This window comes from Streptomyces sp. PsTaAH-137 (genome assembly GCF_003259365.1).
Lineage (GTDB): Bacteria > Actinomycetota > Actinomycetes > Streptomycetales > Streptomycetaceae > Streptomyces.
Genome location: NZ_QLLY01000004.1, coordinates 514,459 through 570,845, shown reverse-complemented (window position 1 = coordinate 570,845; position 56,387 = coordinate 514,459). Strand labels below are relative to the sequence as shown.

The following is a 56,387-nucleotide window of genomic DNA, read 5'->3' as shown; positions in this document are numbered from 1 at the left end:
CCTCGCCGATGCCGCTGCTCGGGATGACCACCTGTTCGCCGCGTGGATGCTGGTGCTCTGCCTCGGGCTCCGCCGGGGTGAGGTCCTGGGCCTGACGTGGAAGTCCGTCGACTTCGAGCGCGGCGAGCTGTACGTGGACCACCAGATCCAGCGCGCCGGCCGCCAGATCCTGCACCGCGAGACCAAGACCGAGGACTCCGACGACTTCTTGCCCCTGCCCGCGCTCTGCCTGAAGGCGCTCCGGATGCGTCGCGCTCAGCAGTCCGGCGACCGCAAGGCCATCGGGGACGCGTGGCAGGACGATCGCGGCCTGATCTTCACGACGAAGTACGGGACGCCGATCGAGCCGGGGAACCTCACCCGGATGTTCGCCCTGCGGGCTCGGCGTGCCGGCCTCCGTGTGATCCCGCTGCGGAACACCCGGCACACGTGCAGCTCGCTCCTGGTCGCCCTGAAGGTGCACCCGAAGGTCGCGCAACGCATCCTGCGACACTCGCAGATCGCCATGACGATGGAGGTCTACGCAGAGGCGAGCGAGGAGGAAGTGCGCTCGGCGCTCGATCAGCTTTCCGGCGCGATGGACGGTAGCGGCTGACCTGGTTGCTGTACTTCGCTGCTGTACGGCCCAACGCAAGAGGCCCCCGGAGATGATCCGGGGGCCTCTTACCTGTGTGCACTCGGCAGGATTCGAACCTGCAACCTTCTGATCCGTAGTCAGATGCTCTATCCGTTAAGCTACGAGTGCTTGTTTTTTCTTTTGTTGTTGTCTCCGTTCCCGACCTTTCGGCCCGTCCCGGCGACAAGAAGAACATTACATGACTGCCGCCGTCATGTGAAATCCGTTAGCCACACCCGTTGTGACCTGCGAAAACGCACCCAACGCGGCTCAGACGGGTCCCACAAGCAGCGAAGCCCCGGTCCTGGTGGACCGGGGCTTCGGATCTTGCTGCGGAGGCGGAGGGATTTGAACCCTCGATGGGCTTTAAGGCCCAAACCGCATTAGCAGTGCGGCGCCATAGACCGGACTAGGCGACGCCTCCAGCACATCCCGCCTGCGCGAACGCGAGCGGCTGCGTGCAGATGATGACACAGCTGAGCGCCGTGTCACCAATCGGCTCCCACGGTACTAGGAGGTCGGGCCGCAGAGCAAAGGTCTCGGGGCCGTGTGAAGGTCCGAGCCGGGGGCGCAACGTCGGGGCCGCGCATGCGTTAGACAGGGCATGTTGCTGCGCCGCCTCTCCCACTGCGTCCTGGTCACGTCCGCCGCCACCGTCGCCGCCCTCACCGCGCTGCCCGCGGCCGCGCACGCCGACACCGGGCCGGGACACATCGCGCCGCCCCCCTTCAGCGCCCTGGACGGGGTCGGCCGCGACGAGCTGACGATCACCGTCGCCGACTCGGGCAACGGCCACGACGGCACGACCGAGCTGCGGTGCGACCCGGCCGGCGGCACCCACCACGACCCGGGCGCGGCCTGCGCGACGCTCGACCGGCTCACGGCGGACGGCACCGACCCGTTCGCACCGGTGCCCGCCGACGCGCAGTGCACGATGCTCTACGGCGGCCCCGCCACCGCGCACATCACCGGCACCTGGCACGGCCGGCCCGTCGACGCCTCGTACAAGCTGAGCAACGGCTGCGAGACCGCGCGCTGGAAGCGGATCGTGCCCGTGCTGCCTGCTACCGCGCCGTGACCCTGGGTCCATCGGGCACATCGTCTTCGTGCGATCCGCACATCCTCTTCGTCGCCTCTACGTGGGCTCCCTCTCATCCGGGGTCGCGCGGACAACCCGTGCCCGTAGACTCCCTCCCGTGACACGTTGTGCTTCGCGCGGCAAGATGACTGACGCGGTCGGCACGTCGCGGTAAAGCGGTACATCAGGGAGGAAGCGTCGTCGTGAGCAGCAGGCCATCCCGAGGCGCTGCTCGCCTCGCAGCCATACTCGATGCGCTCCCGGACGCATTGGTGCTGGTCAACACCAACGGGACCGTCGTCAATGCCAATTCGATCGCCCTGGAGGCCTTCGAGGCCCCGGGGACGGCGCTGGTCGGGCGCGGACTGCTCGATCTGCTGCCGGAGTTCGACTCCCGGCTGATCCCCGGCTCGATGCGGCGGCCCGACACGGTCACCGACGAGCGCGGCCGGACCAAGCCGACGCGGATGATGGCCCGGCGCACCGACGGCAGCGAGTTCCCGGTCGAGGTCACCTCGGCGAACCTCGCCGACAGCGCCCGGGACGCCGTGGACCCGTACGGCTCCTCGTACGGCGGCAGTGGTTCGTACAGTGGCACCGAGCTGCTGATGCTCGTCGTGCGCGATCTGTCGGGCACGGTCGACACCGAGGCCGAGCTGGCCCGTTCGCAGCGGCAGACCGAGATGATCCTGCGGGCCGCGGCCGAGGGTGTCGTCGGCACCGACACCGACGGGCGGATCGTGCTCGTCAATCCCGCCGCCGCGCAGATCCTGGGCTTCCGGGCGAGCGACCTGGGCGGGCAGGAACTGCACCAGCTCGTCCTGCACTCGCGGCCCGACGGCGAGGCGTTCCCCTACGACGAGTCGCCGCTCGCCGACACCCTGCGCTCCGGGCGCAAGCACCGGGTACGCGGGCAGGTGCTGTGGGCCAAGAACGGTGAGCGGGTGCCCGTCGACATGACGACGGCGCCGGTGCGCGACGGCGACCAACTGGTCGGCGCCGTCATGACCTTCACCGACCGGCGCCCCTACGACAAGCTGGTCGAGGAGCACGCGGAGGAGATCGCCCGGCGCGACGAGAGTGCCGAGCACGAGCGCGCGGAGCGGGACGCCGACCTCGCGCGGGTCCGCGACGAACTCGCCGCCGAACTGGCCGAGCTGCGCGAGCAGCACGCCGAGGAGCTGTCCGCCGAGCGGGAGCGCGGCGCCGCCTTCGCCGAGCGGGAGAAGGACCGTTACGAGGCCCTGGCCGCCCGGCACACGCAGCTGCTCGCCGTGCTCGGGCAGTCGCTGCGCGGGCCGTTGGAGAACCTGCGGCAGGAGCTGGCGCAGCTCGCCGCCGACGACGCGGGCCAGCTGTGGCCGGAGGCGAACCAGGTCCTGCATCACCTGGCCGCCGGCTACTCACGGATGACGACGCTCGTCGACAACGTCCTCGCCTACCAGTCGCTGGACGAGGGCGGTGGCGCGCTCTCCCGTACGAAGGTGATGCTCGACGCCGTCGTGGCGGCGGGTGTCGACGGGGCCGTCGAGCTGATCGGGCCCGGCCGGGTGCAGTTCGCCGTGCACGCGCCGCCGATAGAGGCCGAGGTGGACGCCGGACGGCTCGCCACCGCGCTCGCGCATCTGGTCGCCGACGTCGCCGGGATCGACGCGACCGGGAACGCGCGGGCGGCCGCCGGTGCCGGGTACGTCGACAACACCGTGGTGGTGGCCGCGGCGCAGCGCGGCGAGAGCGTGCGCATCGAGGTGCGCGGCCCCTATGCCGGTGGCGATCCGGTGCACGAGCCGATCGTCCGGGGCATCGTGCGGGCGCACGGCGGTGTGCTTCAGACGCACGAGATGCCGGGGATGAGCGGCAGCGCGTACGTGCTCGAGGTGCCGATCGGGAGCGGCGCCGGGGTGGTTGCGGTCGCCCCCGCGCCCGAGCCGACGGTGGAGGAGCCCAAGCCGAACGTGCCGGAGCAGGCCGGTTCGGCCGCGGGCGGCGGGCGGCGGCGGGCGCGCCGGGCCGCCGGGCCCTCGGTCGACTCCTTCCTGGAGAGCGGTCTGCCGGGCGAGGGCGCTGCGGCTGCCGTCGGCGCGTCCGGTGGCACCGGGCGGCGCCGCGGACGGCGTGCCGCCGAGGAGGGGTCGCCCGCCGCGGCGGAGCTGCCCGCGCCGACCGTGCCCGGCGAGGGTGACGAGGCGCAGGCTTCCGGTGGCACCGGGCGGCGCCGGGCGCGGTCCGCGGACGGCGCGGCGAGCGAGGGTTCCGTACTGACCGCGGCCGAGCACGCGGCGGGTTCGCCCGCGCTGGGCGACACGGTGCCGCCGCAGGGTGTGCCCGCGCCGACCGGCCGCAGGGCCCGGCGTGCGGAGGGCCAGGAGCAGCCCGCGCTGCCCGCCCTGACCTCCGGCGCCCCCACCGACCAGGGCCAGAACCAGGGCCAGGCGACGGGTCAGGGCAGCGAGTTGGAGCTCGCGGGGTCCCCGGCGCAGCCCTCCGGGCGGCGTGCGCGGCGCGCCCTCGGCGCCGCGCAGCCCCAGGCGGCGGAGGAGGCGGCCCCGCGCGAGCGGTTCGCGCTGCCGCCCGCGCAGGCCGACCGGGCCCCGGAGGCGGCCCCGCAGCCGCAGTCTCAGGGCGAGACCGAGGTACCGCAGAGCCCCGGCACCGGCGCCCAGCCCCTGCCGCAGCCGCTCCCGCTGCCCGACGAGCAGCAGCACGCCGCCGCGGAGCACCCGGCGCAGGACCACACGCCGCCGCAGCCGCACCCGACGCAGAGCACGCCCGCACAGGGCACGCCAGCGCAGGGGACGCCCGCGCAGGGGACGCCGCAGCCCGCGGAGGCCGTGGCCCAGCCGCTGCCCGCCGCGCAGCCGCTGCCCGCGGAGGCGCCGCAGGACCCGGCCGCGCCGACCGGTGACACCAGCTCGACGCAGGGCCGCGCCTTCAGCGTGCGCACCCTGGGCCAGGGCGTGCCGTTCGGACGGCAGATCGCCCAGCAGGGCGCCCCGGTCCGGCCCGGCGCCACGCCCCCGCAGGGCGTGCCGCAGCAGGAGGGCCAGACGCTCGGCGGCGGTTCGGCGTCGGGACGGCGGCGCAAGCTGGGCAATCGGCAGGACCAGCCGGAGACCGCCGAGACCCCGGCACAGGGGACGACGGCGCGCCCGCACCCCCAGCCGCAGTCCGCGCAGCAGCCGCCGCAGCCCCCGCTGTTGTCGTCGATGAACCCGTCCGAGGGCGCCGGCCGCTCCTACGCCATAGGAGCACCGGATCAGGACGCCGACGAGGGCCCCGAGCCGCTGGACGGTCCGGGCGGCGCGGTCGAGGTCGCCAACCGGCCGCAGCCGCAGCCGATGGACGACGAACTGCCGCCGGAGCCGCTGGACAACCCGCGCCGCCTCCTGGTGTGGCCGGCGCCCGACGTCTCGACGCAGCAGGCGCTGAGCGAGCGCGGCTACCGCCCGGTGACCGTGCACTCCCGCGAGGAGGTCGACGCGCAGATCGCGGCGTTCCCGGCCGCGCTCTTCGTCGACCCGCTGACCGGGCCGATCACCCGTACCGCGCTCCAGTCGTTGCGCCAGGCCGCCGTCGCGGCCGAGGTCCCGGTCCTGGTGACCGCCGGTCTCGGGCAGGCGACGCGCGAGGCCGCGTACGGGGCCGACCCGGCGATCCTGCTGAAGGCGCTCGCGCCGCGCGACAGCGAGCAGCACCCGCCGCGGGTCCTGCTGATCGAGGAGCACGAGGAGATCGCGCTCGCCCTGACCGCGACGCTGGAGCGGCGCGGGATGCAGGTGGCGCGGGCCGCGAGCGACGCGGACGCGGTGACGCTCGCCGGGCAGATGCGGCCGAACCTGGTGGTCATGGATCTGCTCCAGGTACGCCGTCGCCGCGCGGGCATCATCGACTGGCTGCGCGCGAACGGCCGGCTCAACCGCACTCCGCTCGTCGTCTACACGGCCGCCGTCGAGCACGACGACCTGCCGCGGCTGGCGGCGGGGGAGACGGTGCTGTTCCTGGCCGAGCGGTCGACGAGCACCGAGGTGCAGGGCCGGATCGTGGACCTGCTGGCGAAGATCGGTACCAACTAGCACGAACTGCCAGGAAGGGGCGGCCCGTTCGGGCCGCCCCTTCCTGTTTCACGTGAAACAGACCGTCACAGCGTGGTGACGTCCAGTCCGCCCTCCGCGTACTGCTTGCGCAGCACCTTCTTGTCGAACTTGCCGACACTGGTCTTCGGGACCGCGGGGATGATCGTCCAGCGCTCGGGCAGCTGCCACTTGGCGACCTTCTCGGCGAGGAACGCGCGCAGCGACTCGAAGTCCGCGCTCGCGCCCTCCTTCAGGACGACGGTCGCGAGCGGCCGCTCGCCCCACTTGTCGTCGGGCACGGCCACGACGGCGGCCTCGGCGACGTCCGGGTGGGACATCAGCGCGTTCTCCAGGTCGACGCTGGAGATCCATTCGCCGCCGGACTTGATGACGTCCTTGGCGCGGTCGGTGAGGGTGAGGAAGCCGTCGGGGCTGATCGTGCCGACGTCGCCGGTCTTCAGCCAGCCGTCCTCGCTGAACTTGTCGTCGGGCCGCAGCGGTTCACTGTCCTGGCCGCCGTAGTAGGCGCCCGCGATCCAGTTGCCGCGTACTTCGAGCTCGCCCGCGGACTCGCCGTCCCAGGGCAGGATCTCGCCGCCGGGGCCGCTGAGGCGGGCCTCGACGCCGGCCGGGAAGCGGCCCTGGGTGAGCCGGTAGGCGAACTCCTCGTCGCTGCCCGGCTCGACGCCCGCCGGGGGACGGGCGATGGTGCCCAGCGGCGAGGTCTCGGTCATGCCCCAGGCGTGGCAGACCCGCATGCCGAGGTCGTCGAACGCCTTCATCAGGGAGGGCGGACAGGCCGAGCCGCCGATGGTGACCTGGGTGAGCGAGGAGACGTCACGCGGCTTGGCGGTCAGCTCGGCGAGCAGGCCCTGCCAGATCGTGGGCACGGCGGCTGCGTGCGTGGGCCGCTCGGACTCGATCATCTCGGCGAGCGGCGCGGGCTGCAGGAACCGGTCCGGCATCAGCATGTTCACGCCGGTCATGAAGGTGGCGTGCGGCAGGCCCCAGGCGTTGACGTGGAACTGGGGCACGACGACCAGCGAGGTGTCGGCGTCGGTGAGCCCCATCGACTGCGTCATGTTGACCTGCATGGAGTGCAGGTAGATGGAGCGGTGCGAGTAGACGACGCCCTTGGGGTCGCCGGTGGTGCCGGAGGTGTAGCACATGGCCGCGGCCCGGCGTTCGTCCAGCTCGGGCCAGTCGTACGTGGTCGGCTTCCCGGCGATGAGGTCCTCGTAGTCGTGGACCTGGGGCTGGGCGCCGTCGAGCACGGAGCGGTCGCCGGGGCCGGAGACGACGAGATGCTCGACGCCTCGCAGCTTCGGCAGCAGCGGGGCGAGCAGGGGCAGCAGCGAACCGTTGACGATGATCACCCGGTCGGCGGCGTGATTCACGATCCAGACGAGCTGCTCGGCGGGGAGCCGGAGATTGAGCGTGTGCAGCACGGCGCCCATCGCGGGGGCCGCGAAGTAGGTCTCGACGTGCTCCGCGTTGTTCCACATGAGGGTGGCGACCCGGTCGTCGTCCCGGATGCCCAGGTCGTCGTGGAGCGCGTGTGCCAGCTGGGCCGCGCGGGCGCCCACCTCGGCGAACGTGCGGCGGTGCGGCTCACCCTCGCCCGTCCATGTCGTGATCCGCGAGGTGCCGTGAACACGCACTCCGTGATTCAGGATGCGGGTCACAGTCAGCGGTACGTCCTGCATCGTGCTCAGCACGGCGTCCTCCCGGTGGGCGCTACGGAGCAGTAGGTTTCCGCCGATTCTCACCGCATACCACTCGGTATGTCACTAGTCCCGGGAATGATCGATCACCTCAGACGTGCGCGGGACGCAGCTCCGGGTCCTCGCGCAGCTTCCCGAGCGCCCGTGACACCGCGCTCTTCACCGTGCCGATGGAGACCCCGAGCACCTCGGCCGTCTGGGCCTCGCTCAGATCCTCGTAGTAGCGCAGCACGACCATCGCTCGCTGCCGCGCGGGCAGTTTCATGATGGCGCGCCACATGGCGTCGTGCAGCGCCTGCTGCTCGGCCGGGTCCCCGGCGGGCACCACCGGCGGTTCGGGCAGCTCGTCGCAGACGAACTCGTCGACCTTGCGCTTGCGCCACTGGGACGTCCGCGTGTTCAGCAGGGCGCGGCGCACATAGCCGTCGAGCGCGCGGTGGTCCTCGATCCGGTCCCACGCGACATACGTCTTCGTGAGCGCGGTCTGCAGCAGGTCCTCGGCGTCGCACGGGTTCGCGGTCAGCGACCGGGCGGTGCGCAGGAGCACGGTCTGGCGTGCGCGGACGTACGACGCGAACGACGGGTACGCCGTGGGCGCCGGGTGGGTCCCGGTGTGGGTACGCGTCGCCGGCTCCGATGCGCTGGGGCAGACAGACGCCAGGGTTGGGGTCATGGCTCCACGCTATGAGCGACCCCTACCACCGCGGATCGGCCGGAGGTCCCGAAGCGGCGTCCGCCTCAGGTTGTACAAAGGGTGGTAGCCCCACCTCCTGAAGGTGGAGGAGGGGATGAGGGCCCCTGAGGGTTCGGCCCTGAGAACCCCGCCCCCCAGGGAGCCGCTGAACGTCCCGCTCCGGGAAGCCTGCCACAGACGTGCGGCGCGGGGCTCAGTCGATCCGCGCCACCGGCGCGTTCACCAGGTTCCGGTCGATCACCAGGGTGCGGCCGCCGTGCCGCTCCTTCACATTGCCCGCGTACTGGTGGATGCGGCGCTCGGGGCGCCAGGCGTTCCGGCTGAGCGAGGGCTCTCCGTACAGGCTGGGCCTGGTCCGCCAGCGCGCGAACCACACCACCGACGGCAGGTCCGGCACGCCCGCCCGCCGGGCCGACTGCAGATGCCGCACGCCCGAGTCGGCGCTGCTGTAAAAGCCGGGAACGTACCCGCGCTCGCGCACCTCCTTGCTCCACGCCCGCACGAACGTCAGCGTCCGCTCCGCGCAGTCCCGCTTTCGGTAGTTGTACGCCTCCATGTCGAGGTAGAGCGGGCTGCTCCGCCCGATGCCCACCTCTCCGGCGCTGCGCACGGCGTCCCTCGCCTCCCGCACTCCCTGGGTCCACGGCCGGCGCCCGATGCCCAGGCCCTTCTTGTTCCCCGCCCTGACGCAGGGCGACTGCGACCCCACGTACACGGGCAGCACGCTCCACCCCATCGCGTCGACCGCGCGCGTCCAGTCGCGGTTCAGATGCGGCTGGTCCTTGCAGAACCGGCCGCGGCCGCCGAAGTAGACGCCCACCGCCCGGTAGTCGGACGACCGCCAGCGCCGCATCGTGTCGAGCGACGGGGCCCGGCAGATGTCGAAGGCCCGGCCGCGGAAGGTGCGCACCGGGGCCGACCACGGCGCGGACGACGTCGCGTCGGTCTCCGCCCCGTCCCGGCCCGAGGCGGCGGCCTCCGGCAGGGCGGCGGTGCCACCGAGCAGGAGGGCCAGGAACACCCCGAATCCCATGATCATTTTTTGTCGGTACATGGGGCGAGTGAAGGGCCCGCTCGCGTGCGCGGGCCGGAAACACGCGCCTCGTTCAGCCGTCCGCCCCCAGAATCAGACCCGAAGTGGGGACCCCGGTGCCCGCGGTCACCAGCGCCGTCGCCGCGCCGGATCTCTGGTTCACCGCCGTGCCCCGCACCTGGCGCACGGCCTCCGCTATCCCGTTCATCCCGTGCAGATACGCCTCGCCGAGCTGCCCGCCGTGCGTGTTGAGCGGCAGCAGTTCCTCGGCGACGAAACCGGCCGCCTCCCCGGGCCCGCAGAACCCGAACTCCTCCAGCTGCATCAGCACGAACGGCGTGAAGTGGTCGTAGAGGATCCCCACGTCGATGTCGTCCGGGCCCAGCCGCGCCGTGCGCCACAACTGCCGTGCCACGACGCTCATTTCGGGCAGCCCGGTCAAGTCGTCCCGGTAGAAGCTGGTCATCTGCTCCTGGCCCCGGCCCGCGCCCTGCGCCGCCGCCTGGATCACGACCGGCGGGTTCGGCAGGTCGCGGGCCCGCTCGACGCTGGTGACGACGATCGCCTGACCGCCGTCGGTCTCCTGGCAGCAGTCCAGCAGCCGCAGCGGCTCGACGATCCAGCGGGAGGCCGCGTGGTCGGCGAGGGTGATCGGTCTGCCGTAGAAGTACGCCGCCGGGTTCGTCGCCGCGTACTTGCGGTCGACGACGGCGACCTGGCCGAACGCCTCCGGGCCCAGCCCGTACGCCTGCAGATAGCGCTGCGCCGCCATCGCCACCCAGGACGCCGGGGTGAGCAGCCCGAACGGCAGGTTCCAGCCGAGGGCCGCGCCCTCCGCCGACGGCTCGCGGTGCTCCACGCCCGAGCCGAAGCGGCGGCCCGACCGCTCGTTGAACGCCCGGTAGCAGACGACGACTTCGGCCACCCCGCTCGCCACCGCGAGCGCCGCCTGCTGCACGGTGCCGCAGGCCGCGCCGCCGCCGTAGTGCACCCGCGAGAAGAAGGAGAGCTCGCCCATGCCCGCGGCCTGCGCCACGGTGATCTCCGGGCTGGTGTCCATCGTGAAGGTGACCAGGCCGTCGACGTCGGCGGGGGTGAGCCCCGCGTCATCGAGCGCGGCGTGCACCGCCTCGACCGCCAGCTTCAACTCGCTGCGGCCCGAGTCCTTGGAGAACTCGGTGGCGCCGATCCCGGCGATCGCCGCCCGCCCGCCGAGCCGGTCCCTGCTCCGCACGCTCATGCCGGGCTCCCGTCGTCCGGAGCCGCCGCGGGCACGGTGACCGTGACCGTGCCGGTGACATGGCTGCCGATCCCGTTCTTCCCGACGACTCTGACCTGTGCGGTCGCCCCGTCCGGGCCGGTCTCGACCTCCGTCACCTCACCGGTCAGCACCATGGTGTCGCCGGGGTGGTTGGGCGCGCCGAGCCGGATCGCGACCCTGCGCAGCACCGCCGTGGCCCCGAAGTGGTCGGTGATGTACCGGCCCACCAGGCCGTTCGTCGTCAGGATGTTCATGAAGATGTCGGGCGAGCCCTTCTGCCGGGCCAGCTCCGCGTCGTGGTGCACGTCCTGGTAGTCGCGGGACGCGATGGCCCCGGCGACGATCAGGGTCCTGGTGACGGGGATCTCCAACGGGGGCAGCACTTCGCCTGCCTTCATGCCGACTCGCCTCCCTCATGAGCGCCGGCGGCGATCAACTCGCCCAGCTCCTCCAGTACTTCGCTGCCGCATCCGAGATATCCGTCGAGCTGACGCCCCCACAGGAAGTGCCGGTGCACCGGATGGTCCAGGTCGGCTCCCAGGCCGCCGTGCAGATGCTGGCCCGTGTGCACCACGCGCTTGCCCGCCTCCGACGCCCACCAGGCGGCGGTCAGCGCATGGCTGCGGTACCCGAGCCCGGCGTCCCGCCGCCAGGCCGCCTCGTACGCGGTGACCCGCATCGCCTCGACGTCCATATGGGCTTCCGCCGCCCGGAGCTGAACGCCCTGCTTGGCCGCGAGGGGGCGGCCGAACTGCTCCCGCTCGTTGGTGTACTCCACGGCTCTGGCCAGCGATCCGGCGCAGACGCCGGCCTGCAGCCCGGCGAACGCGGTGCGGGCCGCCGCCAGCACGTCCTCGTACGCGCTCGCGCCGCCGATCCGCTCGGCCGGGGTGCCGTCGAGCACGAGCCGGCCCGCCGACCAGGGCGCCGTCAGCTCGACGGGCTCGCACCGGGCGTCGGCCGCCCGCACCATCCACAGGCTGTGGGCAACTTTTTCGCGGACCGCCACGAGGACATGGGTGGCGTCCCGCAGCCAGGGCACCCAGGGCACGACCCCGCTCAGCACCGCCCGCGAGGAGCCACCGCCCGCCTCGGGCGCGGTCCCCTCCGGCGCGGACACCATGATCCCCGTACGCCCCGGAAACGCCCCCGCCGCCACGGCGGAGCCGTCCCGCAGTCCCGGCAGCAGCCGCTCCCGCTGCTCCGCCGTGCCGTGGGCCGCGACCGCGAGCAGCCCGTACACACAGCTCGCCGCGAACGGCACCTGCGCGGTCGTCCTGCCCTGCTCCTCCAGCATCAGCACCAGGCCGAGCAGCCCGGCCTCCTCCACGGCGGCGGCCAGGCCCGCGTCCCCCAGCGCCTTCCACAGACCGGCGTCCGTGCCGCCGTCCAGGCCGGTGAGCCGCTCCGGTGTGGACAGGTCGCCGAAGATCCGCGCGGCCAGCTCACGCGCCGCCTCCTGCTCGGGCGAGGGAGTGAAGTCCATGTCACGCCACCCCGCCCTCGGCGGCGCGGAAGACGGGCAGCTCCCACTCTTCGTCGGCCCGCAGGAACTCCAGCCGCACCGGCAGCCCGATCCGCACCTTGTCGTAGGGCACCCCGATCACATTGCTGACCATGCGCACCCCTTCGGCGAGCTCGATCAGCCCCACCGCGTAGGGCGGGTCGAAGGCCGGGAAGGGCGGGTGGTGCATGACGACGTAGGAGAAGACCGTGCCCTCGCCGCTCGCCTCGACCGTGTCCCACTCCTGGCCGCCGCACGCATTGCACCCCGGCAGCCACGGGAAGCGCAGCGTGGCGCAGTCCGTGCAGCGCTGGACCAGCAGCTTGTGCTGGGCGACGCCGTTCCAGAACCCGGCGTTGTCCCGGTTCACCACCGGCCGGGGCCGCGCCTTCCTGCCCTTCCCCGAAGGAGAACTCCGCTGGGCGGGCGCGTACTTGAGGATGCGGAACCGGTGCGTCCCCGCCAGCTCGCCGTCCGCCCGCACATCCATCCGGGTCGTGACGAAGTGGCCCGTGCCCAGCTTCGTCGTCTTCAGCGGTGACACCGACTCGATCACCGAGTCGTACGTGATCGCGTCGCCGGGACGCAGCGGGCGCAGGTACTCCTGCTCGCAGTCGGTGGCGACGACCGAGGTGTATCCGGCGCCGTCGAGCAGGGCGAACAGCTCGTCGTGGGCGGGCGAGCGTCCCTCGTACCCGGACAGGCCGCCCATCGTCCAGGCCTGGAGCATCGTCGGCGGCGCGATCGCGTCCGGGCCCTCGTACGCGGGGTTGGTGTCGCCCATGGCCTCGCACCAGTGCCGGATCATCGGCACGTTCACCGGGTCCTTGCCGTCCAGGGCCGTCGCCGCCGTCCGCCCCTCGAACGTCCGCAGCTCCTCGTACACCCCGCCGCCCTCGCCGTCCCGCTCCCCGGCCATGTCCTTCACCGCCTCCCCCGCTTCATCCCGAGCCGCATCGTGGCCACGATCTCCCGCTGCACCTCGCTGACCCCGCCGCCGAACGTGTTGATCTGCGCCGCCCGGTTCATCCGCTCCAACTCCCCGTCCCCCACGGCGGAATCACCGCCCGCCACCCCGAACACCCCCGGCGATCCGGACCTCACCCACCCGGCGTCGCCCGCGATCTGCTGACACAGGCGATACGTCTCGACCGCGGATTCCGTTCCCGCGAACTTCACCCCGCTGGCGTCTCCGGGGGCCGGCCGGCCCGCCCCCACATCACCCACCAAACGCCAGTTGAGCAGGCGCGTTGCCGCCAGCCGGGCATGCGCCTCGGCCAGCGCGGAACGAATCCAGGGCGCGTCAACACGGCGTTCGCCCGTCACCGGATCGGGGGTACGGGCGGCGGCGAGGACATCGGCGTAGAAGTCCTCGGCCTGCATCCCGATCGCGGCGAGCGCGACCCGCTCGTGGTTGAGCTGGTTGGTGATGAGGCCCCAGCCGCCGTTCACCTCCCCGACGACGTTCGAGCCGGGGACGCGGATCCCGTCGTAGTACGTGGCCGTCGTGGTCAGCCCGCCGACGGTGTCGATCGGGGTCCAGGAGAAGCCGGGGGCGTCCGTCGGCACCAGGATGATCGAGATGCCCTGGTGCTTGGGCGCCTCGGGGTCGGTACGGCAGGCGAGCCAGATCCAGTCGGCGTTCTGCGCGTTCGACGTGAAGACCTTCTGTCCGTCGATCAGCCAGTCGCCGCTCGTTTCGTCCCGCACCGCGCGCGTGCGCAACGCGGCGAGGTCGGTGCCCGCCGACGGCTCGCTGTAGCCGATCGCGAAGACCAGGTCGCCGCTGAGGATGCGCGGCAGGAAGTAGGCCTTCTGTTCCTCGGTGCCGTACTTCATGAGGGTCGGGCCGACGGTGTTGAGCGTGACCATGGAGACCGGCGCGCCGGCCCGGTACGCCTCGTCGAAGAACACGAACTGCTCGTCGGGGCCGCGCCCCTGGCCGCCGTACTCCACGGGCCAGCCGAGACCGAGCAGCCCCTCGGCGCCGATGCGGCGCAGCACCGCGCGCTGTGCGGCCGGGTCGTCGGCCGCGGGCGGGCCGTCCGGCATCAACGTACGGAATCGTGCGCGCAGTTCACCGCGCAGCTCGCGCTGGCGGTCGGTGGGGGCGAGGTGCACGGCGGCGGCCCTCCCGGACCTAGGCAGAACCAAGGGTTTCTGACTGTCCGTCAGATGCCGTGCACTGTCAAGAGATCGACCGCCGGATCGATCGCGAGGCCGACCACGAGCTCGACCGCGAGATCGACTGCGAGATCGACTGCTCACGTGTGAGGCCCGAACACGCCTGCGCGGCGGTGCCGGAGCACCGCCGCGCGGACTGTCACACACCCCATGCGACCCCTGGCTGGCAGGGGCCGGGAGGTCACCAGAGCTCGGTGAAGTTCACCGCGATGTTGTGGTTGGACTGGTCGATCGCCGTCCAGGCCGAGCCGTTCACCTGAGCCGTGTTGCTCTGGTTCGAGGCGCCGCTGCCGACTGCCTGCTGCTGCGTGGTGGACGAGTTGCCGTTGTTGTCGTGTCCGACACCACTGCCACTCACCGTCGCCACCCCCGCGTTCGATCCGTTGTCCGCGAACGAGCCGTTGTCGGCGATCGCCACCCCGGAGAACAGGGCCGCGGCGAGCGGCAGGGCGGCGACGGCGGCGATGGCACGGGCGGTACGGATGGAAGCCATGTCTTTCCTCCAGAACAGGGAGTACGCACCGGGGGCTCGGACGGGGGTCCGGCACCCGGGAAGTACGGGGTTTCTCCAAGGCGGTTGGCCGACCGCCTCGGCGATGTTCACGACGTCGCGAGACCAGAGTTGCCCACCGAATCCCCGGCGAACCACCCCAGAAGCCCCTCTTCACACGCAAGCGTGAGGACATGTCGATAAACCCTCTTCACATCGACAAAACCCCAGCTCAGCCGCGAATGCGCTATCTCCTGGTGATCACATCTCAGACCCCCCATACGGCGAAGCGTTTCAGCACATTTTTGGTAAATCGCCTCCTCGGACGGACCACACCTCTTCCTCTTCTCGAACATCTGTACGAACATAAAGGTATGGCCGCCATCGATCCGCACCCCGCCCACCGCCCGTCCGCCGCACCGAGCACGCCGAATGCGCCCCTCGCGACCCTCGCTCTCGCGCACGCCCTGTCCGCGGCCGAGCGCGGGCTCGCCGTGATCCCGCTGTCGCGCAGCAAGCTCCCCGCGCTGCCCTCCCCGCACCGCGACGACCCTCCGTCCGTGCCGCGCTGCCACGGGGAATGCGGGCTTCCGGGGCACGGGGTGCACGACGCGACGACCGATCCGCGCCGCATCCGCGCGCTGTTCGCCGCCGCGCCCCGGGCGACCGGGTACGGCATCGCGTGCGGTCTGCCCCCGCACCACCTCATCGGCGTCGACCTGGACACCAAGGCCGGTACGAACTCCACGGCCTCGCTGCGCGAGCTGGCTTTACGGCATCTCTTCACGATCCCGGACACGGTGGTCGTGAGCACGCCGAGCGGCGGACGGCATCTGTGGCTGTCCGGGCCGCCGGACGTCGTGGTGCCCAACTCGGCGGGCCGGCTGGCCCCCGGCATCGACATCCGCGGCGCCGGGGGCTATCTGGTGGGCCCCGGCTCCCGCACCGAGCACGGCGTCTACGGCACGGTCCCCGGCACCGCCCACCTCGCGCCGGCCCCCTGCCCGCCGGCCCTTCTGCGCCTGCTCACGCCCCCGCCGCGCCCGCACCACCCCGCGCCGGGTCCCGGCGGGCAACACGGCACGGGCCTGGTCCAGTTCGTACTGGGCGCCCACGAGGGCCAGCGCAACACCCGCCTCTTCTGGGCGGCGTGCCGCGCCTACGAGAACGGCATCGGCGACACCCTCGCCGACGCCCTCACCACCGCCGCGACCCAGACGGGCCTGCCGGAACGAGAGGCCCGCTCGACGATCGCCTCGGCGGCTCGGCTGACCGGTGGTTCCTGAGGCTCGCGCGGGGCCGCCACCGTCCTCTCGCAAGGAGTGCGGACGGTGGCGGCACCGGTCAGGGGCTACCCGCGCACCCTCCGGCCTCCGGACGGCGCTCCGTGAACCGGCCCCGGACAGCCTCCCCGGCCGTGCCCGGCCGGGCGGGAGCGGTGATCTCCGCTCGGCGCGCACCCGGGCCAGTGCAGGATCACCACGGACAGCACGAGAGGTACGACGGTCAGGATCGTGAACGTCACCGGGGCACCCCCTCCGTGGCCGTCCGGCCGACGCGGCGCGCGGCCTCCATGAGCCGTCGGACGGCGGGCGAGCAGTGGCCGATGTGGAGGCTGCGCCCGTGGCGGCTCCAGCGGTCGATGACCCTGAGCAGGGCGGAATCGGCGAAGGTGACGTGCCGTGCGTCGAGACCGAGGTGCAGACAGCCGTGGACGGCTCCCACGGCCAGGACCGTCCTGAGCGGTCGGGCGCTGTGGTGGTCGATCTCGCCCTGGAGCTCGATCCACAGGGCGCGTCCCACGAGGGTGCAGGACCGGATGATTATGTCGCCGGGCGTACTGCTGCCCGCCTCCTTCATGCTCTCGGTGTCACTGGCGACGGCGGTGGGTGCGGACAGTATCGGAGGGATGCTTTCGTTACTCACGCCGTGCTCAACCCACGAGCCCGGCCCCGGGATACGAACGATCACCCCGCGGTGCGGTCGCGCCCCTCCGGAGGGGGAAAGGGTTCCCTCCGGCGGGTGGAGTCCGGCCGACACGGCGTCACAACGGGCGCCCGGGGAACGCGAAGTGGCCGACGGTGCCCGTCATGAGACGTACCCCGCTCCACGCAGGAGCCAGGCAGGCGCAACCGTCGGCCGATCACCCGAACTTGCCGGCGCCCGGGGACCCACGCTCATCCAACCGCCCCCGTCCGCAGCGGTCAACGGAGTTCCCCGGCGGCCAGGGCCGTCCGCCCCGGGGCACGCCGAAGGGGCGCCCCGAAACCGGAACGCCCCTTCTCACCTGCTGCGGTGGGTGTGGGATTTGAACCCACGGTGACTCTCGCCACGACGGTTTTCAAGACCACTCTGCGAACGGGTCCGTCAGGGCGTTGACCAGCGGCTATCCGTACATCCCGCTCTACGGGCGCTCACTGTGGCCAGAGGTTGGCCGTGGCCCTGCCCTATGCACGCAGCGAGCGCACCCGGCGTGACAGACTCACAGGGGGAACGCACGTTCGAGACAATCGATCTTGGAATCTTACTCGGAATAATTGACGGCTGTTCTGCAACCTGCCATGCTGCTCGGGTGCCAATCGGAACGCCCATGGACAGGGCTTCGTGTGTGCGGCTGCTCCAGCCCTATCAGGACCAGTTGGACCAGTGCTTCCGGAACGCTTGGAAACGCTGGCAAAACTGGCTGAAGGCGCTGGAAGGGTCGCCTGCTGATGTGTCGCCTCGTTCGCGAGCGAACGTGCTTTATGACTTCATCAAGACTGAGGCCGTAAACCAGTTTCTCGCTGTCGAGCATGTGCGGGTTAGAGAGGAACGCGGATTCCTCGTTATTCAGATCCGCGATCGTGTCGCAATCCGCTTCAAGAAGTTTCGAGGACGTAAGCTCAAGACGAGCAGTATTCGGACTGGTCAGGCGGTAGCCTTTCAAGGTCAGACTTTGGAGTACGCCAACGAAGTCGAACCTATGACGCATTTGGTTGCAGGCTACCTCTTGGACAGGTTCGAGCTTGATCTAGAACAGCTTGCGATCACATGCACGCTGGACGGCGAACACATATGGGCGCCGATCGAAATCATCCCGGATGCGGGTCAGGGCGGGGTTACAATCCCGATGCCCACGTCGCCTGCAGATGGGCCAAGGCCAGTCGTCCGCAGCTCGCGGAAGGCGCCGGCGGAGGAGACAAGCGAGAACCAATGACAATCAATCCGCGCATGCTCATTTTGGCGCGGGAGGCGCAGGGTCTTACGCAGCAAGATCTTGCTAAGGCTACTGGGTTGGCGCAGTCCACTCTCAGCAAGGCTGAGAATGGGCTGCGCCCCTTGCCTGAGGCCGATGTGCCTCAAGTAGCAAAGGTGTTGAAGGTGACGCCGGATCTACTGACTTGGCAAGAAGAGGTTTACGGCTTTGGAAGCGCTAGCTTCTTTCACCGTAAGCAGCAGAGTCTTTCCCAACGGACTCTTCGTAAGATCCAGGCCCGTGTGAACTTGCTTCGCATGCGGCTCGTACGTCTGAGTGACGGGATCGCAGTAGACACATCCCTCACTATCCCGCGAATTGACATCGAAGACGTCGAAACAGCAGCAGAAGCGGCTCGCCGTGTTCGTGCTGCCTGGCGCCTTCCCATGGGTCCTGTACCAAATCTCGTAAATATCGTTGAAGCCGCAGGAGGAACTGTGGTGCTTCGCGATTTCGAGACCCATCGCATCAACGCGATCAGCGTTTGGCATCCAGGGTCGGGCCCACTGTTCGTACTGAACAGCGAGCTGAGCCCAGAGAGGCAGCGATTTGTACTCGCTCACGAAATCGGACACATGGTTATGCACGAGGGAGAACCACCTCGTGACACCGCAGAAAAAGAAGCGGACTCCTTCGCCGAAGAGCTTCTGATGCCAGCCGCCGAGATTTCTAAAGATCTCGGCGGCATCGACGTCCGTAAAGCAGCCGCACTCAAACCGTACTGGCGAGTGCCAATGCAGTCACTGATTATCCGGGCTGAGCACCTGGGCATCATCTCGACAGCGCGCTCACGCAGTCTCCACGCCTACATGAACAAGGCGGGATATCTCACAAGCGAACCTGCTCCTCTGCAACGGGAAGAGCCGCAGGTGTACAAGGAGATGCTCCGCATTCATGTAGAAGAACACGATTATTTGGTCCGAGAGCTTGCCCAAGTAATTGGCATGACCGAAGATGATTTGGCAGATGAAATCTCGCCGCCGAGCCGTCGAGGTCTACGTCTGGTTCGCGGGTAGAGGCACCCAACTTTCACTTTGGCGCAAGGGTGATGCCCTTGCGCCAAAGTTGTTTCGCACTACTGATTCGTCAAGCTGCTGAAGAGAGCCGCGCAGGCGGTGGAGTGAGGTCGTGAAAGTCGTGTCCCGCTGAGCGCGTCTCACGCTGCGCGAGCCATCCGGAAACCCGTGGGCCACCGTTCACGGCCCCGCCCTCTCGGACCGTGCGAACGTGCCTGAACCCCCGTGCGAGGTAGTAGCGCTGTAGCGCCTCGTTCGTTGTCCAAGCATCCAATCGGAGCCATCGCGCCCCGGCACGGTGTGCTCGGTCTCCGGCCCAGTCCAAGAGGCGCCCGCCGAGGTTCTGCCCGGCGTACTCGCGCCCCGTCGTGAGCTTGTTGACGAACATGCTGGGCTCCCGTAGCTCCTCTTCCGTCCAGAGCCCTTCTTCGGCGTCTGGGGTCAACGTGATTGTGGCCGCCGTCACGTGCCCGTCGCGCAGCATGAAGACGTGACCGGCCTCAATGGTGGCGAGCAGCCTGTCTGCCGGATACGGGCGCTGCCATTGATCGCTTCCGAGCTGCAACAGCCAAGCTGCTGCCTCCTCCCGGAAGGCGAGCAGCTTGGCCAGGTCGTGCGCTTCCGCAAGGCAGATCTTCACTGAGGCTCGTTTTCTTCTCGGCCGGCCAGGTTGCCGATCTCGTAGTTCATCTGGTTGAGGTCGCCCCGGAAGGTCGTGACCGTGCAGCGAATCGGGCGGTCCTCCGAGTAGCCAGTGCGCGTCCAGAGGAGCACGGGCACCCCAGCGCCGATTTCCAAGAGCCGCGCCTCCTCTGGAGTCGGCATGCGCGTGGCGATCTCATCGAAGTAGCCGACCTGCTCGATGCCGAATGACGCGAGGTATCGAGTGGTCCCTTCCTCAATGTCACCCGGCTGAGCAAGCCGCGGTGACTGCTCTGCGAGCCATCCGGGGTACCAAGTCGCCTGCGTGGACCACGGCACGTCATCGACGAATCGGTGACAGAACCGCAGGACCGTGGTCGATCCGGTGTCGACCCTGAGCCGTTCAGCGACGTCAGGAGAGGCGGGCGTCATCTCTACCCGGAAAGTCTGGTGCGGACGGCGGCCGGCGTTCGTGACGTCGGTGCTGTACGCGTCTCCGTTCTGAGGGAAGGTCAGGTTCTCGAACCGCGACGCGTTCAGCTTGAAGACCTCATGCGACCGCACCTCGTACCCCAGCCCCTGGCTCGCCGAGACAAGCCCTTGGGTGACCAGGAGGTTGAGGCCGTTCCGGACCGTGTTGCGCGAAGCGTCAAAGCGCTTCATCAGCTCACTCTCTGACGGCAACCGCGCGCCCGGCGCGTAGGTGCCGCTGTCGATCTCTCGGCGCAGGGCATCGGCCACCTGCCGGTACTTCGGCTGCTTGCTCATGCCCCCATCATGACGCACTCGGTCAACTTGTTGGTACATGTGGGCCCCAATCCCTTGACGACTCACCGTCCGTGGGTGCAGCATCACTGCATCAGCTTGTACCAACAAGTTGAGCAAGCGGTGCAATTCCCTTGAGTTGCTCCCGCCTGCGCAGCTCTCGGTAAGTCCCGTGAGGACGGGAGCCCTGAACAGGGGTTACCGCACTGACCGAGGAGCGATCGCGGTGCTCTTCGGGGCGCTCTTGAGAACTGCATAGGTGGGCCCCGTCTCCCCGAGTCGAAAAGACGGACCGCGCGATCCCGAGTCGCGCACTCACAGTCCCGGCCCGGCCGACCACGGGCCTACGCCTCGAACGCAGGCCGGGACACGCACGACCAACCCACTTCATCAACGGCGAGAGCCCCCGGAGCGGCTACTCCGGGGGCTCGTTCGGGCCGTTGCCACCTGCTAGGGAGAACACGACCCATGGACCACATCGTCACTGTTCAGGACGCTGTTACTGCCGCCGAGTGCTTCGACTTGATGGAGCCCACGAAAACGGAGCTGGACGCCATCGACGTCGAGATGCCCGTCATCCTGGCGGACGTCGACCTCCTCGACGCGCACATCCTCACCCTCGACCGCACGCCGAACGAGCTGGACGTCCGGCGTATCCGCCGCGCCCGCCGCCGGGCGCTCGCCGCCCGCGTCGCCCTCCTCAACCGCACCACCGAGCAGGCGGGCGGTGCCGCATGAGCGCCGTACGAGACCTGTCCGCCGCGCACGCTGAGGTGAAGGCGGAGATCACGCGCACCGACAGCAAGGCGAGTCTGCTGCTCGCCTTCATCGGCGCCGTGCTGGCCGGCGTGTGGAGCGCGGGCAAGGACGCGCCGCTCATCCCCTGGGCGCTCGTTCCCGGCCTGGCCGGTATCGCCGTGCTGATCGGGGCCGCCACGCTGCTGCTGTCCTCGGTCCGCCCGAACCTGTCCGGCCGGCACGGCTTCCCCCTGTGGGCCACCCTCACCCCGGAGCAGATCCGGGATGCGGTAGCCACCGACACGGCCGCCGACATCGCGAACCTGTCCCGCATCGCCGTCACCAAGTTCACCGCGCTACAGCGCGCGATCGACCTGACCCGCATCGGTGGGGTCCTGCTGATCACGGCCACCGTGATCACGCTCGGGGGTGCGGCATGAGCACGGTTGCCGAGTACCGCGAGCAGCGCCGCATGGACGCTGCGGCAGCGGAGGAACGCCGGGCGATGCGGGAGCGGTCCGGCGATGAGCGGGCCGCCCGGCTGCGGGAGCAGGCCCGCGCCGATCAGGAGCGGGACCGGGAGGTTCGGCTGCATCGCCGTCAGGAGCGGGCAGCTCGTCGTGCTGCGTCTCTGACGCCGGGGCAGGTGTACCGGCGGGGCACGCTGGCGCTGGTCGTGGCGTCCGGTCTCGCGTCGCTGCCCGCTCAGGTGCTGCACTTCGTGGGCATCTCGCCGATGCTGCTGCCCCTGCCGCTGGCCCTGGAGGGCACGGCGTGGGTGGTCGCCGCCGGGGTTGCCTACGCCGACTCCCGGCACCTGGCCGCACGGGTGCGGTGGCTGCTGCGCGCGCTGGTGGTCGCCTCCGCCGGATTCGCCGCGTCCATCAACTACACCTACGGCACGCACCTGCCGAACCTGTCCGGCACGGACGCGACGACGGCAGGGTGGGGGCTTGCGGCAGTCACGCTGTTCGGGCCGCTGCTGTTCGAGATCCGGCAGTGGGTGTGCACGCTGGCTGCGGTCGCCGATGATGACGACCGGCGCGAACGAGGGCGTCACACCCGCACCCGCCGTTGGCATCACCGCAGGGTCGCCCGGATCGCCGATCGGCTGCTGTCCGCCGCGCCCTTCGGTTCGCTGACCACCGAGCAGGCGTGGGCGCGGGCATGGCAGATCCATACCGGGGCCACGGCTCCCGGCATGACGCCCGATCTCTACCGCAAGGCCACTCGATCGGCCGCCGCTCTTGCCCAGGCACAGCGCCCGGTCGATGACCCCAAGAATGCGGAGGAATCGACCGAGACCAAGAGGAATCGGTCTATGGCTGACCTGCCGGTATCGATCCCCGCACCGATCACGCCGAACGTGACAGAACTGCCCCGACCGGTTGCCGTCGGCTTCCTGAAGTCGGCTCTTCCGGCCAAGCCCGTCAAGTCGATCGAGTCGCTCCCGGCGCGCCCGATCGAGCTGCGGCCGGTACCGGCCGAATCGCCCCGCCCGCGCAGTGTGACGGGTCGGGTCCCGGAAGCTGCGAAGTCGTCCCGCCCCAAGCGCACCTTCGATGAACTGCTCGCCGAAGCGCGCACGGCCACGGCCGGTTGGCCGGACGCCAAGCTGACCGCCGAGGGCATCCGCCGCGAACTGCGCACATCCCCGGCGAACGCCCGGAAGCTGCGCGACACCCTGCGCGCCGAGCGCGCGACGGCGGTGACTGCGTGATGTCAGCGCTGACGCTCGCCAAGTGCTACTGCCCGTCGGGGGGCCAGTTCGGCATACCGACCTATCCCTGGCGCTACGCCCCGACCGGGCTCGCCACCCGCCGCCAACTCCGGACGCTCGGTCTCCGGCCGGGCGGGCAGGAGGTGGCCGCTCAGGTCCTGCGACCGCGCTACCGGCGCGGCCCGCTGGTCGCCTACCTCTACCGCGTCGACCGCGCCAAGCCGGTACGCCCGATGACGCCGGGCAAGCGGGCCGCCCTTGCCAAGGCAATGTGCGCCCGCCGCACCTGCCCGAAGTGCCGTCAGGACGCCGGATACGTCATCCCGGGCTCGCTCGGCATGTGCGTGCCCTGCGCCTACCCCGAAGACCAGCCTGCCGCGTGAGCTGCGGCGATTCGTGATCGGAGACGCTGTGAAGCACACCATCACCACGCACCAGCTCCGGGCCCGCCGCGACCTGGAACGCGACACCAAGCACCTCGTCCCGCACGCGATGCGGCAGGTCAGCCGGGCCGTGAACGGCCGGATGCCCGCCGTCGAGATCACCCTGACCAACGCCAAGGGCATGGCGGAACTCGGCGTTCAGGCCGAGGTCGAGTTGTCCGGCTGCACCGACCGCCGCCGGATCGACAAGGCACGCCGGGAGAGTCTGCGTCACGCTCGCGATGCCGCCGGACTCGCCGTGCCCCGCGCGGACGGGTCGGTTCTGGTGCTGGTCAACGCGGAGCAGCACCGCACCCGCGAGGACATCGCCACCACCCTCGTGCACGAGCTGACGCACGCCATGCAGTTCTCCCGCCGCGGCGTCCGCGACGTGATCATGCGGGACCTGCGCGCCGCCTACGGCGTGGAACGCCAGTCCCGCCGTGACGCCCGCGCCTTCGAGCGGGCCCTGAAGGACCACGAGCGTGAGGCGTACGACACCGAACGTCTCGCCGCCAACCTGCGCTAACCCCACCTCCGCCGTACCAGGGCCCGCCCACCGTGGGCCCTGGTTCCTCCTGCCCGATTCCGGGCTGTCTGGAGTCAACACGCATGAGTGACAACGTCGTTCACCTGCACAAGAACCCCGACACCACCCCCGAACCAACCGCCAACGTCACCACCCTGAAGGTGGTTCCCGAGCCGCGTCCGGTGCCCCTGTGGGTGCGCTCCGGGCGGGCCGTTCGCAAGGTCACCACGGTCGACAACGCCCGCACGGCGGGCCGCCTGGGCGTCCGGCACACCACCTACGTGCTCGGCGGCGTCCGGATCGTGGCCCGCCGCACCTGGGACGGGCGCACCGCGGCCCGCTACGAGCGCCTGCTCCGCGCCGCCGAGGCGGCGGGGAACTACGAGGTCGCGGCCGAGTGGGAGGAGCGCGGGCAGCGCTACCGCGAGGCCCGTCACCGCCGCCGTATGGACCTGCTGACCTCGCCCATCGACGCCGCGAAGGGCGCCGCCGCCGGGGTGGGGCTGGGCATCGGCGGCCTGCTCGTCCTGGGCATCGCGATGGCCGTTGCCACCAAGGAAGTCGGCGACGTCGTCACGCCGCTGATGGCGGTCATCGGCTTCATCCGCCTGCTCATCACGATCGTGCAGGTCACCTGGGGGCCGCTCATCACCATCGGACCGCTGCTCGCCCTGCTCGGGTTGTGGGAGGTGGGACGGCGGGCGCAGGCGGCCCCGTACTGGGCGCTGCCCGACAACGTCCGCAGCAGCGAGGGTGAGCCGATCACGCCGTCGATCGTGGTCAAGGCCCTGCGCGACCTGGGCGTTGCCCCGCTGAAGAACGCCATCAAGGACATGGGCGACGCCGGCGCCTCCATGCTCGGCCCGATCCGGATCGCCGGATGCGGCGTCGAGGTCGACGTCACGCTTCCGTCCGGGGTGTCCACGATCGAGGTGCAGAAGCGGCGCCGGAAGCTCGCGGAGAACCTGACCCGGCACGAGCACGAGGTGTTCATCACGATCCCCGAGGCGGCCCGCACAGTGCGTCTCTGGATCGCCGACTCCGGCGCGCTCGATGAGCCGATCGGCCCGTCGCCGCTGGTCACCGACGAGACGATGACCGCCGACTACGCCAAGGGCAAGGCCCCTTGGGGGCAGGACCTGCGCGGCGACGCCGCTGAGTTGAGCGTCTACCAGCGCCACCTGCTGGTCACGGGTCTGTCCAACCAGGGCAAGACCGCCGCTCTGCGCGCGCTGGCCCTGTGGCTCGCACTCGATCGGTCGGTGCAGTTCTGGATCGCGGACCTGAAGGGCATCGGCGACTGGGCGATGTTCGAGGGCATCGCGTCGGTGCTGATCGAGGGCCCGTCCGACGAGCACGTGATCCAGGCGACCGAGATGGTGGAGGACGCCGTGGAGGAGATGAACCGGCGGATCGAGGAGCGCCGCAAGAACCCCGGCGTGGTGTTCCAGCCGCTGATCGTGACCGTGGACGAAGCACAGTTGGCGTTCATGTGCCCGGTCGTCGGCGACGACAAGCGACCGTATGGCGGGGCCAAGGCCACCTCCCGCTACTTCATGGGCGTCCGCAAGATTCACAACCAGGGCCGCGCCGTGGACGTGCTGATGTGGCAGGGCACGCAGGACCCCACCGACCAGAACCTTCCCAAGCTGGTCCGCGAGGGCGCCCACACCCGCGCCTCCCTCGTGCTGGGCACCGAGTCGCAGGCCCGGATGGCGCTCGGAGACAAGGCCGTTGACGGCGGTGCGGCGCCGCACCTGCTGCGCCAGGGCCTGGACAAGGGCACCCTCGTGGTCGCCTCCGACGGGATCGCCATTCCCGCCGGCCAGGCGTCCATCACCGTGCGCACGCACTTCATCGACGACGAGTCCGCCGCCGAGATCGCCGCACGGGCCAAGGCCCTGCGCGACGGCGTCACCACCCTGCGCGTCATCGACCGCACCGAGGACCGCGACGAACTCGCCGACGTCGCCGCCGTCATCGGCGACGCGCCCCGGCTGCGCACCGATGAGGTCCTGAAGCGGCTGCACGCGCTCGACACCGCCGCCTACGGCGAGTGGAACAACGGCAAGTTGAAGCGGCTGCTCGAAGAGCACGGCGAGGAGCCGAAGAAGTCCCACGGGGTCATGGTCGTCCGCCGCGACGACGTGGCCCGCGCCCTCGCCAACCGCGACAACGACGGTTCCGCTTCCGCCGCCGAGTAGCGGGGAGAAGCCACCACCTGCGCCGGGGAGGCGGGGAGAACTCCCCAACCCCCTCCCCGGACCAGTCTCCCCGCCCTGATCAGCACAAACATCATTTCAGGGAGGCGGGGAGGCGCCCAGCTCACGCCCCCTGACACCCCCTCCACAGCGCACCCCGAAGGGTGTGCCTCCACCTCCCCAACCGAGCACCGGAAGGGATTCCACATGCTGCCCGAACCTGCTCACCACACGGCCGTACAGGCGCCCGTCATCGTCCACCAGCCCGCCCCGATCCAGCCCGTACAGGCGGCGCCGGTCGTGGTGCAGCCGGGGCAGATCCCCACGGTGCAGACCATCGTGCTGCCCGACGGGCGTGCGGTCACCGGCTACGCCATCAACCCCGTCCAGCCCGAACCGCTCACGACCAAGCCGGTCGTCTCGCGGGCGGCGGTGAACGTCGCGCTCGGCGGCGTCGGCTTCCTCGCGGTGTGCGGCGGCCTGCTGCTGCTCACCACGTTCATTGCCGCACTCGCCGCGCTCATCCACCAGCTCATCGTCTTGGCCGCCGTCGTCTTCGGCGGATGGATCGCCGTGCAGGTGCTCGGCGCCTCGCGCGGCGGGACCACAGTCAACATCCGCAAGGCGATCTTCAAGCGCAACCACTTCCACGGCTAGCTACGCCAAGGGCGGCCCCACCTCACGCCAATGACGCGGGGCCGCCCTTGTCACCCAGTACGCCACTAACGGACTGGAGACATCCAGCATGACCCAACCCATCCTCATCCGGCGAGACGGCCACAGGCCGCGCTTACTGGACCTCTTCTGCTGCCAGGGCGGCGCGGCCAAGGGCTACGCCGACGCCGGATTCGACGTGACCGGCGTCGACCACGACCCGCAGCCCCGCTACCCCTACCGGTTCGTGCAGGCGGACGCGATCGCGTTCGTCCTCGCTCACGGTGCCGAGTTCGACTTCATCCACGGCTCGCCGCCGTGCCAGCACGACACCGACTGTCAGCGCATCCAGGGCAACGACCACCCGGACCTGATCGACCCCACCCGCGTCGCCCTGGAGAAGACCGGCCGCCCGTGGGTGATGGAGAACGTCGGCGGCGCGGCGGCCAAGCTCCGTCAGCCGGTCATGCTGTGCGGGATCATGCTCGGCCTGGACGTCTACCGTCACCGGTTCTTCGAGACCGGCGGCGGCTTCACCCTCGACCAGCCGCAGCATCCCGCGCACCTGGTGCCGCAGGCCAAGATGGGCCGCCCCGTCCCGCCCGGGCACTACGGGCAGTACGTCGGCAACTTCTCCGGCGTCCAGCAGGCGCGCGACATCCTCGGCGTGCCGTGGATGAACCGGGACGGCATCCGCGAGTGCATCCCGCCCGCCTACACCGAGCACATCGGCCGCGCCGCCCTCGCACACCTGCGGCCCGCACTGGGGGTGGCGGCATGACCACCATCCCGGGCATCTCCCTGGAGTGCCTGCCGATGCTCGCCGCCGCCCTCACGGCGGCCGAACAGGGCTGGCGTGTCTTCCCCCTGCGCCCTGGCACCAAGCGGCCCGCGCTGCACGGTGAGAGCGTCTGCCCGCGTACCGGAGCGTGCGAGCACGGGCACGTGAAGTGGGAGCAGCGCGCCACCACCGATCCGGACCGCATCCATGCCGCATGGTCTACGGGTCCGTTCAACGTCGGCATCGCGACCGGCCCTTCCGGGCTGCTGGTCGTCGACCTCGACAAGCCGAAGGACAAGGGCAGTTCGGACGCGCCTGACGGCGCGGCAACCTTCGGGGCGCTCTGCGAGCGCGCCGGCCACGCCGTCCCCGGCACCTACCGGGTGCGGACCGCGAGCGGCGGAACCCACCTGTACTTCACCGCCCCCGACGGCGCCCGCTACGCCAACACCGCAGGCACCATCGGCGAGTTGGTCGACACCCGGGCGTGGGGCGGATACGTCGTCGCGGCGGGCAGCACCACCCCGACCGGAGCCTACGAAGCCGTCAGCGGCCCCGTGCCGCTCCCATTGCCCGAATGGATGCAAACCATCCTGAAACCGGCCCCCAAGCCGTCTACGGACCCTCTGAGGCTTCCTGTGGCCGATGGGAGCCGCGCGGCACTCGCCGCACTCGAAGCCGAATGCACCATCGTCGCGGCCGCGCTGGAGTCTCAGCGCAACACCACGTTGAACCGGTGCGCGTTCAAGGTGGGGCGGTTCGTCGCGTGGGGCGACATCGCCCGGCACGTGGTTGAGGAGGCCTTCCAAGGGGCGGGGGAGTCGAGCGGTCTCACGCCGGCCGAGTGCCGCACGACCATCCGCAGCGCCCTGGACAGCTCCGCGCGGACCGTCCGGCCACGGGAGGCGGCATGACCACCAACCCCCGCCCCCGCTTGGAAGGCCAACCCGCCACCCCGGTACGGCTGCACGCCGCCCCACAGCCTGTGGACGAGTCGGGAGTGGGCGCCCGAAAGGTGGTCGCCGAAGGCGTCCGCACTGCTCGTGGTGTGGACCCGCACGGCGACGACGGACGCCGCCCCATCGCCTGGCTGACCATCAACGCGCCCGGTCGCGGACGCACCCCCACCGCCACCTCGTGGTGCGCGTGCGGACGCGACCTGCGCGCCCGTGGACAAGCCGACGTGTTCGCCCTCGTGGCCAGTCACGACTACCACCGCACCGCGTGCCCCCTGCGCAACCCCCAGGAAGGAAGGGCCGCCGCATGACCAGCACCATCGACGGCGCCGCACTGCTCGACGAGGTGGAAGCCTTCCACCGCCGCTTCAACGTCTTCCCCACCGAAGCGGCCTACGTCGCCGTGGCGTTGTGGGACGCACACGCGCACCTGCTCGACTGCTTCGACTCCACTCCGCGGCTCGCCTTCCTCTCCCCCGAGCCGGGTTCGGGGAAGTCCCGGGCGCTGGAGATCGTGGAAACCCTCGTGCCGCACCCCATGGTCGCGGTCAACGCGTCCGCCGCCGCCCTCTTCCGGGCGGTGTCCGGAGCCGACGGGCGGCCCACGATCCTCTTCGACGAGATCGACACCATCTTCGGCCCCAAGGCCGGAGACAACGAGGACCTGCGCGGCTTCCTGAACGCCGGACACCGGCGGACCGGGGTCACCTACCGGTGCATCGGCGACGGTGGCAACCAGACGGTCCAGGCGTTCCCGTCGTACTGCGCGGTCGCGATGGCAGGACTCGGCTCCCTGCCGGACACGATCCTCACGCGGTCCGTCGTCATCCGGATGCGGCGGCGGGCCCGCAACGAACGGGTCGAGCCGTTCAGGGCCCGCATCCACGAGGCCGAGGGCCACAAGCTCCGCGACCGCCTCGCCGAATGGGCCGAACAGGCACGCGGGTTCGTCCTCGGCGCGTGGCCGGAGATGCCCGACGGCGTCACCGACCGCCCGGCCGACGTGTGGGAACCGCTGCTAGCCATCGCCGACGCCATCGGCGGAACCTGGCCCGAGCGGGCCCGAGAAGCGTGCGTGACGCTGGTCAAGGCAGCCCAGACCACCGACAAGCACAGCGTCGGCATCCGGCTGCTGACCGACCTGCGCGACCACGTCCTGATCGGCGTCGACAAGCTGCCCACCATCGCCATCCTCGACCGGCTCAACGCCCTCGACGACGCCCCATGGGCCGACCTCGACGGCAAGCCTCTCGACAACCGCCGTCTCGCCCGGATGCTCGCCGAGTACATGACCGCCGACAACACCCCCATCAAGTCCCGCAACATCCGCACCGCCGGCGGAGTGCTGAAGGGCTTCCACGCGGAGGATCTGACGGACGCGTGGGCGCGCTACTGCCCGCCCCCTGTCCAGGAGTCCGCTACATCCGCTACGCCGCTACAGCCCAGCTCAGAGCCCCTGACTCTGTAGCGGCACCCAAGCGTGTAGCGGCTACGCCCGCTACGGCTTAGCGCACGCGTAGCCGCTACACGCCACCCCTCCGCTACAAAAACACCCCCGCTGACCTGCGATGTAGCGCTGTAGCGGATGTAGCGGACTTCCCAGAAGGGGGCCGAGAGCCCCGCTCCGAACACTTCCCCCCAGGAGTCGCACCGTGGCACGCCCCAAGATGCTCAAGCTCCCTGAAGTCCTCGAAGAGATCGAGATGAGTCGCTCCGCCTTCTATCGAATGCGAGCCCGCGGTGAGGCCCCCAAGCTCACCAAGCTCCCCAATGGCCACCTTCGATGCCGCCGCAGCGACTTGGACGCGTGGTGGGCCACGCACGAGATCGCAGCCTGACAGTCGACCGCCCCAGAGGGGACCCGCCTAGAGGCTGGGTCCCCTCCTGTACGTAGGAGCACGATGCACAGCTATGACGTGCGCATTTGGAGCGTCCGCAAGCGTCCCAGCAAGGCGGCCCCTTTCCAGCTCCGCTGGAAGGTCGACACAACGGAGCACCAAGAGAAGTTCGCTACCAAGACCCTCGCGGACGCGCGCCGGGCGGAACTCCTGACGGCAACACGGAAAGGTGAGCCGTTCGACACGGAGACCGGGCTTCCCGTTACAGAAGTGCGCGAGCGGAACCGCACGAGTTGGTACGCCCACGCTCGCGCTCACGCAGCACGGAAGTGGCCGACGGCGGCGGCAAAGCACAGGGCCAGCATCGCGGAGAGTCTGACTATCGCCACGATGGCGCTCTGCCCGGCGGGGAAAGGGCGCCCAGCGGACGACCTCTTGCGACGCGCCCTCTATCAGTGGGCGTTCAACGCCGGACGGCACAACCAGGAAGTACCTGAAGCAGAAGCCCAAGCCCTGACGTGGGTGGAGCGGAACGCGCCGGCCGTGGTCGACCTGGACAGCGCCCGGCGCGTCCGCACCGTCCTGGAACACCTGGCCAAGCGCCAAGACGGCAAAGCGGCTGCTGCCAACACGTTCCGGCGTCGCCGTGCCGTGCTGAGCAACTGCCTACGCCTGGCCGTGGAAAACGAGTTGCTGCCGGGCAATCCGCTGATGCGCGTGCACTGGGAGACGCCCAAGGCGGTAGAGGAATTGGACGCTCGCAGCGTCGCCACGCCTGCGCAAGCACGGGCGCTGCTGGACGCGGTCCGCGCACAGGGACCGCGTGGTGCCCACCTGGTCGCGTTCTTCGCCTGCATCTACTACGCCGCGATGCGTCCCGAGGAAGTCTCCATGCTGAGCGAGGACCAGTGCGACCTCCCCGCAGAAGGGTGGGGGCGGCTCATGCTGGCCGGCGCCCGTCCACAAGTGGGGTCCGCGTGGACGGACGACGGCAAGCCCTACGAGGAGCGGCAGTTGAAGCATCGGGCCCGACGTGCGGTCCGGCCCGTTCCTATCCCTCCGGTCCTGGTTGCCATCCTGCGCGCCCATCTCGACGCTTTCGGAACCACGGCCGAGGGCCGCCTGTTCAGCGCTGTACGGGGCGGTCCGATCCGCTCGCAGGAGTACGGGGCCGCGTGGAAGGAAGCACGCAGGACGGCGCTCACGGCCGCGCAGGTTGCCTCACCGCTGGCCGCGATCCCGTACGACCTGCGGCACGCCTGCGTGTCGTTCTGGCTTCGCTCCGGAGTGAGCCTCGCCGAGACCGCACGGCGGGCGGGCCAGAGCGTGGCGGTCCTCCAGCGCTACTACGCCAAGGTGCTGGACGGCGAGGAAGCCAAGATGAACGCCCTGATCGAGCGAGGGTTGGCAGAACACGAGGGGCAGCCCAAGGGGGCCTGAATCCTGGCCGCAGGTTGGCCGCACGCGCTGGTCAACGGTGGGACACAGCCGGAACAGGGTGGGACACGGTCATGCAGAAGGGGTGCCCCTCTGGAGAGGGACACCCCTTCTGACCTGCAAGCCTCTGACCTGCTACGCGGTGGGTGTGGGATTTGAACCCACGGTGACTCTCGCCACGACGGTTTTCAAGACCGTTCCCTTAGGCCGCTCGGGCAACCCACCCCGCGCCCCTGAACGGCTGACAGCCGTCGTGGCGCGGGGACCAGGGTAGCGGGTCCCTGTGGTGGGGCCGTCAGCTGCTGTCGCCCTTGCGTTCGCCGAGGGTCACGTCCACCGTGTGCTCCTTGCCGTCACGCGTGTACGTGAGCTTCACGGTGTCGCCGGGCTTGTGCGTCCAGATCTGGCCGATCAGGGTCGGGCCCGAGTCGACCACCGTGTCGTCGAGCTTGGTGATCGTGTCGCCGGACTTGAGGCCCGCCTTGGCCGCCGGGCCGTTCGGCGTGACGGCCGCGGAGCCGCCCGCGCCCTGCTCGGTGATGGTCGCCCCGCTGGTGTTCTCGTCCATGGAGACGGTGGCGCCGATGACGGGGTAGACCGGCTCGCCGGTCTTGATCAGCTGCTGGGCGACCATGTCGGCCTGGTTGATCGGGATGGCGAAGCCGAGGCCGATCGAGCCGGACTGGCCCGAACCGCCGAGGCCGCCGCTGGAGGCGGACTGGATGGCGGAGTTGATGCCGATCACGTTCCCGCTGCCGTCCAGGAGCGGGCCGCCGGAGTTGCCCGGGTTGATCGAGGCGTCGGTCTGCAGGGCGCTCATGTACGAGGCCTTGCTGCCGCTGGAACCGTCGCTGGAGGCCACCGGGCGGTCCTTGGCGGAGATGATGCCCGTCGTCACCGTGTTCGACAGGCCGAAGGGCGCGCCGATCGCGATGGTCGAGTCGCCGACCGCGATCTTGTCGGAGTTGCCCAGGGGAAGCGGCTTGAGGTCGTTCGGCGCGTTCTTCAGCTTGATGACCGCGACGTCGTAGCCCTGCGCGTGGCCGATCACCTCGGCGTCGTACTTCTTGCCGTTCGAGAACGTCGCCGACAGCTTGCCGCCGTCCACGGCCTCCGCCACCACGTGGTTGTTGGTGAGGATGTGGCCTTCCTTGTCGTACACGAAGCCGGTGCCCGTGCCGCCCTCGCCGTTGCTGCCCTCGGCCTCGATGGTGACCGTGCTGGGCAGCGCCTTGGCGGCCACGCCCGCGACGGTGCCCGGGTCGCGCTTGACGTCGGCGGGGCTGGAGGCGGAGACGGTCGTGGAACCGCTGCCGCCGTCGTCGTTGCGCTCCGCCGCCCAGTAGCCGACGCCGCCGCCGACGACGCCCGCGACCAGCGCGGCCGCGATGATCCCGGCGAGGAGACCGCCGCGCTTGCCGTCCTTCTTGGGCTGCGGCTGCTGGTAGGAGGCGCCCCACGCCGTCCCGTCGGCGCCGCCCGCGCCACCGCCCGACGCGTAGGCGGGAACAGCCGGCGGCGGGGGCGGCCAGTCGCCCACCGGGGAACTGCTCGCGGCGGGCGCACTCTGCTCGCCGTACGCCCCGGGCGCGCTCTGTGCTTCCTGCCGCTCACCCGGCGCCCCATGGTCGCCGGGCACCGCTCCCTGGCTCACCGTGTCGTACCCGGCCCCCTGGGGAGCCGACGGGGCGGACCCCGGCGCGGGCGGTGCGGGAGCAGCGGGAGCGTCCACCGGCACGGGAGGTGCGGACGGGGCAGGGGGGACCGAAGTGCCCTCGTTCTCGGTGCTCACAGCTTTCTCTCCTCGATCCACGGCTGTCGTGTCGCCAGTCAGGTTGTGCGGGTACCCGATCTTCTTCGGGCTGAAGCGATCCAGGACGATCCATTGCCATCGCTATGCGATCGCTCTCGATTGTCACAGCCCGCTTCGATCCGGACAGCGGCCGCGATACGCCCGCCGTCGCTCACCACGTCGGCATGGTCCTGTCACGGTCCAGTTGTGCTGTTGTACGCCGTCAGCTTTTCCCACGGGACGTCAGGGCACCATAAGACGATCCTGTGCGCCCGATGACATCCTTTATGTCGGACGAAACGGGCGCACCTGCACGGCCGAACTTTCTCGCCGTCACGCCGCGCGGTGGCACCATGACGCGGTGACCCACGCACCACAGCAACGCATCCAGGTCGTCGCCCACCGCGGAGCCTCGGAGGACGCTCCCGAGCACACCCTGGCCGCGTACAGAAAGGCGATCGAGGACGGTGCGGACGCGCTCGAATGCGATGTGCGGCTGACCGCGGACGGCCATCTGGTCTGCGTCCACGACCGGCGCGTCAACCGTACGTCGAACGGCCGCGGGGCCGTCTCCGCACTGGAACTCGCCGACCTGGCCACCCTCGACTTCGGCTCCTGGAAGGACAGCGAGGAGGGCCCCGACTGGGCGGGCAGCGCGGCCGACACCTCCGTACTGACCCTGGAGCGGCTCCTCGAACTGGTCGCCGACGCGGGCCGCCGCGTGGAGCTGGCCATCGAGACCAAGCACCCCACCCGGTGGGCGGGCCAGGTCGAGGAGCGGCTGCTGCTCCTGCTCAAGCGGTTCGGCCTGGACGCGCCGCCGCCGGACGAGCCCTCCCCCGTACGCGTCATGAGCTTCTCCTCGCGCTCCCTGCTGCGTGTCCAGGAGGCGTCACCGACGCTGCCGACGGTCTACCTGATGCAGTTCGTCTCGCCGCGCCACCGCGAGGGACGCCTCCCCAAGGGCGTACGGATCGCGGGGCCCGGCATCCGGATCCTGCGCAGCCACCCCGGTTACGTGGAAAAGCTCGCTCGCGCGGGTCACCAGGTGCACGTCTGGACGGTGAACGAGCCCGAGGACATCGACCTCTGCGTCCGGCTCGGCGTCGACGCGATCATCACCAACCGCCCCGCGGCTGTACTGCAGCACCTCGGCAGAAGCTGATTCCGGCCACCTTCACCCCGAACGTCACAGGGTGTGCCCCGGCGCGTTCGTTCCGTATTCGATCGTTACGAGTGCGTCACCGCACAGGGATTGGCCGGTTTCCGGTCCAGTCCATTGGGGCATCCACACCGTGGCGTGGGGCAAAGGAGGTCTCGGGGGTGGCGTTGGTGGTGGCACAGGAGGTGCCCGCTTCGTCGAGCATGGCCGTACCCCATGGCCCTGCCGGCGTGGGCGAGGCACGACACCGGATGCGTGATCAGCTCCGTATCAGCGGTGTGCCGGAAGCGGTCGTCGACGATGCGGTTCTGATCCTTTCCGAACTGCTCAGCAATGCCTGCCGGCACGGCAGGCCACTGGGCGACGAACTGGCCGGGGACGGCGACGTACGGGCCGCGTGGCGGGTGGACGACCGCGGCTGCCTGACGGTCGAGGTGACGGACGGCGGAGGCCCGACGCGCCCCGTTCCGGCCACGCCGTCGGTCACGGCGCGCGGCGGCCGCGGGCTCAACATCATCTCGGCGCTCGCCGACGACTGGGGCGTACGGGACGACCGGCGGGGCGAGGTCACCGTCTGGGTGGTCGTACACAAAGACGTGCACGCCCGGGCGACGGCGCACCGCCGCGACGACTTCGCGACGCGCATCGCCTCACCTCCCGTCACGGACCTGGCCGGCCTCGGCTTCGCGGACGCCTTCGACGACCTGGGCTGACCCGGGTCCCCGGTGGCCGGTGGGCGGGCGGAGTCCCACCGGTGTCGGTACGAGGGGCTAGGCTCGCGCCCGTACGCAAGCGAGCCGTATCCGGGAGACACCCAAGATGGCCAAGAAGCGCCCCCAGACCAAGGGCAAGCCGCACGTCACCGACGGGACGATCCCGGTCGTCGGCGCCCGCGAACCCTGCCCCTGCGGCAGCGGCCGCCGCTACAAGGCCTGCCACGGCCGGGCCGCCGCGCACGCGGTGACCGAGCTGGTGCAGCGCCCCTTCGAGAACCTGCCGGGCGAGGGCGACTGGGTGGCGCTGCGCGAGCTGGTGCCCGCGGCGACCGTCGAGCTGACGCTGAAGGACGGCCTGCCCGACGGTGTCCCCTCGGTCGCCCTCGCGACCGTGCTGCCCATGGCGTGGCCCGCGCTGCGCCGCGACGACGGCTCGGTCCTGCTGGGCCTGCAGAACGACACGTCGTCCGGCGACCTCAGCCGCGACCTCGCCGACACCCTGCTGCGCGCCCTGGAGGCCGAGCCGGGCAACCCCGTGCAGGCCCGGCGCGCGCCGGCGGACGGACCGCGTCTTCAGGACGTCCTCGACCCCGAGGGCGCTTTCGAGCCGGTCGTGCACACGGGCTTCGAGTTCTGGGTCCCGGACTCGGAGAACGCGTCGGGCGAGGTGGCCGCCTCCCTGGAGCGGGCCAACGCCGCGGCCATCCCGACCGTGAAGCTGGCCGGTGTGGACAGCGCCTACTGGTGCGAGACCCCGGAGAAGAACCACCTGCGCTGGGTCATGCCGCACCCCGAGGAGAAGCTCCTCGACGCGCTCGCGCGGCTGCACGCGGCCGGCACGTCCTCGCTCGGCGAGGGCACCCGGCTCGTCGGCTCCTTCCGGGCGCACGGTCTGACGGTGCCGGTGTGGGACCTGCCGAGCGCGGTCAAGGCCGACGACATCGAGAAGCCCGCCGCCGAGTTCGCCGAGCGGCTCGCCGCCGCGCTCGCCACGGACGCACCGCTGACCGCTGACGAGCGTCGCGCGCGCGGGGGACTCACCAACCGCCAGGTGACCCTCAGCTGATCCACAGCCTCCGCGGGGACCGTCCCGAGCTGACCGACCGGTCAGCAGCTCGGGGTCCGGGAACACGCCGTTCGGACTGGGTGACTCCTGTCACAACTCCCAGTAGTTGCAGGTAAATCCATGTCCGAATAGAAGAGATCGAATTTGCTAACTGCCGATCTCTTGTTACCGTTCAAGTAGCCCGGTTGCTGGTGCATCCCCCGTCGCCAGCAACCGGGCGCTTTCATGTCCGCCTGCCGGCGAGGCGGCTCAACGCCCCTGCGCGGGCGCCGAATTGCTGCCCGAGCGCAGCAGCAGCGGCCCGTCGCCGGTCGCCGCGTACTCCGCCACCGCCGCGTACTCCGCGGCCCGCCCCGTGGTCCGCTCCCGGGGCGTCTCGCACAGGCCGGGCTCGTCCTCCGCACCCACCGCGCAGTGGATCTGCACCGTGCGTCCGCCGGGCGCCATCAGGGTCAGGACAGCGCCAATTTCCGCGCCGGTCGCATTGCGGTAGTAGGTCCGCGCCCACGTGTCCCGCCCCTGGGTCAGGACACACGTCTGCGCCTCGACGCCGTCCGGGGAGGCGAGTTGCGGGCCGCACTGGGTGGCCGTGGCGAGGCCCAGGCCGAGGCTCTTGAGGAGCGAGGGCTCCTGGGGCGGCCGCCCGTCCGGGGCGGCGGCGTCCGGGCTCGTGGCGTCCCGGGCGGGGGAGTCGTCGACCTTGTCCGCCGTGCCCGACCGGGGCGATCCGGCCTGCTCCGCGACCGGCCGCGCGGGCCCGTCGTCCACCGGCCCCGCGGTCGCGCCCGCCAGCGGCAGTGCGGCGGTGAGCACCACCACGGCGAGCAGCCCGAACAGCCGCAGACGCGCGTGGGGACGCTCCTGCTCGGGCCGGTGCGGAACGTCGGGGCGGGGTGGCGCGGCAGGCATGCGCCGAAGATATCGGCGCACACCCCGCACGACGGCTCGCCGCGCGCCCGATACCCCTACAACTCGGGCGCGCTCACACCCGTACGAGTGAGGGCGTCCACGACCGCGTCGACCACGGCCTCCACATCGGGCACCCAGGGCGCCGCCGAACCCGGCAGCGGCGCGCGCTCCCAGCGGACCTGTCCGGCGCCCGTACAGGACGGCGGCAGGGCCACGTAGCCGCCCTCGCCGTGGAAGCGCAGGGAGCCGGGGACGAAGTCCTGCGCGTACAGCAGCTCGCCCAGCTGCTCCATGGAGTACGGCGCCACGAGGATGAAGAGCCGCTCCGGGGTCGCGATCACCGGACCGAGCCGGATCTCCTTGCGGTCGAGCGCGGCGAGCGCGCGGGCACCCGCGACGGCCGGCAGGCTCACGGCGCAGGGCGCGCGCCCCTCCGTGCCTCCCGAGGCGCCCGTCGCGAGCACGATCGGCGCCTTGGGGCGGTTGGTCCACCACCAGCGGACCATGCGCTCATCGGTCGTCGCGGCGAGCAACCCCGGGTCGAAGGGGTGCGCGCCCGGCACCGTGCACTCCGGGTCCGGGCACGCGCACCGGACGCCGTCACGACGCCCCGCCGCTTCGAGCCCGATGCCCGGCAGAACCGGCCACCGCCACGCTGTCGCGAACGTGAGGGCCGCGCTGATCAGGTCAGACTTCCCGCTGTCACGCCTGGACAGGAGCCTGCGTCGCCTTCCGAGGATCTCGCGCATGAGCGCTCGTTCCTTTCCGTAGCCGAAGAGAACGCTATGGGCCACATCACACCATGTGTCGATCAGTCACTGCGCGTACGTGCTGGAGCGCCCGACCCCAGCCGGAACCGTCGGCCTGAGGCAGGGGTAACCCCTATAGTCCGAGCGCCTGCTGTGTCCTTTAAAAGCCTGGCGTGGGGTGGCGACGCCTGGCGTTTGCCGTCCCGCGTATTTCTCGCCGTCTCCCCCACGGGAGGATGGGGCACGGCCGTCGATGGTTATGACGCCCGGGTCCGCCACCAGGTTCCGGGTGGATCGTGCTGGATCCCAACTGCCCCTGGTCTTCTCCGATTACGTACCCACCGCGGCCGCTATGACGCTCTGGTGACCACAGCTGAACAATGCCAGTCGACCGCAATACACCGATCGATGAGTCGTTTTTTGGCCAAGTTAGAACGATCTAGATCGGTGCGAGTTCGCGAGTTGATCTACGAGGGGGACAAGATCTCTTTACCGCAGAAGTCACTTCCGCACCATGGACACCGGGAAAACCGGCAGGACAATGCTGGACATCCCCTCTCCAGTGCGTGTAGATGTGGAGACATTGCTAGCGGCGCAGAGCTAATAAGGCTGACATGGGGGTTTGCAATGCTATCCAGCAATATGCACCGGTCGGAAAGCCGGAAGTCATGACGGCCCCCCGTCTGCCGAAAGTGGCCGGAATCGATTCCCCTCCTGGACAGGTTCCCTCTCCCGCACACACGGTCCCGCCCGCATCCACCGTGTCCCCGGCGTCTCCGGTGACCTCCGTCCCGTCCGCCCCCGGCGCCGTCATCCAGGACCGCCTCGCCGGCTGGGTGTCGGATCTCACGACCCTCCACGAACTCACGGAACGGCTGGCCCGCACCGCGGCACTGGAGGAGGCGCTGCACGAGCTGCTGCGCGCCGGAGCCGCCCTGGTGGGCGCCCGGCGCGGACTCGTCGTCCTGGAGCCGGGCGACGGACGGGGCCCCGACACCACCGTCGGCCTCGGCCTCTCCCGGCCCGATCTCGGCCACATCGAGACGGTGCCGCGCGGCGCCACCTCGTACGGGCGGATTCTGGACGGACTCAGCACCGACCCGGAGGCGCGCGCCGATCTGCTCGCCGAGGACGGACTCGACCCGCGCCACCGCGAGGTCGCCGCCCGGCTCGGCTACGCGGCGAGCTACGCGCTGCCGCTCGCCACCGAGGCGGCGGGACGGCTGGGCGCCGCGGTCTGGCTCTACGACGAGCCGGCCGAGCCCGGCGAGCGCCCGCGCCACCTCATCGGCCTGTACGCCGCGTACGCCACCGAGCACCTGGCCCGCCTGCTCGACCGGGAGCGCACGCGCGCGTGGTCGGACACGCTCGCCGAGGAGCTGCTGCCCGCACGGCTGCCCCGGGTCCCCGGTGTGCAGCTCGCCGTGCGCCATCGCACCGGGCCGCGCGGCGGCGGCGACTGGTTCGACGCGCTGCCGCTGCCCGAGGGCGCGCTCGGCCTCGCCGTCGGGTCGGTCACCGGCTCCGGCGCGAGCGCGGTCGCCGCGATGGGGCGGCTGCGTGCGTCCTTGCGCGCGTACGCCGTCATGGAGGGCGAGGACCCGGTCGCGGTCCTGTCCGACCTGGAGCTGCTGATGCGGCTGACCGAGCCCGCGCGCAGCGCCACCGCCCTGTTCGCCTACTGCGAGCCGGCCCAGCGCAAGATCGTCCTCGCGGGCGCCGGGCACACCCCGCCCCTGGTGATCGGCGAGCGGCGCACGGAGTACACCGAGACGACGGTCTCGGCGCCGCTCGGGATGCTCGCCTGCTGGGAGGCGCCGAGCGCGGAGATCACGCCGGAGCCGGGCGAGACGGTGCTGCTGTACACGGACGGCCTGCTGCGCCGCACCGGAGACGCCATGGACCGCGCCTTCACCCGGCTGCACGCGGCCGCATCGAGCGTCCCCCGGGCAGCCCGCGAGGACCCCGAGGCCCTCGTCGACCACATCCTGCGCACGATGCTCCCCGACGGCCTGGACACGGCCGACAGCGACGAGGACGTCGTGCTGCTCGCGGCACGCTTCGAGTAGGCGCCCACGCACTGCCTGTGAGCGGCCCTGTAAGAGGTCGTCCGGCCCTGGACCCCCTTCCGTACGCTCGTACGATGGAGGGGGTCCATCGCCGTTACCAGGCCATTCCAGCGGACCCGCGTCGAGGAGGAACCGTGTCGGAGGAGCTCACCCCGGAAAACCCGGAGACCCCGGAGGCCGAGGAGCCCATCAAGCAGCGCAAGAACGGCCTCTACCCGGGCGTATCGGACGAGCTCGCCGAGAACATGAAGTCCGGCTGGGCCGACACCGAGCTGCACGACCTGCAGCCGATCGCGCAGGCCGCCGAGACCGCCGCCCGCCGCAAGGCCCTGTCCGCCCGTTTCCCGGGCGAGCGTCTCGTGGTGCCCGCGGGCAACCTGAAGACCCGCTCGAACGACACGGAGTACGCCTTCCGCGCCTCCGTCGAGTACGCGTACCTCACGGGCAACCAGACGGAGGACGGCGTCCTCGTCCTGGAGCCCACCGCGGACGGCCACCAGGAGACGATCTACCTCCTGCCGCGCTCGAACCGCGAGAACGGCGAGTTCTGGCTCGACGGCCAGGGCGAGCTGTGGGTCGGCCGCCGTCACTCGCTGACCGAGGCCGCGACGCTGTACGGCATCCCCGCCTCCGACGTGCGCGAGCTGGCCGACGCCCTGCGCGAGGCCACCGGCCCGGTGCGCGTCGTGCGCGGCTACGACGCCGGCATCGAGGCCGCCCTGACCGACAAGGTCACCGCGGAGCGCGACGAGGAGCTGCGCGTCTTCCTCTCCGAGGCCCGCGTCGTGAAGGACGCCTTCGAGATCGGCGAGCTGCAGAAGGCAGTCGACTCGACCGTGCGCGGCTTCGAGGACGTCGTGAAGGTCCTCGACAAGGCCGAGGCGACAAGCGAGCGCTACATCGAGGGCACGTTCTTCCTTCGCGCGCGCGTGGAGGGCAACGACATCGGCTACGGCTCCATCTGCGCCGCCGGCCCGCACGCCTGCACCCTGCACTGGGTCCGCAACGACGGCCCGGTCCGCTCCGGCGACCTGCTCCTGCTGGACGCGGGCGTGGAGACGCACACGTACTACACCGCCGATGTCACGCGCACGCTGCCGATCAACGGCACGTACAGCGACATCCAGCGGAAGATCTACGACGCCGTGTACGAGGCCCAGGAGGCCGGCATCGCGGCGGTCAAGCCGGGCGCCAAGTACCGCGACTTCCACGACGCCTCGCAGCGCGTGCTCGCCGAGAAGCTCGTCGAGTGGGGCCTGGTCGAGGGACCGGTCGAGCGCGTCCTGGAGCTGGGGCTGCAGCGCCGCTGGACCCTGCACGGCACCGGCCACATGCTCGGCATGGACGTCCACGACTGCGCGGCCGCGCGCACCGAGGCGTACGTGGACGGCACGCTGGAGCCCGGCATGTGCCTGACCGTCGAGCCCGGTCTGTACTTCCAGGCCGACGACCTGACGGTCCCGGAGGAGTACCGCGGCATCGGCGTCCGGATCGAGGACGACATCCTCGTCACCGAGGACGGCAACAAGAACCTGTCGGACGGGCTGCCGCGCCGGGCCGACGAGGTCGAGGCGTGGATGGCCGGCCTGAAGGGCTGAGCCACCGGCGTTCCGTTCCCGAGGGCCGTGACCTGCTGGTCACGGCCCTCGGGCGTGTCCGGGCGTCCGGCGGTGCGTTCAGACCGCCGCCATCAGCGGCGCGTCCTTCCGCCACTTGAGGATCTTGTCGAAGCTGACCACGGCGCCGCCCCGCCCCGGCTTGTTCACGAAGTGCGCGTGGTCGGCCAGTTCCCGGATGAGGCACAGCCCGCGGCCGTTCTCCGCCTGGGCGGACACGGGACGGGTGAGCGTGCGGTTCTTCGTCGGCGGGAACCCGGGGCCCGAGTCGGCCACCTCGATGCGGCAGGTCTCGCCGTCCAGATAGGCGGTCACGCGGTACGCGCCCGGGGTGCCGCCGGTGGCCGTGGACCCGCCGTGCTCGACGGCGTTCGCGCAGGCCTCGCTGAGCGCGACCGACAGGTCGTAGGAGATGTCCGGGTCGACCCCCGCGGTCTCCATGGTGCCCATGAACAGGCGCCTGGCCAGCGGCACGCTCGCAGCATCCCGTCGCAGATGGACGGACCACCAGATGCTCATGCTGCAGCCTCCAGGTCGCGGCTCGACATACCGATACGTATTGCCTCCACCGGCCTTGCGCAATCACGGAGTTGACGTGATTGCGCCCATATAGCCGACGCGCGGACCCGTGTGGACGGTATACGGACGGGTACGTACGGCATGAGGGGAAGATTCCGGACCTTGCGGACCTGCCGCATGGCGGGGGTGGGCCCAGTGCGATGATGAGGCCGCCATGACTGCCCCCCACCGGCGCCGCACACACGGCGCGGCCGACCTCCGGCTGCTCAGGGCCGCGGTGTTCGCCGCGGTCTGCGTCGTGCTGTCCGCGGCGGGGCACGTCCTCGGGTCGACCGCCACCGTGCCGCTGTGGACGCTGGGGCTCGGCTCCCTCCTCGCCTTCTGCGCGGCCCTGCCGATGGCCGGGCGCGAGCGCTCCCTGCCCGGCATCGCCGCCACCCTGGGAGTCGGGCAGATCGCCCTGCACAGCCTCTTCGGCCTGGGCCAGAGCCACGCTTCCATGACCATGGGCACCGACCGGTCGTCCATCGTGGAGCGGGCCGCGCGGCTCATGTGCGGGGCGGGCGCCTCGGCGCTCAGCCCGGCGCAGGCACGGCGGATCCTCGACGACGCGGGAGTGCCGGCCGGCAGCGGGCACCAGGACATGGTGATGGGCGGCGGCTCCACGATGGCGCTGCTGCCGTCGCTGCCGATGGTCATCGGCCACCTGCTGGCCGCGGCCGGCGCCGGATGGCTGCTGCGCCACGGCGATCTCGCCCTGGGCCGCATCGTGGCGCTCTCGCGGCACTCGGCGCAGGGAGTCGCCGGGGCGGCGCGCGCCCGTGCCCTGCGCGCGGCGCTCGCGCTCGTCCGCGCCCTGCGGGCCGGGCTCCCCGGAGCGCCCGAGGCGCTCCCGCGGGTCGCGCGGCCCGGGTTCGCCGCACCGCTCGTTCCGCGGGCCGCGGCACTCGCGCATTCGGTGAGCCGACGCGGGCCGCCCGCCGCCGACGCGTTCCTTCTCGCCGCCTGACACGGCCTCCGACACGTCTCCGCGCAGTGCGTGGGGTGAGGTGTGCCGTGCGGCACGCGCGCGTACCCGCCTTTTTTGTCGCCTTAATGCGGCCTGCTTCGTTGCGGCCCACTTAATGCGGCCTGTTCGGTGCGCGCTCCTCACCCAACGCCGGATCCCACTGAACGTGGAGTTCTCACTGTCATGAAGAAGATGTCCCGCACCGCTCTCGTCGGTGCCGCCGCCGTCTCCTCCGTCGTCCTCGTCTCCGCCCCCGCCTTCGCACACGTGAGCGTGCAGCCGGAGGGTGCCGCCGCCAAGGGCGGCTACGCGGTGATCGACTTCAAGGTCCCGAACGAACGCGACGACGCGGCCACCACCAAGCTCGAGGTCAACTTCCCGACCGACCACCCGCTCGCGTCCGTGATGCCGGAGCCGGTGCCGGGCTGGAAGGCCGAGGTCACCAAGTCCAAGCTGGACAAGCCGCTGGAGATGCACGGCGAGAAGCTCACCGAGGCCGTCTCCAAGGTCACCTGGACCGCGACCGGCTCCGGCGCCGACAAGGGCGTGCAGCCCGGCTACTTCCAGAAGTTCCCGGTGTCCGTCGGCCAGCTGCCGACCGACGCCGACCAGCTCGTGTTCAAGGCGATCCAGACGTACGACAACAAGGAGGTCGTGCGCTGGATCGAGCCGCAGCAGAAGGGCCAGGAGGAGCCGGAGAACCCGGCGCCCACCCTGACCCTGTCGGCCGCGGCCGACGACGAGCACGGCGCGTCCGGCGCCTCGGCGTCCGACGACCACAAGGAGGCGGCGGCCGCCACCTCCGACACGTCCTCCGACAGCGACACCACCGCCCGCGTCCTCGGCATCGTCGGCATCCTCGTCGGCGCCGCCGGTGTGGCGTTCGGCGTCCTGGCGGGCCGTCGGCGTACCAACGGCTGACCACCCAGGGCGGGTGCCGGGGTCGCGGTGGGCGACCCCGGCATCCGCCGGCCCCCTCACAACCGGGAAATACTTGTATGCGCACGACCATGAAGATGAGCAAGAAGACCTTTCGTAGCAAGAAGACCCTCTTCGCCGTCGCCGGCCTGGTCTCGGCGGCCGCGCTCACGCTGACCGCCTGCGGCAGCGGTGACGGCGGCGACAAGCCGGTGACCGAGGTGTCGACGGAGGCCGGCTCGCAGAAGGCCGCGACCGTCCTCGACAAGCCCTTCGAGAAGCCGGACCTGGTCCTCACCGACACCCACGGGAAGAAGTTCGACCTGCGGGAGAAGACCAAGGGCAAGCCGACGCTGATCTACTTCGGCTACACGCACTGCCCCGACGTCTGCCCGCTGACGATGAGCAATCTCGCCGTCGCCACGAAGGCCCTGTCCCCGGCCGAGCGGAAGCAGCTGCAGGTCGTCTTCGTCACGACCGACCCGGACCGGGACACCCCGGCCGTCCTCGGCAAGTGGCTCAAGGCGCAGGACCCCGACTTCATCGGCCTGACCGGCGACTTCGCCACCATCCAGGGCGGCGCCCGCACCCTCGGCATCTCCATCGAGCCGACGCAGAAGGACAAGAACGGCAAGCTGGTGTCGATGCACGGCACGCAGGTCATCGCGTTCTCGCCGAAGACCGACGCCGGATACGTCCTGTACGGCGAGGACGCCACGGTCGACGACTACACCAAGGACCTGCCCAAGCTGGTCCAGGGGGCGAAGCCGTGAGGCGCGCGCCGCTGGCCCTCGGAGCGGTCGTGCTGGCGTCCGGGCTCGCGCTCGCCGGGTGCGGCGGCTCGTCGTCGGGCACGCCGGACGTGAAGGTCGCGGACGCGTTCATCCCCGAGCCCGCGTCCGGGGACATGGCGGCCGGGTTCTTCGTCGTCCACAACAGCGGCGGCGCCGACACCCTCACCTCGGTGAGCAGTTCCGTCGCCGGCGACGTGACCATGCACAGCACCAAGGACGGTGTCATGCGCGAGCAGAAGTCCTTCGCCGTGCCCGCCGACGGCGATCTCGACTTCGAACGGGGTGGCAATCACCTCATGTTCGAGAACCTCAAGCGAAAGCCGAAGGAAGGCGACAAGGTGACGGTGAAGCTCCACTTCGCCGAGTCCGGGACCGTCGAGGTCGCGTTCCCGGTGAAGGCCGCCACCTACAACCCGACCGCCGCTCAGTGAGGGGCTGACCCGACGTGAAGACCATCGCTCCCCGCTTCCGGCACCTGATACTGCTGTTTCTCGCCGTCACCGGCGCGCTCCTGGCCGGTGCCGCTCCCGCGTCCGCGCACGCCGCGCTGACCGGCAGCGATCCCGGGCAGGGAGCGGTGGTCCAGCAGGCGCCGAAGCAGGTCTCCCTGACCTTCTCCGAAGAAGTCGCCATGTCGAGCGGCGCGGTGCGCGTGCTCGACCCGTCGGGCAAGCGCGTCGACAACGGCAAGGTCGGCCGGCTGAAGGGCACCACCTACACGGTGGGCCTGCACGCGGGCCTGCCCGACGGCACGTTCACCGTCGCCTACCAGGTCGTCTCGGCCGACAGCCACCCCGTCTCCGGCGCCTATACGTTCTCCATCGGCGCCCCGTCCAAGACCTCCGCCGTGGTCACCGACCAGAACGCGGGCGGAGGCGTCGTCGGCACGCTCTACGGTGCCGGGCGCTACGTCTCGTACGCGGGCTTCGTCCTGCTCGTCGGCGGCGCCGCGTTCGTGCTCGCCTGCTGGCCGCGCGGTGCCGGGATCAAGCCGGTGCAGCGAGTCGTGGTCGGCGGCTGGACCGCGCTCACCGCGGCCACCATCGCGCTACTGCTGATGCGCGGCTCGTACACCGGGTCCGGCAAGGTCGCCGACATCTTCGACATGGCGCTGCTCGGCCAGGTCCTGCAGACGAAGACGGGCGCCGCGCTCACCTCCCGGCTGCTGCTGCTCGCCGCGGCCGCGCTCTTCATCGCCGTCCTGTTCGGGGCCTACGTGAAGCGGGCCGAGGACGGCGACAAGAAGGAGATCAAGGACCTCACCTTCGGTCTCGCCGTCGGCGGCACGGTCGTCGCCGCCGGTCTCGGCGCCACCTGGGCGATGGCGGAGCACGCCTCCACCGGCATCCAGGCGGGGCTCGCGATGCCCGTCGACGTGCTGCACCTGCTGGCCGTCGCCGCCTGGCTGGGCGGCCTGACGACGCTGCTCGTCGCGCTCTACCGGGCGCCCTCCATCGAGGCGTCGGCGGTGCGCAGGTTCTCGCGCGTGGCCTTCTGCAGCGTCGTCGTGCTGGCCGCCACCGGTCTGTATCAGTCCTGGCGGCAGGTCGGCTCGTGGTCGGCGCTGACCGGGACCACGTACGGGCAACTGCTCCTGGTCAAGGTCGGGCTCGTCGCCGTGCTCGTCGGCATCGCCGGGATCTCCCGGCGGTGGACCGGCCGGATCACGGCCTCGGCGGCCGCGCCGGAGACCGTGGGGGAGCAGCGCACGGACTCCTCGGACACGGCCTCCTCGGAGGGCTCGGTCTCCTCGGAGGAGGTCGTTTCCGAGGAGGAGGTCGTGTCCGAGGAGAAGGAGCCGGTCGCCGTCGCCGCGGGAGGCACCAACGACGACCCGCGACGGGCCGCCCAACTCGCCCGGCAGCGCGCCGCGATGACCACCGCCCGCGAGAAGCGGGTCCGGGACGCCGACCCGCACCGCTTCGGCCTGCGACGGTCGGTGCTCGCCGAGGCGGGCGTCGCGGTCGTACTGCTCGCCGTCACCACGGTGCTCACCTCCACCGAGCCGGGCCGCACCGAGGAAGAGGCCAAGTCCGCCACCTCGGCCGCGCAGACCCAGGCCGGGCCGCTCTCCCTGAAGGTGCCGTTCGACACCGGCGGCCAGGACGGCAAGGGCACGGTGCTGCTGGACATCGAACCGGCCCGCACCGGCGACAACACCATGCACCTCTACGTTCAGCGGCCGAACGGCAAGGGCTTCGACGTCCCCGAGGTCAAGGTCGCCCTCACCCTGAAGGCGAAGAACATCGGGCCGCTCACCGTCACGCCCGACCGCATCGCCACGGGACACTGGAGCGCGAGCGGTGTGCAGATCCCGGTGGCCGGCGACTGGAAGATCGAGGTGACCGTGCGCACCTCGGACATCGATCAGATCACTGTCTCCAAGAACGCGAAGATCGGCTGAACCACCATGGCTGACATCCAGGCCGACACCCAGGCCGACTCCGAGAGCGGTACCGCGGCGGCCCCCGGCATCACCCGGCGCCGGCTGATCGGTACGGCGGGCGCGACCGGCGTCGCCCTGGGCGCCGTCGGCGCGGGAGCGGGGTACGCCGTGGCGTCCTCGAACTCCCCCGAGCAGCCGCAGGCGTTGACGTCGCTCGGCACCGACGCGGTGATGTTTCACGGGAAACATCAGCCCGGCATCACCACGCCGATGCAGGCCCGCGGCCATCTCGTCGCCTTCGACCTGGCGGCGGGCGCGGGCCGCAAGGAGGCCACCGCGCTGCTGCGCCGCTGGTCGGCGACGGCGGAGCGGCTGATGGCGGGCGAACCGATGACGTCCGGGGACACCGATGTCGCCCGAGACGCGGGCCCGTCCTCCCTCAGCGTCACCTTCGGTTTCGGCCACAGCTTCTTCTCCCGTACGGGTCTGGAGAAGCAGCGCCCGGGTGCCCTGGACCCGCTGCCCGACTTCTTCTCCGACCACCTCGACAAGGCGCGCAGCAACGGCGACCTGTGGGTGCAGATCGGCGCCGACGACGGGCTCGTCGCCTTCCACGCCCTGCGCGCGATCCAGAAGGACGCGGGGAGCGCGGCGAAGGTCCGCTGGCAGATGAACGGCTTCAACCGCTCGCCCGGCGCCACCGCCCGGCCGATGACGACCCGCAATCTGATGGGCCAGATCGACGGCACCGACAACCCGAAGACGTCCGACGCCGACTTCGACCGGCGGATCTTCGTGCCCGCGTCGGGCTCGGCGCAGTCGCCCGCGTGGATGGGGCACGGCTCGTACGCGGTCGTCCGCCGGATCCGGATGCTCCTCGACGACTGGGAGGAGCAGTCGGTCGCGGCGCAGGAGGCCGTCATCGGGCGCAGGAAGTCGACGGGCGCGCCGCTGACCGGGGGCGACGAGAGCACCGAGATGAAGCTCGACAAAACGGACGGGAACGGCGATCTCGTCGTCCCGCTCAACGCCCATGCGCGTATCAGCCGTCCGGACCAGAACGGCGGGGCGGCGATGCTGCGCCGCCCGTTCTCCTTCCACGACGGCATCGGCACGGACGGCGTCCCCGACGCGGGCCTGCTCTTCGTCTGCTGGCAGGCGGACCCGCTGCGCGGCTTCGTCCCCGTGCAGCGCAAGCTCGACCGCGGCGACGCGCTGTCGCGGTTCATCCGCCACGAGGCGAGCGGGCTGTTCGCGGTGCCGGGCGGCGCGGACAAGGGCGGGTACGTGGGACAGGCGTTGCTGGAGGCGTGACGCTTCCGTGAGCCGGGCGGGGCCAGGCCCATTAGGGTGACCTCATGCCAGCCAGCTATGCGTACCTCGGTCCCGAAGGCACCTTCACCGAAGTCGCCCTGCGCACGCTTCCGGAGGCGGCCACCCGGGAGCTCATGCCCGTCGTGTCGGTCCCGGCCGCGCTGGACGCGGTCCGCAGCGGCGAGGCCGAGGCTGCGTTCGTGCCGATCGAGAACTCGGTCGAGGGCGGCATCACCACCACCCTCGACGAGCTGGTGGCGGGCGCGCCGCTGATGATCTACCGCGAGGTGCTGCTCGACATCACCTTCGCGCTGCTGGTGCGGCCCGGCACGAAGCTGGGCGACATCAAGACGGTCACCGCGCACCCGGCCGCGCAGCCGCAGGTCCGCAACTGGATGCAGGCCCACCTTCCCGACGTGACCTGGGAGTCCTCGGCGTCGAACGCGGACGGGGCGCGGCTCGTGCAGGAGGGCCGGTTCGACGCCGCGTTCGCCGGCGCCTTCGCCGCGTCCACGTACGGGCTCGAACCGCTGGTCACCGAGATCCACGACGCGGAGAACGCGCAGACCCGCTTCGTGCTCGTCGGCCGGCCGGCCCGGCCCGCTGCGCCGACCGGGGCGGACAAGACGTCGGTGGTCATCTGGCAGCGCGAGGACCATCCCGGTGCGCTGATGGAACTGCTCCAGGAGTTCGCCATCCGTGGCGTCAACCTGATGCTGCTGCAGTCCCGGCCGACCGGGAAGGGCATCGGTGACTACTGCTTCGCGATCGACGCGGAGGGGCACATCTCCGACCGCAGGGTCGCCGAGGCGCTGATGGGCCTGAAGCGGGCGTGCCCGCAGGTCCGTTTCCTCGGCTCGTATCCGCGGGCGGGGGTCGCCGTCGCCGATGTGCGGGAGCCGCGGACGGGGACGTCGGACGGCGAGTTCGTGGCGGCGTCGGACTGGCTGGCGCGCTGCCAGGACGGGCGGTTCTGACCGGCTGACCAGCCGGGATCCAGGCGGGTTTCGGGCGGGGTCCAGGCGGGTTCCAGGCGGGTTTCGGGCGGATTCTCCACCGTCCAGTCCGGCTTCTTCCTGCTTCCGCACCCTGTCCTACCAGCGGATTTTCTTCGTCCACAAGAGTTATCCACAGGTCCGCATCTCGACCTGGGGACAAGTCGACAGCAAGGCGTGACATGGTCGACAAATCGCCCTACAGGCCGCAAGTGCATCCACAGCCACGCACGTCACCCCTCGTCCACTCTTTTCCCTTGATCAACTCTTTGGAGTGAAGCAATTCCACCCGAAAGTGAGTATGAGGAGGGTTTGGAACGGGAATCCTTCGCGATACATGCGGCTTTCGGAATGATCTCCTCCGGCATCCACAGCCCTTTCTCACAGCCTGTGGATAACCTCTTGAGCCTGTGCGTTTCTGTGGACAACGGGAGTCCAAGTCCCCGTCCACGCAAGGGAGTCGAGTCAAGGCGCCGAGACCGATCTGCCTCTTTCCAGGGAATACGGGCGTTTCCCTTGACCCGCCCCACGGGCCGACCTTCCGCGCACAATTCACATTCCGGCAAATAGGGCATAAAGCAACGCACCGGATATCGGGTCGTGGCCCGGATCCGCGCACCGGTAGCCTGGAGGGGTGATTGACCTTCGCCTGCTCCGTGAGGACCCCGACCGTGTTCGCGCCTCCCAGCGCGCCCGTGGAGAGGACGTCGCGCTCGTCGACTCCGTCCTGTCCGCCGACGAGCGGCGCAGGTCGTCCGGGCTCCGCTTCGACGAACTCCGCAACGAGCAGAAGACGCTCGGCAAGCTGATCCCCAAGGCCTCCCCCGAGGAGCGCCAGGAGCTGCTGAAGAAGACCGGCGAGCTGTCCGCCGCCGTGAAGGCGGCCGAGGCCGAGCAGCGCGAGGCCGAGGAGGAGTCGCAGCGACTCGCCCTCCAGCTGGGGAACATCGTGCACCCCGACGTCCCGCGCGGCGGCGAGGAGGACTTCGTCGTCCTGGAGACGCACGGCACGATCCGCGACTTCGGCGCCGAGGGCTTCGAGCCCAAGGACCACCTGGAGCTCGGCGAGGCGCTCGGCGCCATCGACGTCGAGCGCGGCGCGAAGGTCTCGGGCTCGCGCTTCTACTACCTCACCGGCGTCGGCGCCCTGCTCGAGCTGGCGCTGGTCAACGCGGCGATCGCCCAGGCCACCGAGGCCGGCTTCACGCCGATGCTGACCCCCGCCCTGGTGCGCCCGCGCGCCATGGAGGGCACCGGCTTCCTCGGCCAGGCCGCGGAGAACGTGTACCACCTGGAGAAGGACGACTACTACCTGGTCGGCACCTCCGAGGTCCCGCTCGCCGCGTACCACATGGACGAGATCGTCGAGGCGAACCAGCTGCCGCTGCGCTACGCCGGCTTCTCGCCCTGCTTCCGCCGCGAGGCGGGCACGTACGGCAAGGACACCCGCGGCATCTTCCGCGTGCACCAGTTCGACAAGGTCGAGATGTTCTCGTACGTCCACCCGGACGACGCGGAGAACGAGCACCAGCGTCTCCTGGAGTGGGAGAAGCAGTGGCTGACCGGCCTGGAGCTGCCGTTCCAGGTGATCGACGTCGCCACCGGTGACCTCGGCTCCTCGGCCTCGCGCAAGTTCGACTGCGAGGCGTGGATCCCGACCCAGGGCAAGTACCGCGAGCTGACCTCGGCCTCGAACTGCGACGGTTTCCAGGCGCGCCGCCTGTCCATCCGGATGCGCGACGACCGCGACGGCAAGAAGGTGGTGCAGCCGCTGTCGACGCTGAACGGCACGCTCTGCGCTGTCCCGCGCACCATCGTGGCGATCCTGGAGAACCACCAGCAGGCCGACGGCTCGGTGCGCGTCCCGGAGGTGCTCCGGCCGTACCTTGGGGGACGCACCACCCTGGACCCCAAGTAAGAGCAGTCCTCGGCGGACCGCGGCAGTCGGCGGCGGTCCGTACGTCTGCACCTCTGTACAGCCTGGAGCCGAACGTCACGTGAGCCAGCCCGCTCCCTCCGCCCCCGCCTTCCCGTACCAGCTCGTCGCGACGGACCTCGACGGAACGCTCCTGCGGCCCGACGAGACCGTCTCCGAGCGCACGCGTGAGGCGCTCGTCGCGGCCACCGCGGCGGGTGCCGCGCACATCGTCGTGACCGGCAGGGCCGTGCCCTGGACCCGCCACATCCTCGACGACCTCGGCTACGACGGACTCGCGGTGTGCGGCCAGGGCGCGCAGGTGTACCACGCGGGGGAGCACCGGCTGCTCACCTCCGTGACGCTCGACCGGCAGCTGGCGGGCCTCGCGCTCTCCAAGATCGAGGCGGAGCTCGGCCCGCTGGCGCTCGCCGCGAGCCGGGACGGGCTGGAGGGCGAGGTCATCGTCGGCCCCGGCTACGAGGTGGGCGAGGGGCATCTGCCGGCCGTCCCGTTCACGGACGTCTCCGAGCTGTGGGCCGCGCCACTGAACAAGGTGTACGTGCAGCACCCGGGCCTCACCGACGACGAGCTCGCGGAGGTCGCGCGGGCCACGGCCGGTGATCTGGTGGGCGTCACGATGGCGGGCGAGGGCATCGTGGAGCTGCTTCCGCTGGGCCTGTCCAAGGCCACGGGCCTGTCACTCGCGGCCCGTCGGCTCGGTGTGAAGGCGGCGGGCACCATCGCGTTCGGCGACATGCCCAACGACATCCCGATGTTTGGCTGGGCCGCCCACGGCGTCGCCATGGCCAACGCCCACGCCCAGCTCAAGGCCGTCGCCGACGAGGTGACGACGTCGAACGCCGAGGACGGCATCGCGGTGGTGCTGGAACGGTTGCTGGTGGGCTGAGACCCGCTGCTCGCGGGCCTGACCCTCGTACGGTTCAGCAGGCGGAGGATGCGCGGATCGAACGCGCGCGGGGCTACCGACCCCGACGACGGCTTAGCAAGCCGCTGCCTTACCACTCGGCCAATCCTCCGGGTGGGCGGCCCACGCGCCGCGAAGGGCACGTGCTCGAAGCGGCCGCCCCGGGCAGCGCCCCCAGGGCGGGGCTCCACGGAGTGCAGTGACTACTCCGGAGCACGCCTCGGGCTGCCCTGTCGGGAGCTCGACGGACTACTGACCAACATCGTCGCGCTCCTCTCCCGGTGGATGGACGCCGGTGTTTGAGCGGAACCGGCGTGGTGACACAACTACTGTGCCCCGGCGCGGAGTTCACCGCCACCGAATTAATCGCCGGTGATCATCGACGGCGCCATTTCCTGCGCCGCGCCTTGCTGAAGAACCATCCGGCGGGCGGCTCGTCGGACCGCCACGGCTGCGGCTCGGGAGCTTCCCTGCTCCACCGGGCCGTGAGCATGCGGGCCCGCGCGGACGGCTCGGCCGTCTCCGCGTCGCGTATGAAGTCGGCATCCAGGACCACGTCGTCCCAGGCGTCGTGCTCCGCGGCCATGGCGGGTCCTCCTCGGGTGTCGTATCGGCGTGAGGTGTGCGGGCGGGTACGCACGGGTGCGGACAGGTGCATATCGGGCAGTGCGCCCTCCCACCAGTGTGCGGGTGGGAGGGTCAAATCCACATCAAGACCGACACCACGGCCGACCACCGGCCGACGACCCGCCGACGCACCGGCCGACGTCGAGGCCGTGCCGGGCCGGGGCTACTCCTCCCCCGCCAGCTTCAGCGACCGCAGCTTCTGCCCGGCGTACCAGGTCGCCAGGACGGTCACGGCCACCAGCAGCACCGTCGCGAGCGGCAGGCCGACGTCCGAGGTGACGAGGTCGCCGCCGGTCACCTTGTGGGCCACGGCGAGGGACCACTGCTGGACGCTGAGCGTGCGCGCCCCGGCGACCAGCGAGCCGAACAGCGCCTCCCAGACGAGGGCGTAGACGAGGCCGAAGACGACCGCGTGCCGGGTGACCGTGCCGAGCAGCAGGAAGATCGCGGCGTACGCGATCGAGGCCACCAGGGCGGCGACTGTGTAGGCGACGGCGATCTGCTGCCCGTTCCCGTTCAGGATCAGGCCCGCGATCAGCGTCGGGACGGCCGAGAACACCATGGTCACGGCAATGGCGACGATGAGCTTGGTGAAGATGATCGTGGGCCGCTTGACCGGCTTGGCCAGCAGATAGACGACCGATCCGTCGTCGATCTCGGGGCCGATCGCGCCGGTGCCCGCGATGACACCGATCAGCGGCACCATCGTGGCGAGCGCGAACCCGCCGAGCACGTCGGCGGCGGTCTGGTCGTCGGCTCCGGTCAGCCCGCGGACCAGTCCGGAGATCACGATGAGCAGCAGCGGCAGCGCGAAGAGGATGAGGGCCCGGCGGCGGCCGAGCAGAGCCCGGTAGGTGAGCCGGGCGACAGTGGGGTCGTACATCAGGGCCTCCTGTGCCGTGACTAGGCCGCGACCAGATAAGAGAAGACGGACTCGAGGGACTCGTCGGACGGCGAGACGGTGAGCAGGCGGATGCCGTGCTCGCGTGCGAGCTTCGGCAGCAGTGTCGTGAACCGGCCGAAGTCGACGGCCTGGATCCGCAGCGCGCCTTCCTTCAGGTCGACCTCGATGCCGGCCGTCGACGGGTCCGCGATCAGCGCGGCGGCGAGGGCCCGGTCGTCGCTGGAGCGGATCAGATAGCGGTGCGGCCGGTCGGTCATCAGCCGGCGGATCTTGCGGAAGTCGCCGCTGGCCGCGTGCCGTCCGGCGACGATCACCTCGATGTGGGAGGCCAACTGCTCGACCTCTTCGAGGATGTGCGAGGAGAACAGCACCGTGCGGCCCTCGTCGCCCATGCGCCGCAGCAGGTCCATCAACTGCATGCGCTGGCGCGGATCCATGCCGTTGAACGGCTCGTCCAGGAGCAGCACCGACGGGTCGTGGACGAGCGCGGAGGCCATCTTCACGCGCTGCCGCATGCCCTTGGAGTACGTCGAGATCTTGCGGTCCTGCGCGTACTCCATCTCGACCGTGGCGAGCGCCGCTTGCGCCTCCTTCTTGCCGAGGCCGTGCAACTCGGCGTTGGCCACGACGAATTCGCCGCCCGTGAGGAAGTCGTACATCCCCTCACGCTCGGGGACGATGCCGATGTGGCGGTAGATCTGCTCGTTGCGCCAGATCGGCTGTCCGTCGAGCGTCACCGTGCCGTTCGACGGGGCGAGGAAGCCGCCCATCATGTTGATCAGCGTGGACTTTCCCGCGCCGTTCGGACCGAGGAGGCCGGTGACGCCGGGGCCGATGGTCATCGTCACGTCGTTGACGGCGACGACGTTCCCGAACCACCGGGAGACGTGCTCGATTTCGATGGCGGTCACAGTCCGACCTTCCGGTAGCGGCGCATCAGCAGGCCGTAGGAGCCGGCGATGAGTCCGAGGACGACGAGCAGATAGACCACGCCCTGGCCGGCGGAGGGGCCGTGCACTCCCGGGAAGGCGGACGTGGCGCCCAGGAAGGCGGTCTGTACGCCGTCGATGAGGGTGATCGGGGAGAAGAGGCCCAGCCAGGACACCGCGCCGCCGTTGTCCTGCGCTTCGGCGATGGCCTGGACGGTGGAGACCGCTCCGTAGGAGATGGTCAGCACGGCGATGACAGCGGCGATGCCGAAGCCGCGGCGCGGGGTGACGGCGGAGACGACCAGGCCGATCCCGGCGAAGAGCAGCGACAGCAGCAGCACGGACACCAGTCCCTGGCCGAATCCCTTGGTCTGCTCGGTGAAGTCCAGCTTGGCGAGCAGAGCGCCTACGTAGAGGACGATCAGCGGCGCCGCCGTGAGGATGAACAGGGCCGACGCCATGGCCGCGTACTTCGCGGCCACGTAGTCGACGCGCTCGATGGGGCGCGAGAAGTAGAGCGGGACCGTCTTGAAGCGCAGGTCGCGGGAGACGGCCTGGGGTGCCTGCGAGGCGACGTAGAGGCCGATGACCGCCTGGAGGACGATCGCGTAGCGGGTGTAGTCGAGCGGGAGGTCCTTCGCCTTGGTGGCGACGGCGACCGCGACCATGATCAGCGCGGGGACGCACATCACGACGAAGAGCAGCATCGGCAGCACCTTCGACTTGGCCGAGCGGCCCAGTCCGTACGCGCCGCGCAGGCTCTGCGAGAAGAGCGAGCGGCGGGCGTAGGAGCGGCCCAGGCGCGGGCCGTCGTAGTGGCGGTAGCCGATGTTGTGGATCTGCGTGCTCAAGGGCTCAACGCTCATCGCGTGCGCCTCCCGTCTGCTGTGCGGCGGTGGCGGCCCAGGCCGCGGCGCGCTCGGTGAGAGGCTCCTCGGCCGCGGGCTGCTCGGCCGTGGGCCGGAAGACCTCCGCGATGTGGTGCCTGCGCTGCTCCATGCGTACGAGCCCGAGGCCGAGGTCGGCGACGACGTCGCGCACGATGTCGTACGTCTCGTCGCCCTGCGCGGTGATGAGCACCGTGTGGCCGGCGCCGGGCAGTTCGCCGCCGGTGGTCGTCTCGATGCCGCGCAGGGCGAAGGCCTCGCGCATCGCGGCCGTGCCGTCCGGGTGTTCGTCGCTGTCGGTGACCTCGATGGCGAGCGTCGCCGTGGACTGGGTGAAGTCCGTGGTGGAGCTCGAGCGCAGCAGCTTGCCGCCGTCGATGACGACGACGTGGTCGCAGGTGCGCTCCAGCTCGCCGAGCAGGTGCGAGGTGACGAGCACCGAGATGCCGAAGTCGCTGTGCACCCGGCGGATCAGGTCGAGCATGTCGTCGCGGCCGACCGGGTCCAGGCCGTTCGTCGGCTCGTCCAGGAAGACCAGCTGCGGGTCGTGGACGAGGGCCTGGGCCAGCTTCACCCGCTGCTTCATGCCCGT

Annotated in this window: 54 protein-coding genes and 4 tRNA genes (2 of these 58 only partly in view); 33 read left to right on the top strand and 25 right to left on the bottom strand. The window is 70.7% G+C overall.

What is annotated here, in order from left to right:
- Positions 1 to 595: the 3' portion of a site-specific integrase gene (locus tag K377_RS11690; RefSeq protein WP_111663157.1), read on the top strand. The gene continues 632 nt to the left of window position 1, outside the view; only the last 595 of its 1,227 coding nucleotides appear in the window; its start codon lies off the left edge, out of view; it ends in the stop codon at positions 593 to 595.
- Positions 596 to 672: 77 nt separating this feature from the next.
- Here K377_RS11690 and K377_RS11685 read toward each other — a convergent pair.
- Positions 673 to 745 (bottom strand) — tRNA-Arg (locus K377_RS11685).
- Between the two features lie 204 nt (positions 746 to 949).
- Positions 950 to 1,040 (bottom strand) — tRNA-Ser (locus K377_RS11680).
- A gap of 180 nt (positions 1,041 to 1,220) precedes the next feature.
- On the opposite strand from K377_RS11680, the gene K377_RS11675 reads away from it, so the two are divergent.
- A complete protein-coding gene (locus K377_RS11675) occupies positions 1,221 to 1,694 on the top strand; it encodes an SSI family serine proteinase inhibitor (protein ID WP_111663156.1) in 474 nt (157 codons plus the stop codon).
- Between the two features lie 203 nt (positions 1,695 to 1,897).
- Positions 1,898 to 5,767 (top strand): PAS domain-containing protein, encoded by a 3,870-nt coding sequence (locus K377_RS11670; RefSeq protein WP_111663155.1) that lies wholly within the window; start codon positions 1,898 to 1,900, stop codon positions 5,765 to 5,767.
- A 65-nt stretch (positions 5,768 to 5,832) separates the two neighbouring features.
- Here K377_RS11670 and K377_RS11665 read toward each other — a convergent pair whose 3' ends face one another.
- The 9 genes from K377_RS11665 to K377_RS11625 all read right to left on the bottom strand — a co-directional run bounded on the left by K377_RS11665 (position 5,833) and on the right by K377_RS11625 (position 14,660).
- Positions 5,833 to 7,473 (bottom strand): long-chain fatty acid--CoA ligase, encoded by a 1,641-nt coding sequence (locus K377_RS11665; RefSeq protein ID WP_111663231.1) that lies wholly within the window; start codon positions 7,471 to 7,473, stop codon positions 5,833 to 5,835.
- 109 nt (positions 7,474 to 7,582) lie between these two features.
- Positions 7,583 to 8,164, bottom strand: coding sequence for a SigE family RNA polymerase sigma factor (locus K377_RS11660; RefSeq protein ID WP_111663154.1), 582 nt, complete (start codon positions 8,162 to 8,164; stop codon positions 7,583 to 7,585).
- 214 nt (positions 8,165 to 8,378) lie between these two features.
- Positions 8,379 to 9,239, bottom strand: a complete 861-nt coding sequence (locus K377_RS11655) for a DUF1906 domain-containing protein (RefSeq protein ID WP_237551475.1) — start codon at positions 9,237 to 9,239, stop codon at positions 8,379 to 8,381.
- Between the two features lie 52 nt (positions 9,240 to 9,291).
- Complete coding sequence (locus K377_RS11650) at positions 9,292 to 10,458, bottom strand: lipid-transfer protein (RefSeq protein ID WP_111663152.1); 1,167 nt, start codon at positions 10,456 to 10,458, stop codon at positions 9,292 to 9,294.
- Positions 10,455 to 10,877, bottom strand: a complete 423-nt coding sequence (locus K377_RS11645) for a MaoC family dehydratase (RefSeq protein WP_111663151.1) — start codon at positions 10,875 to 10,877, stop codon at positions 10,455 to 10,457. The genes K377_RS11650 and K377_RS11645 overlap by 4 nt, the downstream gene beginning before the upstream one ends.
- A complete protein-coding gene (locus K377_RS11640) occupies positions 10,874 to 11,965 on the bottom strand; it encodes an acyl-CoA dehydrogenase family protein (protein WP_111663150.1) in 1,092 nt (363 codons plus the stop codon). The genes K377_RS11645 and K377_RS11640 overlap by 4 nt, the downstream gene beginning before the upstream one ends.
- Position 11,966: 1 nt before the next feature.
- The gene (locus tag K377_RS11635; protein WP_111663230.1) at positions 11,967 to 12,902 is read right to left on the bottom strand and encodes a bifunctional MaoC family dehydratase N-terminal/OB-fold nucleic acid binding domain-containing protein; all 936 of its coding nucleotides are present in this window, start codon (positions 12,900 to 12,902) and stop codon (positions 11,967 to 11,969) included.
- Positions 12,903 to 12,907: 5 nt separating this feature from the next.
- Positions 12,908 to 14,104, bottom strand: coding sequence for an acyl-CoA dehydrogenase family protein (locus K377_RS11630; RefSeq protein WP_111663149.1), 1,197 nt, complete (start codon positions 14,102 to 14,104; stop codon positions 12,908 to 12,910).
- Between the two features lie 244 nt (positions 14,105 to 14,348).
- On the bottom strand, positions 14,349 to 14,660 hold the full coding sequence (locus tag K377_RS11625) for a hypothetical protein (protein ID WP_111663148.1): 312 nt from the start codon (positions 14,658 to 14,660) through the stop codon (positions 14,349 to 14,351).
- 371 nt (positions 14,661 to 15,031) lie between these two features.
- Between K377_RS11625 and K377_RS11620 the strand changes: the two genes are divergently transcribed.
- Positions 15,032 to 15,943: a bifunctional DNA primase/polymerase gene (locus tag K377_RS11620; protein ID WP_111663147.1), complete on the top strand. Its 912-nt coding sequence runs from the start codon at positions 15,032 to 15,034 to the stop codon at positions 15,941 to 15,943.
- Positions 15,944 to 16,178: 235 nt separating this feature from the next.
- Here K377_RS11620 and K377_RS11615 read toward each other — a convergent pair whose 3' ends face one another.
- A complete protein-coding gene (locus tag K377_RS11615) occupies positions 16,179 to 16,583 on the bottom strand; it encodes an STAS domain-containing protein (protein WP_146614716.1) in 405 nt (134 codons plus the stop codon).
- 682 nt (positions 16,584 to 17,265) lie between these two features.
- On the opposite strand from K377_RS11615, the gene K377_RS41630 reads away from it, so the two are divergent.
- Positions 17,266 to 17,853, top strand: a complete 588-nt coding sequence (locus K377_RS41630) for a hypothetical protein (RefSeq protein ID WP_161195032.1) — start codon at positions 17,266 to 17,268, stop codon at positions 17,851 to 17,853.
- Complete coding sequence (locus K377_RS11610; protein ID WP_161195031.1) at positions 17,850 to 18,908, top strand: ImmA/IrrE family metallo-endopeptidase; 1,059 nt, start codon at positions 17,850 to 17,852, stop codon at positions 18,906 to 18,908. Before K377_RS41630 ends, K377_RS11610 begins: the two co-directional genes overlap by 4 nt.
- Before the next feature lie 70 nt (positions 18,909 to 18,978).
- Here K377_RS11610 and K377_RS11605 read toward each other — a convergent pair whose 3' ends face one another.
- Both K377_RS11605 and K377_RS11600 read right to left on the bottom strand, forming a co-directional pair.
- The gene (locus tag K377_RS11605) at positions 18,979 to 19,548 is read right to left on the bottom strand and encodes a GNAT family N-acetyltransferase (RefSeq protein ID WP_111663144.1); all 570 of its coding nucleotides are present in this window, start codon (positions 19,546 to 19,548) and stop codon (positions 18,979 to 18,981) included.
- Entirely contained in the window at positions 19,545 to 20,318 is a 774-nt protein-coding gene (locus K377_RS11600) for a GntR family transcriptional regulator (protein ID WP_111663143.1), read from the bottom strand. The genes K377_RS11605 and K377_RS11600 overlap by 4 nt, the downstream gene beginning before the upstream one ends.
- A gap of 465 nt (positions 20,319 to 20,783) precedes the next feature.
- Here K377_RS11600 and K377_RS11595 point away from each other — a divergent pair, with 465 nt between their 5' ends.
- The 13 genes from K377_RS11595 to K377_RS11535 all read left to right on the top strand — a co-directional run bounded on the left by K377_RS11595 (position 20,784) and on the right by K377_RS11535 (position 31,594).
- Positions 20,784 to 21,053, top strand: coding sequence for a DUF6284 family protein (locus K377_RS11595; protein ID WP_111663142.1), 270 nt, complete (start codon positions 20,784 to 20,786; stop codon positions 21,051 to 21,053).
- Entirely contained in the window at positions 21,050 to 21,493 is a 444-nt protein-coding gene (locus K377_RS11590; protein WP_111663141.1) for a Pycsar system effector family protein, read from the top strand. Before K377_RS11595 ends, K377_RS11590 begins: the two co-directional genes overlap by 4 nt.
- Positions 21,490 to 22,773, top strand: coding sequence for a hypothetical protein (locus K377_RS41625; RefSeq protein WP_181512535.1), 1,284 nt, complete (start codon positions 21,490 to 21,492; stop codon positions 22,771 to 22,773). The genes K377_RS11590 and K377_RS41625 overlap by 4 nt, the downstream gene beginning before the upstream one ends.
- Positions 22,773 to 23,156, top strand: a complete 384-nt coding sequence (locus tag K377_RS11580) for an RRQRL motif-containing zinc-binding protein (protein ID WP_111663140.1) — start codon at positions 22,773 to 22,775, stop codon at positions 23,154 to 23,156. The genes K377_RS41625 and K377_RS11580 overlap by 1 nt, the downstream gene beginning before the upstream one ends.
- A gap of 28 nt (positions 23,157 to 23,184) precedes the next feature.
- The gene (locus tag K377_RS11575; protein WP_111663139.1) at positions 23,185 to 23,724 is read left to right on the top strand and encodes a hypothetical protein; all 540 of its coding nucleotides are present in this window, start codon (positions 23,185 to 23,187) and stop codon (positions 23,722 to 23,724) included.
- Between the two features lie 83 nt (positions 23,725 to 23,807).
- Entirely contained in the window at positions 23,808 to 25,928 is a 2,121-nt protein-coding gene (locus K377_RS11570) for an FtsK/SpoIIIE domain-containing protein (protein WP_111663138.1), read from the top strand.
- 204 nt (positions 25,929 to 26,132) lie between these two features.
- Entirely contained in the window at positions 26,133 to 26,582 is a 450-nt protein-coding gene (locus K377_RS11565) for a hypothetical protein (RefSeq protein WP_111663137.1), read from the top strand.
- Positions 26,583 to 26,670: 88 nt separating this feature from the next.
- Positions 26,671 to 27,360 carry a DNA cytosine methyltransferase gene (locus K377_RS11560; protein ID WP_111663136.1) on the top strand — a complete coding sequence of 230 codons (690 nt, stop codon included), beginning with the start codon at positions 26,671 to 26,673 and terminating at the stop codon, positions 27,358 to 27,360.
- Complete coding sequence (locus K377_RS11555) at positions 27,357 to 28,274, top strand: bifunctional DNA primase/polymerase (protein ID WP_111663135.1); 918 nt, start codon at positions 27,357 to 27,359, stop codon at positions 28,272 to 28,274. The genes K377_RS11560 and K377_RS11555 overlap by 4 nt, the downstream gene beginning before the upstream one ends.
- Complete coding sequence (locus K377_RS42215; RefSeq protein WP_202454981.1) at positions 28,271 to 28,627, top strand: hypothetical protein; 357 nt, start codon at positions 28,271 to 28,273, stop codon at positions 28,625 to 28,627. The genes K377_RS11555 and K377_RS42215 overlap by 4 nt, the downstream gene beginning before the upstream one ends.
- Positions 28,624 to 29,784: a DUF3631 domain-containing protein gene (locus tag K377_RS11545; RefSeq protein ID WP_111663134.1), complete on the top strand. Its 1,161-nt coding sequence runs from the start codon at positions 28,624 to 28,626 to the stop codon at positions 29,782 to 29,784. Before K377_RS42215 ends, K377_RS11545 begins: the two co-directional genes overlap by 4 nt.
- 184 nt (positions 29,785 to 29,968) lie before the next feature.
- On the top strand, positions 29,969 to 30,154 hold the full coding sequence (locus tag K377_RS11540; protein WP_111663133.1) for an AlpA family transcriptional regulator: 186 nt from the start codon (positions 29,969 to 29,971) through the stop codon (positions 30,152 to 30,154).
- A 63-nt stretch (positions 30,155 to 30,217) separates the two neighbouring features.
- A complete protein-coding gene (locus K377_RS11535) occupies positions 30,218 to 31,594 on the top strand; it encodes a tyrosine-type recombinase/integrase (RefSeq protein WP_111663132.1) in 1,377 nt (458 codons plus the stop codon).
- Between the two features lie 137 nt (positions 31,595 to 31,731).
- Here the strand turns inward: K377_RS11535 and K377_RS11530 are convergent.
- A tRNA-Ser gene (locus K377_RS11530) sits at positions 31,732 to 31,816 on the bottom strand.
- 70 nt (positions 31,817 to 31,886) lie between these two features.
- Positions 31,887 to 33,383: a S1C family serine protease gene (locus K377_RS11525; protein WP_111663131.1), complete on the bottom strand. Its 1,497-nt coding sequence runs from the start codon at positions 33,381 to 33,383 to the stop codon at positions 31,887 to 31,889.
- A 361-nt stretch (positions 33,384 to 33,744) separates the two neighbouring features.
- Between K377_RS11525 and K377_RS11520 the strand changes: the two genes are divergently transcribed.
- The 3 genes from K377_RS11520 (at position 33,745) to K377_RS11510 (ending at position 36,327) form a co-directional block, all read left to right on the top strand.
- Positions 33,745 to 34,548: a glycerophosphodiester phosphodiesterase gene (locus K377_RS11520; protein ID WP_111663130.1), complete on the top strand. Its 804-nt coding sequence runs from the start codon at positions 33,745 to 33,747 to the stop codon at positions 34,546 to 34,548.
- Between the two features lie 71 nt (positions 34,549 to 34,619).
- Entirely contained in the window at positions 34,620 to 35,258 is a 639-nt protein-coding gene (locus tag K377_RS11515; protein ID WP_111663129.1) for an ATP-binding protein, read from the top strand.
- A gap of 106 nt (positions 35,259 to 35,364) precedes the next feature.
- A complete protein-coding gene (locus K377_RS11510) occupies positions 35,365 to 36,327 on the top strand; it encodes a DUF5926 family protein (RefSeq protein ID WP_111663128.1) in 963 nt (320 codons plus the stop codon).
- A 249-nt stretch (positions 36,328 to 36,576) separates the two neighbouring features.
- On the opposite strand, the gene K377_RS11505 is transcribed toward K377_RS11510, so the two are convergent.
- Both K377_RS11505 and K377_RS11500 read right to left on the bottom strand, forming a co-directional pair.
- The gene (locus tag K377_RS11505) at positions 36,577 to 37,236 is read right to left on the bottom strand and encodes a hypothetical protein (RefSeq protein ID WP_111663127.1); all 660 of its coding nucleotides are present in this window, start codon (positions 37,234 to 37,236) and stop codon (positions 36,577 to 36,579) included.
- Between the two features lie 56 nt (positions 37,237 to 37,292).
- The gene (locus K377_RS11500; protein ID WP_111663126.1) at positions 37,293 to 37,985 is read right to left on the bottom strand and encodes a bifunctional DNA primase/polymerase; all 693 of its coding nucleotides are present in this window, start codon (positions 37,983 to 37,985) and stop codon (positions 37,293 to 37,295) included.
- Between the two features lie 668 nt (positions 37,986 to 38,653).
- On the opposite strand from K377_RS11500, the gene K377_RS11495 reads away from it, so the two are divergent.
- Both K377_RS11495 and K377_RS11490 read left to right on the top strand, forming a co-directional pair.
- Positions 38,654 to 40,054: a PP2C family protein-serine/threonine phosphatase gene (locus K377_RS11495; protein WP_237551473.1), complete on the top strand. Its 1,401-nt coding sequence runs from the start codon at positions 38,654 to 38,656 to the stop codon at positions 40,052 to 40,054.
- A gap of 134 nt (positions 40,055 to 40,188) precedes the next feature.
- Complete coding sequence (locus K377_RS11490; protein ID WP_111663124.1) at positions 40,189 to 41,652, top strand: aminopeptidase P family protein; 1,464 nt, start codon at positions 40,189 to 40,191, stop codon at positions 41,650 to 41,652.
- Between the two features lie 78 nt (positions 41,653 to 41,730).
- On the opposite strand, the gene K377_RS11485 is transcribed toward K377_RS11490, so the two are convergent.
- Positions 41,731 to 42,189, bottom strand: coding sequence for an ATP-binding protein (locus tag K377_RS11485; protein ID WP_111663123.1), 459 nt, complete (start codon positions 42,187 to 42,189; stop codon positions 41,731 to 41,733).
- A gap of 214 nt (positions 42,190 to 42,403) precedes the next feature.
- On the opposite strand from K377_RS11485, the gene K377_RS11480 reads away from it, so the two are divergent.
- The 9 genes from K377_RS11480 to K377_RS11440 all read left to right on the top strand — a co-directional run bounded on the left by K377_RS11480 (position 42,404) and on the right by K377_RS11440 (position 52,430).
- The gene (locus tag K377_RS11480) at positions 42,404 to 43,198 is read left to right on the top strand and encodes a hypothetical protein (protein WP_111663122.1); all 795 of its coding nucleotides are present in this window, start codon (positions 42,404 to 42,406) and stop codon (positions 43,196 to 43,198) included.
- Positions 43,199 to 43,381: 183 nt separating this feature from the next.
- Positions 43,382 to 44,119: a YcnI family protein gene (locus K377_RS11475; protein ID WP_181512533.1), complete on the top strand. Its 738-nt coding sequence runs from the start codon at positions 43,382 to 43,384 to the stop codon at positions 44,117 to 44,119.
- Between the two features lie 77 nt (positions 44,120 to 44,196).
- The gene (locus K377_RS11470) at positions 44,197 to 44,889 is read left to right on the top strand and encodes an SCO family protein (RefSeq protein WP_161195029.1); all 693 of its coding nucleotides are present in this window, start codon (positions 44,197 to 44,199) and stop codon (positions 44,887 to 44,889) included.
- On the top strand, positions 44,886 to 45,341 hold the full coding sequence (locus K377_RS11465) for a copper chaperone PCu(A)C (protein WP_111663121.1): 456 nt from the start codon (positions 44,886 to 44,888) through the stop codon (positions 45,339 to 45,341). The genes K377_RS11470 and K377_RS11465 overlap by 4 nt, the downstream gene beginning before the upstream one ends.
- A 14-nt stretch (positions 45,342 to 45,355) precedes the next feature.
- The gene (locus tag K377_RS11460) at positions 45,356 to 47,314 is read left to right on the top strand and encodes a copper resistance CopC/CopD family protein (protein WP_111663120.1); all 1,959 of its coding nucleotides are present in this window, start codon (positions 45,356 to 45,358) and stop codon (positions 47,312 to 47,314) included.
- A gap of 6 nt (positions 47,315 to 47,320) precedes the next feature.
- Entirely contained in the window at positions 47,321 to 48,610 is a 1,290-nt protein-coding gene (gene efeB / locus K377_RS11455; RefSeq protein WP_111663119.1) for an iron uptake transporter deferrochelatase/peroxidase subunit, read from the top strand.
- A 44-nt stretch (positions 48,611 to 48,654) separates the two neighbouring features.
- Entirely contained in the window at positions 48,655 to 49,587 is a 933-nt protein-coding gene (gene pheA / locus K377_RS11450; RefSeq protein ID WP_111663118.1) for a prephenate dehydratase, read from the top strand.
- Between the two features lie 652 nt (positions 49,588 to 50,239).
- Positions 50,240 to 51,523 (top strand): serine--tRNA ligase, encoded by a 1,284-nt coding sequence (gene serS, locus K377_RS11445; RefSeq protein ID WP_111663117.1) that lies wholly within the window; start codon positions 50,240 to 50,242, stop codon positions 51,521 to 51,523.
- A 79-nt stretch (positions 51,524 to 51,602) separates the two neighbouring features.
- Entirely contained in the window at positions 51,603 to 52,430 is an 828-nt protein-coding gene (locus K377_RS11440) for an HAD family hydrolase (RefSeq protein WP_111663116.1), read from the top strand.
- 42 nt (positions 52,431 to 52,472) lie between these two features.
- Here the strand turns inward: K377_RS11440 and K377_RS11435 are convergent.
- The 6 genes from K377_RS11435 to K377_RS11410 all read right to left on the bottom strand — a co-directional run.
- Positions 52,473 to 52,560 (bottom strand) — tRNA-Ser (locus K377_RS11435).
- Between the two features lie 264 nt (positions 52,561 to 52,824).
- Complete coding sequence (locus K377_RS11430; RefSeq protein WP_111663115.1) at positions 52,825 to 53,034, bottom strand: hypothetical protein; 210 nt, start codon at positions 53,032 to 53,034, stop codon at positions 52,825 to 52,827.
- A gap of 204 nt (positions 53,035 to 53,238) precedes the next feature.
- Entirely contained in the window at positions 53,239 to 53,958 is a 720-nt protein-coding gene (locus tag K377_RS11425) for an ABC transporter permease (RefSeq protein WP_111663114.1), read from the bottom strand.
- 20 nt (positions 53,959 to 53,978) lie between these two features.
- On the bottom strand, positions 53,979 to 54,890 hold the full coding sequence (locus K377_RS11420) for an ABC transporter ATP-binding protein (protein ID WP_111663113.1): 912 nt from the start codon (positions 54,888 to 54,890) through the stop codon (positions 53,979 to 53,981).
- The gene (locus K377_RS11415; protein WP_111663112.1) at positions 54,887 to 55,774 is read right to left on the bottom strand and encodes an ABC transporter permease subunit; all 888 of its coding nucleotides are present in this window, start codon (positions 55,772 to 55,774) and stop codon (positions 54,887 to 54,889) included. The genes K377_RS11420 and K377_RS11415 overlap by 4 nt, the downstream gene beginning before the upstream one ends.
- Positions 55,764 to 56,387, bottom strand: partial view of an ABC transporter ATP-binding protein gene (locus K377_RS11410; RefSeq protein ID WP_258395018.1) — the 3' portion only. The gene runs 399 nt beyond the window's last position; the window shows 624 of its 1,023 coding nt (coding positions 400-1,023); the start codon falls outside the window, past its right edge — the gene reads right to left on this strand; it ends in the stop codon at positions 55,764 to 55,766. Before K377_RS11410 ends, K377_RS11415 begins: the two co-directional genes overlap by 11 nt.

What these genes read in the sequence shown, in the direction of transcription:
- K377_RS11675 (WP_111663156.1), top strand. Translation starts at nt 1,221, where the DNA reads ATGTTGCTGCGCCGCCTCTCCCACTGCGTCCTGGTCACGTCCGCCGCC.
- K377_RS11665 (WP_111663231.1), bottom strand. Translation starts at nt 7,473, where the DNA reads ATGCAGGACGTACCGCTGACTGTGACCCGCATCCTGAATCACGGAGTG.
- K377_RS11660 (WP_111663154.1), bottom strand. Translation starts at nt 8,164, where the DNA reads ATGACCCCAACCCTGGCGTCTGTCTGCCCCAGCGCATCGGAGCCGGCG.
- K377_RS11655 (WP_237551475.1), bottom strand. Translation starts at nt 9,239, where the DNA reads ATGTACCGACAAAAAATGATCATGGGATTCGGGGTGTTCCTGGCCCTC.
- K377_RS11650 (WP_111663152.1), bottom strand. Translation starts at nt 10,458, where the DNA reads ATGAGCGTGCGGAGCAGGGACCGGCTCGGCGGGCGGGCGGCGATCGCC.
- K377_RS11645 (WP_111663151.1), bottom strand. Translation starts at nt 10,877, where the DNA reads ATGAAGGCAGGCGAAGTGCTGCCCCCGTTGGAGATCCCCGTCACCAGG.
- K377_RS11640 (WP_111663150.1), bottom strand. Translation starts at nt 11,965, where the DNA reads ATGGACTTCACTCCCTCGCCCGAGCAGGAGGCGGCGCGTGAGCTGGCC.
- K377_RS11635 (WP_111663230.1), bottom strand. Translation starts at nt 12,902, where the DNA reads ATGGCCGGGGAGCGGGACGGCGAGGGCGGCGGGGTGTACGAGGAGCTG.
- K377_RS11625 (WP_111663148.1), bottom strand. Translation starts at nt 14,660, where the DNA reads ATGGCTTCCATCCGTACCGCCCGTGCCATCGCCGCCGTCGCCGCCCTG.
- K377_RS11620 (WP_111663147.1), top strand. Translation starts at nt 15,032, where the DNA reads ATGGCCGCCATCGATCCGCACCCCGCCCACCGCCCGTCCGCCGCACCG.
- K377_RS11610 (WP_161195031.1), top strand. Translation starts at nt 17,850, where the DNA reads ATGACAATCAATCCGCGCATGCTCATTTTGGCGCGGGAGGCGCAGGGT.
- K377_RS11600 (WP_111663143.1), bottom strand. Translation starts at nt 20,318, where the DNA reads ATGAGCAAGCAGCCGAAGTACCGGCAGGTGGCCGATGCCCTGCGCCGA.
- K377_RS11595 (WP_111663142.1), top strand. Translation starts at nt 20,784, where the DNA reads ATGGACCACATCGTCACTGTTCAGGACGCTGTTACTGCCGCCGAGTGC.
- K377_RS11590 (WP_111663141.1), top strand. Translation starts at nt 21,050, where the DNA reads ATGAGCGCCGTACGAGACCTGTCCGCCGCGCACGCTGAGGTGAAGGCG.
- K377_RS41625 (WP_181512535.1), top strand. Translation starts at nt 21,490, where the DNA reads ATGAGCACGGTTGCCGAGTACCGCGAGCAGCGCCGCATGGACGCTGCG.
- K377_RS11580 (WP_111663140.1), top strand. Translation starts at nt 22,773, where the DNA reads ATGTCAGCGCTGACGCTCGCCAAGTGCTACTGCCCGTCGGGGGGCCAG.
- K377_RS11570 (WP_111663138.1), top strand. Translation starts at nt 23,808, where the DNA reads ATGAGTGACAACGTCGTTCACCTGCACAAGAACCCCGACACCACCCCC.
- K377_RS11565 (WP_111663137.1), top strand. Translation starts at nt 26,133, where the DNA reads ATGCTGCCCGAACCTGCTCACCACACGGCCGTACAGGCGCCCGTCATC.
- K377_RS11560 (WP_111663136.1), top strand. Translation starts at nt 26,671, where the DNA reads ATGACCCAACCCATCCTCATCCGGCGAGACGGCCACAGGCCGCGCTTA.
- K377_RS11555 (WP_111663135.1), top strand. Translation starts at nt 27,357, where the DNA reads ATGACCACCATCCCGGGCATCTCCCTGGAGTGCCTGCCGATGCTCGCC.
- K377_RS42215 (WP_202454981.1), top strand. Translation starts at nt 28,271, where the DNA reads ATGACCACCAACCCCCGCCCCCGCTTGGAAGGCCAACCCGCCACCCCG.
- K377_RS11545 (WP_111663134.1), top strand. Translation starts at nt 28,624, where the DNA reads ATGACCAGCACCATCGACGGCGCCGCACTGCTCGACGAGGTGGAAGCC.
- K377_RS11535 (WP_111663132.1), top strand. Translation starts at nt 30,218, where the DNA reads ATGCACAGCTATGACGTGCGCATTTGGAGCGTCCGCAAGCGTCCCAGC.
- K377_RS11510 (WP_111663128.1), top strand. Translation starts at nt 35,365, where the DNA reads ATGGCCAAGAAGCGCCCCCAGACCAAGGGCAAGCCGCACGTCACCGAC.
- K377_RS11505 (WP_111663127.1), bottom strand. Translation starts at nt 37,236, where the DNA reads ATGCCTGCCGCGCCACCCCGCCCCGACGTTCCGCACCGGCCCGAGCAG.
- K377_RS11500 (WP_111663126.1), bottom strand. Translation starts at nt 37,985, where the DNA reads ATGCGCGAGATCCTCGGAAGGCGACGCAGGCTCCTGTCCAGGCGTGAC.
- K377_RS11495 (WP_237551473.1), top strand. Translation starts at nt 38,654, where the DNA reads ATGACGGCCCCCCGTCTGCCGAAAGTGGCCGGAATCGATTCCCCTCCT.
- K377_RS11485 (WP_111663123.1), bottom strand. Translation starts at nt 42,189, where the DNA reads ATGAGCATCTGGTGGTCCGTCCATCTGCGACGGGATGCTGCGAGCGTG.
- K377_RS11480 (WP_111663122.1), top strand. Translation starts at nt 42,404, where the DNA reads ATGACTGCCCCCCACCGGCGCCGCACACACGGCGCGGCCGACCTCCGG.
- K377_RS11475 (WP_181512533.1), top strand. Translation starts at nt 43,382, where the DNA reads ATGAAGAAGATGTCCCGCACCGCTCTCGTCGGTGCCGCCGCCGTCTCC.
- K377_RS11470 (WP_161195029.1), top strand. Translation starts at nt 44,197, where the DNA reads ATGCGCACGACCATGAAGATGAGCAAGAAGACCTTTCGTAGCAAGAAG.
- efeB (WP_111663119.1), top strand. Translation starts at nt 47,321, where the DNA reads ATGGCTGACATCCAGGCCGACACCCAGGCCGACTCCGAGAGCGGTACC.
- pheA (WP_111663118.1), top strand. Translation starts at nt 48,655, where the DNA reads ATGCCAGCCAGCTATGCGTACCTCGGTCCCGAAGGCACCTTCACCGAA.
- K377_RS11430 (WP_111663115.1), bottom strand. Translation starts at nt 53,034, where the DNA reads ATGGCCGCGGAGCACGACGCCTGGGACGACGTGGTCCTGGATGCCGAC.
- K377_RS11425 (WP_111663114.1), bottom strand. Translation starts at nt 53,958, where the DNA reads ATGTACGACCCCACTGTCGCCCGGCTCACCTACCGGGCTCTGCTCGGC.
- K377_RS11415 (WP_111663112.1), bottom strand. Translation starts at nt 55,774, where the DNA reads ATGAGCGTTGAGCCCTTGAGCACGCAGATCCACAACATCGGCTACCGC.